The organism is Arthrobacter ginkgonis, from assembly GCF_039540195.1.
GTDB lineage: Bacteria > Actinomycetota > Actinomycetes > Actinomycetales > Micrococcaceae > Zafaria > Zafaria ginkgonis.
The window spans coordinates 402,696-457,922 of sequence record NZ_BAABEO010000008.1; the positions used below are offsets into that span (position 1 = coordinate 402,696).

Here is a 55,227-nt window from a genome sequence, read left to right on the forward strand (position 1 = left end):
GCAGATCGATTCTGGGCCTAGGCACCCTGGAGTGGGTGACACCGGTACTGTATGTGCGCGGAGGCTCCACCCAACTGTTCACTCTCACCGGGCGCCCCGTTTCCCTCGGACTTGAAATCCAGCCCCCAGTGGCGCTCCCGGCGCGGCGGCAGGCGGCTCAACTGAGGGCTCTCTATCTCCATGCGCGCGCCGAACTGCGAACGAAACACTACGGGCAGGCCATTGAACTACTCGACGACCTGCTAACCCTGGAACCTGGATACAGTGACGCAGCGGAGCTGCGGAAAACCGCCGCGGTTCGTCAGGAAATGGCCGAAACCTACCGCGCTGCCCGGGAGGCGGAGGACGCTGGGGACTGGGAGGCTGCGGTCCACGGTTACGCGCTGGTCCGGGACGACCCCGACTTCGCGGACGCCGCCGCCCGCCGGGAAGCCTGTGCGGTACGCCAGCGGGCCACCGACCTGGAGGACGAACTGCGTCTCCACGCCGGCGCCGGGAACTGGCATGCGGTCCTTGAGGTGGCAGCCGAGCTGCAGGCCGTTGATCCGGAGGCTGTGGACCCGGACGGGCTCGCCGCCCGCGCCAGACTGGAGGTCCTTTACACAGGGGCCCGTCAAGCCGAAGAGGCGGGCGATCGGGACGCCGCCGGCCGCGCCTACGCAGAGATTCTCACCGCAGATCCGACCTTCCGTGACACCGCGGTGCGGCATGACACCCTCCGGAGTAGCGCTCAGGAGTCCAGCGACAGTGCCCAGTCCAGTAAACCCACCCGGTCCAAAGCCCGCGAGCGCAGGTCCTCGATTAGCGGCACGGGTATGGCTTCCGGCACCCAAGCGTTACGGGTGCGCCATGACAATCCAATTATTGCGGTGGCTTTCAGTCGGGACGGGACACGTTTGGCCACTGGCAGCAACGACAGTACTGCCCGGATTTGGGACGCCACCAAAGGAAAGGAGCTGATGCGGGTTCACCACGCCAGTGCGGTTCTCGCAGTGACGTTCGGTCCGGATAGGACTATCTTGGCCACCGGCAGCGGGGACTACACCGCCTGCATCTGGGATGCGATCAAAGGGAAGGAACTGAGGCGGGTGCGCTCAGACGGTTGGATCAAGGCGGTGGACCTGGGCCCGAACGGGGACCGCCTCGCCGCCGGTAGCCGGGACAAGACCGCCCGGATCTGGGACGCCGCCACCGGCCAGGAACTATTGCGGGTCCGCCACGACGGAGTGGTTAATGCGGTGGCGTTCAGCATGAGCGGGACCCGGCTGGCCACCGGCAGCGGTGACAAGACCGCCCGGATCTGGGACGCCGCCACCGGTCAGAAGCTGATGCAGGTCCACCACGGCGGATCGGTTCTCGCGGTGGCGTTCAGCCCGGATGGGACCCTGCTTGCGACCGGCAGCGACGACGGAAGCGCCCGGATCTCGGACGCCGCCACCGGTCAGAAGCTGATGCAGGTCCACCACGACGGCTTTGTCTATGCGGTGGCGTTCAGCCCGGACGGGACTCTGCTGGCCTCCGGCAGCGGTGACAGGACCGCCCGGATCTGGGATGCCACAACGGGTCAGGAGTTGATGCGGGTCCGCCACGAGGGGGCGGTCAACTCAGTGGCGTTCAGCATGAACGGAAGCCGCTTGGCCACGGCCAGCGACGACAAGACCGCCCGGATCTGGAAAGGGGCAGTGCTCAAACCTCCGGCGTAAGGTCGTGCGCCCTTGGTACAGGACTGCATGCAAGGAAGGGGAATCATCAGGTAGGAACCCCGCGGGGGACGCGGAAGCTGGCCGGCAAACACACCGACCTGCGCTAAGCGAAAGCGATCTCGGGGGGCGAACAGGAAGGTACCGATGATGAGGGAACTGGTCGAATTCCGCTCCGCCGATGGCGGAACCGTGCTGGTTGAGGTCGAGGAAGGCCCGGGCGTGGTGACACGCGGAGGCGGCCGCGGAGAAGTTTTCAAACAGGCGCAGCAGACCTTCGAGGAAGCCGTAAGCCGCATCCAGCCGGCCGTACAGGGGGTCATCAACCAGATGCTGTCCCTGACCCACCGGCCGGACGAGGTATGCGTCGAATTCGGCCTGGACCTGCACGCCCAGGCCGGGGCCTTCATCGCCGCTGCCGGAGCCACGGCCAACTTCACCGTCACCCTCACGTGGCGGGCCGCCCCCACATAGAAACGGACCGTCCCTGCGGCGCAAGTTCCGCCAGCGAAGCCTTTGCATCGGCAGCATCCCGGAAAAGGCGCGGCGCCGGCATCCGTCGGGGATGCCGGCGCCGCGCCGCACGATGTTGCGGTTATTCGACCGTGACCGACTTCGCCAGGTTGCGCGGCTGGTCGACGTCGTAGCCCTTGGCCGTGGCCAGCTCGCAGGCGAAGATCTGCAGCGGCACGGTGGCCAGCAGCGGCATCAGCAGGGTCGGGGTCTCCGGGACGTAGAAGACGAACTCGGCGTAGTCGCGTACGGCCTCGTCCCCCTCCTCGGCCACGACCAGGGTCTTCGCGCCGCGGGCGCGCACCTCCTGGATGTTGGAGACCACCTTGGAGTGCAGCGAGTGGCGCCCGCGCGGGGAGGGCACCACGACGAAGACCGGCTGGCCGTCGTCGATCAGGGCGATCGGGCCGTGCTTGAGCTCGCCGGCGGCGAAGCCCTCGGCGTGGATGTAGGCGATCTCCTTGAGCTTGAGCGCGCCCTCCATGGCCACCGGGTAGCCGACGTGGCGGCCCAGGAACAGCACCGACTCCGCGTCCTCCATGGAGCGGGCCAGTTCCTTGATCTGGTCCGCGCGATCCAGCACGTCCTGGACCTTCGCCGGGATCTTGCCCAGGTCCGCCAGGATGTCCTTGATCTGGCCGCTGAACAGGTTCCCGCGCAGCTGCGCCAGGTACAGGCCCAGCAGGTAGGTGGCGGTGATCTGCGCCAGGAACGCCTTGGTGGAGGCGACCGCGATCTCCGGGCCGGCGTGGGTGTAGAGCACGGCGTCGGATTCGCGCGGGATGGTGGACCCGTTGGTGTTGCAGATGGAGAGGGTCTTGGCGCCCTGTTCCTTCGCGTAGCGAACGGCCATCAGGGTGTCCATGGTCTCCCCGGACTGGGAGATGGACACCACCAGGGTGCCCGCGTCCACGATCGGGTCGCGGTAGCGGAACTCGTGGCTCAGCTCCACCTCCACCGGGATGCGGCACCAGTGCTCGATCGCGTACTTGGCGACCTGGCCCGCGTAGGCGGAGGTGCCGCAGGCGAGCACGATGATCTTGCTGACCTGCGCCAGTTCCTCGGGGTCGATGCGCAGTTCGTCCAGGGTCAGCTTCCCGGCGGCGTCGGCACGGCCCAGCAGGGTGTCAGCGACCGCGGAGGGCTGGTCGTTGATCTCCTTCTCCATGAAGGACGGGTAGCCGCCCTTCTCCGCCGCGGCGGCGTCCCAGTCCACGGTGAATTCGCGGCCCTGGACCGGCTTGCCGCGGAAGTCGGTGATCGCGTGGGTCTCGGGGGTGATGGTGACGATCTGGTCCTGGCCCAGTTCCACCGCGCGGCGGGTGAAGTCGATGAACCCGGAGACGTCCGAGCCAAGGAAGTTCTCCCCCTCTCCCAGGCCCAGAACCAGCGGTGAGTTGCGGCGGGCGGCGACGACGACGCCGGGCAGGTCCGCGTGCACGGCCAGCAGCGTGAAGGCGCCCTCCAGGCGCTGGCAGGCCCGCCGCATCGCCTGGGTGAGCAGGTCGGCACCGTTGGCCGCGTCGCCGCCGGCCTTGCCGGCGTCCTGCAGGCCGCGGTAGATGTCCCCCAGCAGCGCGGCGGCAACCTCGGTGTCCGTCTCCGAACGGAACGTGATGCCCTTGGAGCGCAGTTCCTTCTTGAGCTCGGCGAAATTCTCGATGATGCCGTTGTGGATCAGGGCCAGTTGGTCACCGTCCGCCAGGTGCGGGTGAGCGTTCCCGTCGGTCGGGCCGCCGTGGGTGGCCCAGCGGGTGTGGCCGATGCCGGTCAGGGACGCGGGCAGCGGATTATCGTCCAGCTCGGTGACGAGGTTGGCGAGCTTGCCCGCCTTCTTGCGCACGTCCACCGCCTCGGAGGAAACGACGGCGACGCCCGCGGAGTCGTAGCCGCGGTATTCGAGACGGCGCAAACCCTCGAGGACGACTTCGAGGGCACCATGGGTACCGGAGGTCTTGGTCGGGAGGCCAACGTAGCCAACAATTCCACACATGCCCTCAAGGTTACCCCGTGACGCGTTCCAAAATCGGGTTCATCAATTGGGATTCGACTCTTCCGCTTGGCAGAATGCCGTAAGTGAATGGACAGAGGGTTACCGAGACGGGAGCCACGCCTTACGTTGAGCTTGACCGCCAAACGTGGGCACGGCTTTCCAACCAGATCGAGCAGCCCCTGGACCAGGAGGACCTCGAACGGCTCTCCGGCTTGGGCGAACAGCTGGACCTTGACGAGATTCGCGAGGTGTATCTGCCCCTCTCCCGCCTCCTGAACCTCTACGTGCAGGGTGCCGTGCACCTGCACCAGGCGACCAACACCTTCCTGGGCGAACAGACCCGCCGGACACCTTTTGTGATTGGTGTCGCAGGATCCGTGGCGGTCGGCAAATCCACCACCGCGCGCGTGCTCCAAGAGATGCTGCGCCGGTGGCCGGACACCCCGAACGTCGAACTGGTCACCACTGACGGGTTCCTCTACCCCAACGAGATCCTGGAACGCCGCGGGCTGATGCACCGCAAGGGCTTTCCCGAGTCCTACGACCGCCGCGCGCTGCTGCGCTTCGTCTCCGAGGTGAAGTCCGGCGCCGAGGAGGTGCGCGCGCCCTGGTACTCGCACCTGACGTACGACATCGTCCCCGACCGCGAAGTGGTGGTTCGCCGCCCGGACGTGCTGATCGTGGAGGGCCTGAACGTGCTGGCCCCCGCCCGGGTGCGCTCCGACGGCACCACCGGACTGGCGCTGAGCGACTACTTCGACTTCTCCGTCTACGTGGACGCCCGCACCCAGGATATCGAGGAGTGGTACATCAGCCGCTTCATGCGCCTGCGCTCCGGCGCGTTCGCCGACCCGGCCTCCTACTTCCACCGCTACGCGCTGCTCTCCGACGCGGAGGCCCGCGACACCGCGCGCGGCATCTGGAAGAGCATCAACGAGCCCAACCTGCGCGAAAACGTGCTGCCCACCCGCGGTCGCGCGCAGCTGGTCCTGACCAAGGACGCGGACCACACCATCCGCCGCATGCTGCTACGCAAGATCTGACCCGCTCGACGCCTGCCGGTTGCCGCCGGCCGTTTTCTCCTTTGCCTGCCGGGATTCATCCCGTGCCCGCAAACCTATGCAGATGGCAATCCGTGCTGTCTACTGGGCCCCATGATCCAGGGATTCAAGGACTTCCTGATGAGAGGCAACGTCATTGACCTTGCCGTGGCCGTGGTGATCGGCACCGCGTTCGGCGCTGTGATCAATGCACTTGTGGCGAGCGTCCTCATGCCGCTGATCTCCGCCTTGGTGGGCGCACCGACCTTCGACGACTTCGCTGTGGTCGCCCTCAACGGCAACGACCTCCGGTTCGGCGTCCTCCTCACGGCTTTGGTGAACTTCCTGCTGATCGCCGCCGCCGTCTACTTCGCGTTCGTCCTGCCGGTGAACAAGATGATGGAGGCGCGCGAGAGGAAGCTGGCCGCCGGCAGGAAACTGGAGCCGGAGGAGGTCCCCGCGGACATCCAGCTGCTGACCGAGATCCGCGACGCGCTCAAGGGCCGCGCCTGACCCATTCACCGCGCTGTGTACAGTGGACGGAATGATTCAGGGTTTCAAGAGTTTCCTCATGAAGGGCAACGTCGTCGACCTTGCCGTGGCAGTGGTGGTCGGCACCGCGTTCACCGGTGTTGTCAATGCGCTCGTGAAGAACGTCCTCATGCCGCTGATCTCCGCCATCGTGGGTTCGCCGACTTTCGACGAATTCGCGGTGATCAATCTCAACGGGAACATCATCCAGTTCGGCGTCTTCCTCACCGCGCTGGTCAATTTCCTGCTGATCTCCGCCGCCGTCTACTTCGTGATCGTGATGCCCATGAACAAGCTGATCGAGTTCCGCGACAGGAAGCTGCACCTCGGCCAAAAGACCGAGCCGGAGGAGGTCCCCGCGGACATCCAACTGCTGACCGAGATCCGTGACTCGCTCAAAAGCCCTGTCTGAGCTGACTACGCGGTAATCTACGCAAAAGCGAGTAGCCGGGGTGTCCACGTTCGCGTGGGCACCCCACTTACTTAAAGCAATGTCATCGCTTAGACGCCCCACCAGCCAAGCGAGATGGTTCAGCTCAAGATCATCCATTCGATCTGCTGAGCGCTGGGGGGTGTGATATGGAATCTTGGACTCGTCACCTGTTGTTGGGAGCCGCCGTTGCGGGACCGCTTGCAAGCCTGGCCACAGCTATCCGGCCCGCCGAAGCAACAGATTTCGCCATGGATTCCGCTGTTAAGTAGCTCATGGACAGCCCGCAAAGCCTCACGCGGACTTCACTTATCGACGCAATCGATGAGAAGACGATCGGCAAGGTGAGCAAGGACCGTTTGGCGCCTGGCGTGAAAGTGCCGGGCGGTCGCCTGTGCTACTTCGCAGCGGACTCCATCGGGGACGGTGCCGGCGCCACCAACGTGTCCCGCGCATACCGAACGGTTGCCGCACGCATCGCCGGTAGCTCCTACGTCGCCGCAGTTGACGGAGCCGTCCCGGGAAAACGCACGGACAAGATCAACGCCCGCATTCCTGCCATGATCGCTCCTGGGGCCAACATCATCTTCTACCAGGGCGGCGCCAACGACGCTTCCCAGCCTGTCCCGTTGGCCACGTTCCAGCAGAAAATCATTGCCGCGCACAAACTGGCGCAGGACGCGGAAATCCCGTTCATCCTGAGCACTGTGCCAGCAGTGGGCAAGGGGTCCGCCACGATGCTCGCCGCGTTCTCACCGTTGCCTACAACTCGTGGATCAAGCTCTGGGCGCCGGCGCAGGGGATCCCCGTTGCGGACTCGTACACCGCCACCGCTGACTCCACGGACAAACGTCTGCGCACCGACTACGAGGCAACCGTTCCGGACGGCACTCACCCTGGCAACTCAGGCCATCTCGCCATTGCCAATACTGTGGCTCCTGTCATCCGGTCGATCATGCCCGCACGTTTGAGCCTGGTTACCGTGAAGGGCCAGGGCCTGATTTCCGATCCCCTGGGCGCGGCAACGAACTAGTGGGACACATGGACGCGCGTGAGCGCGCTCAACGATACCGGAAGCAGGTGGGCCGATCCTGTGGCCGGGGACTGGCTGACCACGGGCAGGTGGTAGGTGGTTCAAGGGCAACGTCGACAATAGTGTGGGCGGATCCTACAAGGGGTTCACCTTCCGCACCTACGTCGCCTCCAACACCTCCCAGCCGGGCAAGGGATGGGCGCGGGGTGACGTGCTGGGCATTTACTTCAGGGTGAAAACCTCCAGCGCCACGGGGAAAGCATCAAGATAGCCATCACCAACCAATCCGAAGTGGTCCAGACCGTGGTATTTGATGAACCGTCATCCTCGGCGCCCGGCCCGCAGTACCCCACATTCACTGTCCCGGCATCAGGCATGACTGCCGTCGGCTTGTCATTCTCCGTCACTTCCAAACCGGGAGAAATCCTGACCGGCTACATCGGGCAAGTGGACTTGTTCAACCTGACCAAGCTCGGCCTGGCTTAACGGCAACGGGGAAGCCCTAGGGCTTCCCCGTTGCGCGGTGTGGTCAGCGGGCCCACCAGCACCATCTGCGATTGAGATAGAGCGGTTGGCTGTTCACGTAGTTGGCGTTGGGAGCCCGCTCCATGCTCGGCTACATCTCATGCAGACGCTGGTGTTCGTGGTTGCAGAACGGGCCTTCGTCATCCCGTGTTCTCGTGCCGGCGGGGACTTACTCTCCGCACCAGCCGCACGCGTTCGGATTGTCCTTGGCGAATAGCCAAGCCAACACGCCCGCGGGCCATCCACGAGGAGACCGCCAACTCGGCTCTCCCAAGTATCTCGACCAATCCACTTCTAGACTCCTACACGGCTTCGGATTGCTTGCCTTGGCGCGGGCTGTCTCCGCTTCACCATGTACCTACTGACCATTCCGGCTACCATCGCGATGACGACGCCATATACCAACATGCGCGTCGAGGATCTCAGGTTGTACTGGATGGAATAGAGGAAGAAAAGACCCGCCATGCCGACCAGCGCAAGACTGACGATGCCATGTCCGCGAGCGGCGAGACGCAGGACGGCTCGATCACCGAGAGCCAGCAGAACCCCAACGATCACGAAGTAGATCACGACGTGGATCGTCCCCTGGTTGCCCAGTTCCCCAACACCCGCATAAGGCGTGTAAACATTGAGCCGCATGTCAGCTGCATACTCGTACCAGCCGGCAGCTTTGCCGCCGAGCGGATTGACGGATGCCCAAAAAGCGTCCGTGGGGATGGGAGGGGCTTGATAAGCCGTGGCCCCAACGATTCCGAAGCTGACCAAGATGTTGAGTGCCATGGACTCCCACCCCACCTCGTAGTCAAGGAATCCAGGCATCTGTGCCATATACGGGAGAACGCCATGCTCGGGGAGCCCCCGTAGGTAGAGCGGTAGCTTCAAAAGGTAGAACGAGAGCAACGCCGCTGCCGCCAGCGCCCAATAGGTCAGGCGCGTGCGGCGCGCCAAAAGGGCGCCGACCATGAACAACAGCGGGGCCATGGCCAAACGCCTGCTGCCGGTCCCGAAGAAGTTAAGCAAATATCCGACCAGCATGAGCACCGCCCAGAACCTTACGGCCCCTTTGGCTGAAACCGTGATGTAGCCCAGGACGATAACCGCGGCGATGGCCAGCTGCACGGCCAGTGCTGAGATGCCGGCGACCTGGACAGCCTCAGCAATGTAATCAGTGCGCCTCAAAAGCCTGCCACCCGCCGATACGAACAAGATCACAAGAGGCACGGCGCACCCGAAAAGCACCAGCCTTGTGAGACCTCGCGAAAAGCCTTTGATGGAAGCACGCCGCTTCAGTCGAGGCAGGATAAGCAGTGTCGCCAGCCCCCCCGAAAGAGTCGACAACGACGCAACGGTGAAGAGTTTCAGAGTCTCGGTCGTTTGGAGGTCGTTCAGGACGATAACAATCGACGCTCCAGTCCGAGTCTCTTCCTGAATTCCCGAGTAGAAGAGCGTTCCAATGACCCCGAACAAGAACAGTCCGATCGTGATCATCCCCCACGGCGATGACGACAGCGGGGCCCGTCTCCCTTTGATCAGGTAGAGGCCAACCCAGAGCGCCAGCGCTCCAAGAAAGATGATTGCCGCTTGAATGATCCGTCCCTTTCGTCCTTGACGGAACAGTCCCCCGCCAAATAGTGCTGCACGGAAACCCGTGCCATAGTCACCGATACTGAGGCGGCTACTTGAGCGCCTTCCTAATAAGCGGCTCGATCTTGTCGGCAAGGTATTCATGCCCGGCGTCGGTCGGGTGGACACCATCAGAGCCGATCAGCCCCGACTTCCCTTCGGCAAACCAACCCCTGGCCAAGGGGTCAACGAACGTGGCCCCCACTTCCTTGGCGGCGGCCTTGACGGCATCACGGGAGGCACGGATTTTGGGGGGTGGGTTGCCGTCAACCCACGGCGGCCCGATGACCACGAGTTTCGCGTCTGGCGCCGATTCTTCCGCCGCCTCGAATGCTTTCAGAGCACCTTCGCGCACGGCGTCGTATCCGGCAACGTCATTCCGGCTGCTAAAGAAAACCACGAGATCCGAGCCCCGCACCTCGCCGGCTCGCACGACCAGGTTGACGCCGTCCGGGCTGGTGGCAACATACCCTGTACCGCCTTCAGTGTGCAGGCTCGCCGCGATGCCGAGGTCTTCAGCAATCAGGTCGGTCCAGCGGTGTCCCTTGCCGGTATCCATCTCGGACCCCCCGGTGTAAGAGTCGCCTACGAAGGCAACTTTCGCGGGGGCCGGGGTGGTCGCGGCATCGGATTCCTCGGCGAGCAAGGTCGCGTCGGGGGTGCCATTCTCCCGAGCCTCTTGGACGTCCGCGGCGATGGCATTCATTTCCGCCGCCTTCTGCTGGGCAGGCCGAACGCCGAAGGCCCAGAAGGCCAGCCCAACTACAAGAACCCCGATCACCGCTACCGAGATGTTCCTGATGAGCGCATCGCGCTCACGCTCACTATCGGTTCTCAGCGCCACAGTTCCCCCTGCTATCTCGACAAACGTCAAGAGTCTATCGGTCCCTAACCGCGGAAAGTGCTAAGGGGGACGCTGGCGGGGCTACCTGCAGGACGACCCCGCCAGCTGGGGGCACCGGGCCGAACAGGGGGATGCCTGCCAGGCGCAGGCCCCACTCCATCGGACACGGACGGCAAATGAAAATCGGCCATAGCTTAGAGGACGGCCCTCACCAAGTATCGGGAGCCGTCGTTGTACCGGCCCACCCCTAACCGCCCATGGGTAAGGCGGTCAACGTAACTGGGTTAAGGCAGCACCAGCGATAGCGGCTACTCCGGCAGCCAGCATCAGGCTCGCGGCCAACCGCATGATCTTGGCCCGCCGTCTCTGCTTTAGGCGCGCAATATACCAAGTCCGCTTACGACGTTGCTCCGTCATGATTCCCCCTATCAGATCGACAAACATCCCAAGCCTACCCGCCCCTTATGGCTGGGATAGTCGATTACTTGGCGATCTCCAACCGCCGATACCGGCGCATTGTCCATCTCTAACCACGGCGAAGAGGTCACGGTCGGGGCATGGGTCCGCCACAAAAACTCCAACACGGGCTTCTTGGGCGGGACGTGCCAGGAAGGTGACGCGGACCCGAAATGCCAGTGTGGACTTGCCTTGGACCTCCCGACCTACGGCGGCGAGAACTCGAGGTGCCAGCACGTCTCCAAAACGGGCAGGGCTTGCCCTCGGATCTCATACTCGCGTGACTAAGCATCGAGCGGGCGGCGCGTCACAGCGCAGGAATGGCACATGGCAGCCAAGACCTACGGCGAAGCGCAAGTCCTCTCGTACGTCAACGGCCTCACCGCCCCGGTGAACTTCCTGCTTATCTCCGCCGCCATCTACTTCGTGATTGTCATGCCAATGAACAATCTGATCGAGTTCCGCGACAAGAAGCTGCACTTCGGCCACAGCTGGAGCCGGAAAAGGTCCCCGCGGACTTCCAATAGTTGACCGAAATCCGGGACGTGCTCAAGAGCCACGCCTAGCCATCCCTTTCGCGGCCCGTCCCGCTTCCGCCGCATATGCGTCGAGGAGGCGGGACGCCGGCCTTAAGGGGTCCGCGGATTCTTGCCGATACCCCCTCGGCGTGGCCGTGCCCCGGGCGGTGGTGATCCCCGGGCGCGCGGGACTGTGGCTGCGGTTGGCCCGGGGAGCGCCCAGTCCTGCACGCCGGAAGTGCTCGCGCAACTGGCGCGCCGAGCGGTAGCCGGAATGTTGGGCGATCTCCGCCATGTCCAGCATCCGGCAGGCAGGGTCTTGCAGCAGGCGCTGGGCTTGTTCCAGCCGCATCTTGGCCAACACAGCAGCAGGGGTGCTGCCACTGGCCGCGAAAGAGCGCTGAAGCTGGCGCAGCGAGACGTTCAGGTCCGCGGCGAGTGCCGCCGTGTCGTAAAGGCTGTCGACGTACTTCACCCCGATCAACCGTTCTGCCTGATAGCGGATATCTTCCAGCCCGGTTCTCCGGGCGGCACGAAGCCCGTCGTCGGATAGCAAGAGTGCCCCGGCCATTTCCAGCAGCAATCGCTCCACGATGTAGGGAGCGGGTCCGGTGCCGGACGCCTTTGAGCCGGCCACGCTCTCGATGAAACGCTGCGCCGCGTCATGCAGCAGGGGCGACGCCTCCAGCACGTCGATCTGCACGGAGGGGGCAATTCCGAACTCTTCCAGCGCGTCGCTCGGAACCGTGAGCGAGACCATCAAGGTTTTGACGGGCCATTCGAGGGTGTAGTCCAGCAATGAGCGAACGAACCAAGCCTGCCCGGCGCCGACTTCCAACCGTCCATCCGGCGTGTGGGCGACTAGCTCACCAGAGAGGATGAAGACGATCATGACCTCACCGTTCGGTCTCCCGATCACCTTCAGGACACCAGGCTCCGCGACGGTGGACATCGCCACCGCGGACCCCAACTGCGCGCCCTCCGAGCGCATCGCCCACCCACGCCGCCCCGAAGGGAGCATCGGCAGCCCCGCGAGCGCGCCGATGGACGTGTTCGCCCCATTCACGATCGCGTAGTCCGGTCCCACTACCACCGAATGTCGCTGCAAGACCCCCACACGCCCCCCCGAAAGAGTTCCCTTCGCCGGATAGGCCCCGCCGAAAACACTAGACATAGGGTATTGGGCGCATGCAGCAATGGCAGTGACCGCCACGGAAACGAGGTCATGTAGCTCCTTACACGAAACGCGCCGCGGTCACAATCCGTTGAAAGGACGCATTCGCGCCAGAAAACCGATGTGTTCGCGCCCAAAAGACCGCCTTTCGCTCTGTCCCTGTATGCCCGATTGGTAAGGATGTGGCCGCGCCGAATTTTCCACCGGCCGCCTCAACCGCCTCACTCGCTAGGGGGAACAGCCTTGACCGCACAGCCCGCAACCCGCGGACCGATCGACCGTCGCACCATCGTCCGGGGAGCAGCTTGGTCACTTCCCGTCATCGCGGCCGCAGTGGCCGCACCGGCGGCTTCCGCTTCGGTGATGGACACCGCCTTGGCGATGAGCGGGAGCCGAATCGGCCTGGAGACATTCAATATTCTGGGCGGGGGTGGGCCCCTCACGTCGCAGGCCTTGGTGACCGTTCCCACCGGAGTGACGCTGAGCAATCCTGCGGCAGGCGCCATCGTCAATGAGATCGCCACCGTCCAGGTCAACATCGGCCGTCCGCCTGGCATCAACATGCCCGTGGGCCGGGCCCGCGGCTTCGGGGTGTACTCCTTCAACGGCGTGCCGACCGTCGCGGGAAGCCGCACCGCCACCTACCAAACCGCGCCAATCGTCGGCCAGTTCGGCTTCCCGGCAACCACCTTCACTACCGCTGAGGCCTTCAGCGTCGCCTCGAACGGCGTACTGCCGATCGCTTTCGAACTGGGCTTGGCCGGAGTCAGCACCGGCTCCTCCATCTCGGTCCCTGTCACTTTCCCGGTCACCATCACTATGACCATCGCGGGCAACGTCTTGGTCACGACGACCACCGTCCTGGTGCCGGTGAGCGCCGACATCCTCTAGGCGCACCCGTCCGGTTCGTCTTGGGCACCACCCGATCTCTGGGCCGACTTTCCCGCTGGAATCCGCCGACATGACGCGTGTACGCCAAGGAAAATACGTGTTCACGCCTAAAGAAATCATTCCGCGCTCGCGCTGGCTGCCCGGTTGGAAGGATTTGGTTGCACCGGCTTTTCTGCCGGAGGCGCCAGCCACATTACTCGCTAGGGGAACAATCTTGACCGAACAGCCAGCCACCCGCGGACCAATCGACCGCCGGAACCTCGTTAAGGGAGCCGCTTGGTCCCTTCCGGTCATCGCCGCCGCGGTGGCCGCACCGGCGGCCTCAGCCTCAGTAGACACCGACCTGGGTGCGTTTGGCATCAACGGATCCTGCGGCGTTCTGGGCGTCCAGGGCCCGGGGTTCCTCCTGACCGCGGGAAGTGTCCCTCTTCCCGTCGGCACCATCTTCTTGGTTACCGGATCGGGCGTGGCCAACATCGGCGTCTTCTCCATCTCTGGGGGCACGGCCACCGTGCAAGTCCTGTCCCCGACCTCGCGTTTGATCACGCTGACCGGCGCCCAGCCGGCCGGCACGACGCTGTCGGCACGCACCACCCTGTCAACCTCGGTCGCATTCACCCTCAATGCCGTGGTCACGATCCCCGCCGGCTACACGTCCACCGGCGCCAAGACCGCCGCCTCGGTCAATTCCACGATGATCATGTGCACCGCCTCGTAGGCGACCGCCCCAAGGGGGCCATGGCCGCGTCTCCCCGGAGAATTCAGCGGCCCAGAACCTGCCGCCGGGCCTGACGGACGGCCAGCGGCAGCCGTCCTAGGAAGCGAAGCAGCCGCTGCCGCCGGTGGCGGGCCAGGGTTCTTCGGTCCGCCCCCAGGAGCGAGAGGTCGACGACGGCCAGGGCCTCCCGGCTGGGGACGAGCGATCGCCACAGGATCCGCGGCTTCTCACGCCACGGGGCCCGGGCCAGCAGGACCAGCTTGTGGGTGCTGCCGTAGCTCGAAAACGTGCGCCTGATCCAGTCCTCCGAGGCCGCCGGGAAGGACACTCCCGCGGCCTGTTCGGGGTAGGCGTCGCGCAGGAAAGGCTCCATGGCCGCCCAGGCTCCGGTGCCGTCCAGCAGCGGCGTCAACTCCTCCCAGGCCGGCAGCACGGGAGCGGATTCCCCGCGGCCCAGGAGGAAGTCGTAGTCGGCCCGCGCGTTGGTCATGTGGTGCGAATCCGTGTGCAGGTTCCGCAGCGCGTGGACGGCCTGGATGAGTACCAGTCCCCCGCGCGGGGGAACCGGGGCCTCGACGCCGGCGAACCGGTGGGTGCCGCTCCCCCGCTCCAGCGCCGCGAAGGCCGCCGCGGGATCGGCGTCCAGCCCCGGAAAACGGAAGTGGACGTCGATGTCGCACGGCCAGTGCGGGTGGTAGGCCGTGACGGAGTGTTTGGGGAGGCCCATGCCGTCCTCGAAGGGGCGGGTGAACCAGCCCCGTTCCGCCAGGGCCTCCAGCAGCCGGTCCATGTCTTCGGGATGGACCAGCACGTCGATGTCCGCCGAGGCCCGCTGCGGACGGGCACCCGCGGCGACGGCGGCCGGGCCCTTGACGAACAGGCACCGCAGTCCCCGCTCCCTGCACAGGGAAGCGGTCAGTGCGGCGGCCAGCTCGACCGCCTCGCCCCGGTGCAGAACGGCGGGGAGAGCGGGACTGGCAACGTTCGCAAGGGGCATGCCTTTACTCTAGCCAGCCGTCTGCGGGTCGCCGGCCAGGGTTGGGCTGCGCGGCTGGGCTGCGGCCCGCCGGACGGAGCCGTTTCACGCAATTTGGATGACCCAAGGAATCAATTAGGGAGGACGCACACGGATGGTGCATCAGGCAGGGACCGCAGGGACCCGATCCGTAGGGCCGGGCACCGAAGCCGGCGCCCCGGCGTCGTTCCCCCTGGCCGCGTTTTCCTTGGCAGCCTTGGGCGGCCGGGTGGAGGTGGACGGGCTGACACCCGGGGAGACATCCGAACTGGCCGACGCCTGGTCCCGGTGCCTGCCGGACGGCAGTGAGCCCACGGTGGTGGACCGCATGGAGCGCGGGTCCGGGGACTGGACGCGGTTCCACGAGGACCTGGTCCACCGGGCCACCCGGGCGGGCATCGACTCCGGCCGCGGGGAGCTGCTGATGTTCCACGCCGCCGCGCTGGCCTGCCCGGCGACGGGCGCGACGATCGTGCTGGCCGCCGCCAGCGGCACCGGGAAGACCACGGCAACCCGGACGCTGGGGAAGGTGTTCGGCTACGTCACCGACGAAACCGCCGCGGTGCGGACGGACCTGTCCATGGCGGCGTTCGCGAAGCCCCTTTCCGTGCTCCCGGCGTCCGGCCTGCGCCCGAAGACCCAGTACTCCCCCGACGCCTTGGGACTGCTCCCGGCTCCGGCCGATCCGCGGCTGGCCGTGGTGGCCGTGCTTCACCGGGACCGGACCGGGGAGACCGGTTCGGCCACCGCCGAGGTGGTCCCGCTGCTGGAGGCGCTGGAAGGGCTTGCCCCGCAGATCTCCTCCCTCGCCGCCCTGGATCGGGGCCTGGTGCGGCTGTGCGAAACGCTGGACGCCTGCGGCGGCCTCCGTCGGCTGCGCTACGCCGAAGCCGAACAACTCGTGCCCCTGGTGGATGGACTGCTGGCCGGGGCGCCGGATGCCCGGGAGGGCGCAGGGGGTGCGCTGTCCCCGGCAGGGAGCCAGTGGCGGGCGCTGCCGCCCGTGGACATTCGGGGCGGCCGTCCCGGGGAGTCCCAGGGCGGACCGGCCGAAGCCGGGTCCTGCCGGCGGGTGGAGGTGGACGACGCGGTGGCCGTCGGCGACGACCTGGTGCTGTTGCACGGCGAACGGCTCTCGGTGCTGTCCGGGATCGGTCCGGCGCTCTGGCACGCCGCACGGGACTGGTGCGGGCCGGCGGACCTGAAGGGCGCCGTCGTGCGCGAGTTCGGCGACCATCCGGAGGCCGATGTTCTGCTGGCCGAGCACCTGGAGGCCCTGGTCCAGCGCGGGATCCTGGCGGTGGCCGTATGAGCCGCGAAATCGGCCGGCCCGTGTGGCGGAAATCGGAGAACCTCGCCGTGGCCGAATCGGAGGGAGGCGGGCGCTTCGCCGTCCTGGACCTGGACCTGGACGGCAGCCAGCCCGTGGTGCTGGCCGACTCCGCGGCAGGAATCTGGCGCGCCCTGGCGGAACCGGGCACCGCGGCGGAGGTGGCCGATCGTGTCGCCGCCGACTACGGGATGCCGGCGTCGGAGATCGCGGACCAGGTCGGCGGGTTCCTCGAATCGCTGCGCACCCAGGGCCTGGCCCGCACGGACTGAGGCGGGCCCGGGGCCGGGCTCAGGCCTTCGGTTTCCCGCGCTCGGCGGCCGCCACGAGGGCACGCAGCGCGGACAGGTCGGGGGCGGCGGAGGACGCGGCCTCCGAGTTGGCGGCAGCGACGGCGTCGAGCACCTCCTGGCGCTGGATCCGGACGCCCGGAGGGGCCTCGATGCCGAGCTTCACCACGTCGCCGCGCACCTCGACGACCTTCACGACGATGTCAGGCCCGAGTGCGATCTGTTCGCCGGCCTTGCGGGTGAGAACAAGCATCGTCCGAGTCTACCGCCCGCTATGCCTGGGCGGTTTCCCGCTCGGTGGCCGCGGCGGAGTGCTCCGTGAACGCCCCGCGGTACCGGGCCGCGGGGTGGCTGGCCTCCAGTAGCGGCCCCCGGACGAAGACCTTCTCCCGCAGCGTGCCCGGCGCGTACTCGGTCTGCGCCAAGCCGCGGCGGCGCAACTCCGGAAGCACACCGTCGATGAAGTCGGTGTAGGACCCCGGGAGGATCTGGTTCATCACGTTGACGCCGTCCATGCCGGCGTCCTGCCAGCGTTCGAGCTCGTCGACGATCTGCTCCGGCGTGCCGGCGATCTGCTGGGCCTTGGCCCGGTAGCGGGCCAGGTCCCCGATCGTGGGCTTCCCGCCGGGCACTGCGGCGATCGCGGCCTCCAGCACGCCGCGCGCACCCTCGGTCTCCAGCTCGCCCAGCGGCGTATCCAAATCGAGTCCACCCAGGTCGACGCCGATGCCGCCGCCGATGTGGGCGATGATCGCGTGCGGGTCCAGGTACTCGTCGTATTCGGCCTCCTTGCGACGCACCTCCTCCTCGGTGCTGCCGATCACGAAGGACAGTCCGGCAAAGACCTTGACGTCGCCCGGCGAGCGCCCGGCCTCCGACTCCAGGGCGCGCAGCTGGCCCACCTGCTTGCGGACGTAGTCGGTGTGTGGCGCGAACAGGAACGTGGCCTCGGCGTTGGCGGCCGCGAAGGACCGTCCACGGGTGGAGCTGCCGGCTTGGAAGAGGAACGGCGTGCGCTGCGGGCTGGGGATCGCCAGGTGCGGGCCCTCGATGGAGTAGCGCTTGCCGCGGTGGTGGATCTTGTTGACCTTGGCCGGGTCGGCAAAGATCCCGCCCTGCTTGTCGGCGAGCACGGCGCCGTCCTCCCAGGAGCCCTCCCACAGCTTGTAGGCGGCCTCCATGTACTCGTCCGCCCAGTCGTAGCGGTCATCATGGGCGGTCAGCCCTTCCGCGCCGAAGTTGCGGTGCGAGTTCTCCAGCACGCTGGTGACGACGTTCCACGCGACCCGGCCGCCGGAGATGTGGTCCAGGGTGGAGAGCTGGCGGGCCAGCTGGTAGGGCTCCGACTGGATGATCGAGCTCGTCATCGCCAGCCCGATGTCCCTCGTGGTGGCCGAGAGCGCGGACAGCAGCACCAGCGGATCGTGTGAGGGAACCTGCATGCCCTTGCGCACCAGGGAGGCCCAGCCGCCCTCGTGGTCGCCGTAGAGGCCCACCACGTCGGCGAAGAACATCGCGTCGAACTTCGCGTCCTCGAGTTGGCGGGCGAGGTCGGTCCACAGCGACAGCTCGTGGAAGCGGTGCTGCTGCGCCTCCGGGTGGCGCCATTGGCCGCCGAGGATGTGGCTGGAGGTGTTCATCAGGAACGCGCTGAGCAGCAGGCGCGGCCGGGTGTCGAAGGTTCCCATCTAGCGCACCTCGTTCGTTGCGGAGTTGTCGGCGCCCGCGGCGTGGGCGGGTGCCGCGGGGGCGTCGCCGATGCTGTTCAGGCCCTGCGGAATGGTCCCGTTGACGTGGTAGTCGCCGACCGCGCGGGCCTTGAACACCACCGGGTTGTGGGTGGCCACGGTGCGCGCGTTGCGCCAGTGCCGGTCCAACGCCTTGCCGCGGGAGGTGGAGGAGGCCCCGGTGACGTCGAACAGCGCGCCGGCGGCGTCGAGCACCAGCTGCGGGACAGTCACGTGGGCGCTCTGCACGCCGAGCTCCGCGCGGAGGAAGGCGGCGGTGGCGTCCAGCCCCAGGTCCGGGTCGACGGCGGCGTCGAGGTCGCGGGCCGCGGCCACGACGATGGCCTCGGCGGCGTAGACGCCGGCCGCGATCTGGCCGACCCGCTCCTGAATCAGCGGATCGTCGCGGAACAGGGCCCCGGACCCGGTGTTGAAGGTGCGGGTGCGGTCCCGGACCAGCGTGGAGGCGTCGTGCAGCGCCGCGCGTCCGATGCCCGCCAGGACCGAGAGCAGCGCCAGCTGGAAGAAGGCGGGCTCCAGGGTGCTGGAGACCTTGCGCTGGATGATGTCCGCCGCGTCGACCACGACGTCGTCGAACACCGCCGTCCCGGTTCCGGTGAGCGGCTGGCCGAAGCCGTCCCAGTCGTCGACGATCGTCACGGCCGGGTCCTCCACGGGCACCAGCGCGTACTGGCGGCCCTCGACGCCCTCGGTGCTGGCCATCACCACCACCCAGTCGGCGAAGATGCTGCCGGTGGTGTAGAACTTCTCGCCCTTCAGCAGCCAGCGGCCGCCCTCCAGGCTGAGCTTGGTCCGGGTGGTACCCAGCGCGTTGCCGGAGCGCTCGGTGGCGGCGTTGCCGAAGATCTCGCCGCCCAGCACGCGCGGGAACCAGCGGTCCCGGAAGTCGCGCGGCTGCAGGGCGATGGTCTCGACGAAGGAGAAGTGCGAGCGCAGCAGGTGCGAGACGTTGGAGTCGGCCTCGGCCAGTTCGACCAGCAGCCGGAAGAGGTGCTCGTGGCTCACCGCCTCGCCGCCGTGTTCGGCGGGGACCCGCAGCGCCGTGAAGCCCGCCTCCTTGAGCCAGGCCACCTGCTCGAAGGGCAGGATCCTCTTGGCCTCCCGCTCGAACGCGCCTTCGGCGATGCGCCCGAAGACGGGCCGGAAGCGGGCCGCGAGCCGGGCGTAGCGTGCCTCGTCGCTGAGTTCCCGAATGGGGGTGGAGGTCATGGCCTGCCTTTCCTGGGCTGGTCGGTGGGGCTAGCGGGCTGCGAGTTCGCGCAGTCGGTGGCCGGGGTTCGATTCGAGCAACAGCGAGGTGTACTCGCTTTGCGGGTTCGCGAACACCCTGTCGGTGGGTCCGGTTTCCACGAGCTTGCCCCGGCGCATGACGCCGACGTCGTGGGAGATGCGCTCCACCACGTGCAGGTCGTGGGAGATGAACAGGTAGGACAGGCCCAGCCGGCTCTGCAGGTCCTCGAGCAGCTCGAGGACCTGCGCTTGGGTGAGCACGTCGAGGGCGGAGAGCGCCTCGTCAAGGACCAGGGTCCGTGCACCGAGGGCGAGGGCGCGCGCGATCGCGACGCGCTGCCGCTGGCCCCCGGACAGTTCCCTGGGACGCAGGCCGGCGAGCCGGGAGGGCAGGTTGACCTGCTCCAGCAGCTCGGCGACGCGGGCGCGGCGGGCGGCTCGCGAACCGATCCGGTAGTTCACCAGCGGTTCGGCGACGATGTCCGTGATGTCCAGCCGGGGATCCAGGGCGGAGTCGGGGTTCTGGTAGACCAGCTGCAGGCTCCGCCACAGCTCGCGCTTGGCGGCGCCGCGCACCGCGGTGACGTCCTCGCCGGCGATGCGGACCTGGCCGGCGTCGGCGTCAAGCAGCCGCATGACCATCCGGGCCGTGGTGGACTTCCCGGAGCCGGACTCCCCCACCAGCGCGAAGGTGGTTCCGGGGCGCACCGCAAAGGAGACCCCGTCGACGGCGAGGTGTTCCGCGGCGCCGCGGCCGAAGGCCTTGGTCAGCCCGACGGCCTCGATGGCGGGCACCGGGGCGTTCTCCGCCACCGGGGCGGCGTCCTGCGCCGGGGCGGCCGGGACCGCCGGGGCGGCTTCGGCCAGCAGTTCCACGGTGTAGGGGTGATCGGGCGCGGCGAGGATGTCGGCGACCGGCCGGTCCTCGCGGATCCGCCCGGACTGCATGACCACGATCCGGTCGGCCAGATCGGTGGCCACGGCGAGATCGTGCGTCACGAAGACCACCGCGGTCCCGTGGTCCCGGGCCAGCCGCCCGAACACCTCCAGCACCGTACGCTGCACGGTGACGTCCAGCGCGGACGTCGGTTCGTCGGCGATCAGCAGCCGCGGGCCGAGGCTGAACGCGATGGCGATCAGGACGCGCTGCTTCAAGCCGCCCGAGAGTTCATGGGGGTACTGCTTCAGCCGCTCGCGGGGGCGGTCGATGCCCACGAGTTCAAGCAGCCGGACCACTTCCTCGCGCAGTTCGGCCCGGGAGCGCCGCCGCCCGTCGGGGTGCAGCCGGAACGTCTCGGCGACCTGCGACTCGATGGTCTTCACCGGGTCCAGCGAGGCGCCGGGATCCTGCGGCACCATGCCGATGCTGCGGCCGCGGACCTGCTCGTACTGCCTTTCGCTGAGGGCCAGCAGGTCCTTGCCCTCGAAGCGGATCGCGCCGGAAGGGATCTGCGCACTCTCCGGCAGCAGGCCGATGATCGCCTTGGCCAGCGTGGACTTCCCGGAACCGGATTCGCCCACGAGGGCGACGATCTCCCCGGGCTTGAGGGTCAGGTCCAGCGCGTCGGCGGCGACGACGGCGTCGTCGGACCGGCCGTAGCGGATGGTCAGGCCCTTCACCTCGAGGAGGGCGCTGGCCGCGGGCAGGGCACTGGCCCCGGAGGGGGTGCCGGAGGCGGGTGTGGCGGTCATGGTGGGCTCCTGATGGAACGGAAGGCTAGATGCGGAAGAGTTTCTGGAGTTGCCGGCCGAGCCCGGCCAGCAGCACGACGGCGGCGACGATCACCAGGCCGGGGAGGCTGGTCAGCCACCAGGCGGTGGCGAGGTACTGCCGGCCTTCGGCGATGAGCAGCCCCCATTCCGGCGTCGGCGGCGGGGAGCCGAAGCCGAGGAAGCCGAGTCCGGAAATTGCCAGGATGGCGGCCCCCAGGTCCACGGCCAGAAGGGCCAGGACCGGCCCGCAGGCGTTGGGCAGGATGTGCTTCCGGACCACCGAGAGGTAGGTTCCGCCGTTGAGGAAGGCCGCCTCGACGTAGTCCAGGCTCCGTACGCGCAGGACCTCGGACCGGACCACGCGGGCGAACGAGGCGATCGAGGCGATTCCGACGCCGACGCCCAGCGAGATGGGCCCCGGCGCGAAGGCCGTCACGATGATCAGCGAGACCAGGAAGCCGGGGACCGCGAGCAGGACGTCCACCAGCCGCATGGTCGCCGCGTCGGCCACACGCCCGGCGGTGGCGGCCAGCAGTCCCAGCCCCGTGCCGGCCACGAGCCCGATCAGGACGGCGAGGCCGGCGGTGAGCATGGTCTGCGAGGTCCCGTGGACGACGCGGGCATAGACGTCGCGGCCCAGGTGGTCGGTTCCGAACCAATGGGTGGCGTTGGGCCCCTGGAACTTCTCGCTGGGCACGCCCAGCGTCGGGTCGTAGCCGGTGAAGGCCCCCGGCAGCAGGGCCCAACCCACGACCAGCAGCAGCGGCAGCGCCGTGAGCCACAGCCAAGGGGAACGCAGGATCGACGCGCGGGTCTTGCCCGGGCTCCCCAGGCCCGGAACGCCGGCCTGCCCTGCGGGGGTGGCGGCGGCCGGCGCGGCGGTCGGCAGAGCCGCGGATTCGTCGAGAATGACGCTCATGGGTCAGCTCCGTTCGGTTTCAGGCGGCCAGGGCGCGCGGTGCGCCGTGGATGCCGCTCTTCAGGATCCGCGGATCGAGCAGAGGGTAGACGAGGTCGACCATCAGGTTGACCGCGACGAACGCCGTAGCGGTCAGCAGGACCAGGCCCTGGACCAGCGGCACGTCCTGGGCAGTGACTGCCTGGAGCACCACCTGACCGAGCCCCGACCGCGCGAACACGGTCTCGGTGATGACCGATCCGGCCAGCAGGGTGCCAACGGTGATGCCGCTAATGGTCATCGCCGGGGCCGCGGCGTTCTTCAACGCGTGCCGGTAGAAGATCCAGGCCGGCGACGCGCCCTTGGCCCGCAGCACGTCGATGAACGGCTGCGCGTACACGTGGTCGAGGCTCTTGAGCAGCACCTGGGCGATCGGGGCCGAGACGTGGACCGCCAACACCAGGACGGGAACCGCCAGCGAGGCGAACGAGCCGTCCGGGAAGAGCGACATGACGCCCAGCTGGATGGACAGCACCTGCAGCAGAACCAGGCCCAGCCAGAACACCGGCACCGCGGCGAACAGCGGCGGCAGGTTGAGGATGAGGCGCTTCAGCCAGCCCTGTCGGGCCAGGGTCGCGGCCGCGGCCAGGGCCACGGCCAGGACCACGGCGGCCACGAAGGCGCTGGCCGCGAGGGCCAGGGTGGAGCCGATGACCGAGCCGATGCGCTCGGCCACCGGCTGCCCCGATGCCAGCGAGTAGCCGACGTCCCCGCGCGGCAGCCCGGCGAGCTGGGCCAGGTACTGCACGATCAGGGGCTGGTCGTAGCCATACTGCGCCTTCATCGCCGCGATCGTCGCCGGGTCTGCGGCCGCATCCGCGGACAGGAAGATCGTTACCGGATCGTTCGGCAGCAGCTGCACGGCCAGGAAGACCAGCGTGTAGGCGAGCCAGACGACCAGGAGCGCCTGCCCGACGCGCCGTGCGATGTAGGCGGCCATGAGGGTTACTCCCCGGTCTTCCAGGCGCCCTGGAAGATGGGCGCGGTGCCCGAGGTGAACTCGACGTGGGCGTCCGCGTTGCCGCCGTAGACCTGGACCTCGTCCCACAGCACCAGCGACAGGGCCTGGTCGACCACGAGCTGGCGCTGCTCCTCGGCGACGAGTTCGAGGTGCTCCTCCTCCGAGGTGGCGGAGCGCTCCTTCTTGAACAGGGCATTCAGCTCGGTGTCGGCGTTCAGCGTCTGGGTGTTGGTCGCCGGGCCGAAGACCGGGCCGAGGCCGCCGTAGGCAAACTGGCGCGTGCCGAAGAACTCGATGTTGGGGTCGATCATCGCGGTGGCGAGGAAGGTGTTGTCGGCGGCCCGGTTGACGAGCTTGACGCCGATCTCGCGCCACTGCTGCTCGATCAGCTCGAAGGCCGGCTTGATCACCACGGAGTTGTTGGACGAGGTCACCGTGACCTCGAGCTTCTTCCCGTCCTTCTCGCGGACGCCGTCGGCGCCCGCGGTCCAGCCTGCCTCGTCCAGCAGCTGCTTGGACCGCTCCGGATCGTAGGCGAGCTCCTCGGACAGGTCGACGAAGCCAACAGCCGCGTGGTTCAGCACCGAGCCGGCCATGGTGTAGCTGTCGGAGAGCACGGTGTCCTTGATGGACTGGCGGTCGATGCCGGACTGCAGGGCCTGGCGCACCTTGGCGTCCTCCAGCTTGCCGCTGCCGATGCGCACGGCTGCCATGTTGGCGGTGAGGTCGATGCCCTTGGCGGGCAGCACCTGGTCCCCGCTGCCTTCGACGGCCGCTTCATCGGCCGGCTGGAGCCCGCGGACCAGGTCCACCTGGCCGGACTGGATGGCTCCGGCGCGGTGGGCGACCTCCGGGAGGTATTTCACGACGAGCTTGTCCAGGTAGGGAGCGCCCTGGTTGTCGGCGGTCTCCGGGGCCCAGGCGTAGTCGGCCCGCTTCGCGAAGGTGACCTCCTCGTCCTTCTTCTCGGACTCGAAGACGAACGGACCGGAGCCCACGATCTTGGAGATCGCCGACTGGCCGGCGTTGTCCAGTTCGAGGGTCGCCGGGGAAACGAGGCCGGCGGTGACGGACGAGGTGGCGCGCAGGAAGTTGGCGTCCGGGCTCTCCAGCGTCACCTTGACCTGGTTGTCGCCGACCACCTTGGAGGACTTGTAGGCGGAGAAGTCCACGTTCGGCTGGATTTGGGCGGACTCGATGCCGTTGCCCAGCGCGTCAAGGTTGGCCTTGACGGCCGCGGCGTCCAGCGGCGTCCCGTCGCTGAAGGTCACCCCGTCGCGGATGGTGAAGGTGAATTCGGTCTGCGCCTCGTTGGCGGTGAACTTGCTGGCGATCCATCCGACCAGTTCGCCGCGCTCCGCGTCGTAGTAGGTCAGCCGGTCCAGCACGCTGTTGAGCACGTTGGCCTTCTCGTAGAAGCGGGCCGCCTGGGTCTGCCAGGTGTTGATGGGAGTGACCTCGGCGAAGACGAACGTCCCGCCCTGGACCGGCTCTCCGGCGGGCGCGCTTCCGGAGGCCGCGGGGCCGGCCGTGCCGGTGGAGCAGCCGGCCAGGGCGAGGGAAGCGACCCCAAGCAGGGCGAGCAGGCGGACGCTACGTTCCGCCTTCCGGGACGGGCGGTTCTGTGTGCGCTGTGTGGGTTCCATGGCGGATCCTCTCGGTCGTGACCGAGGAACGCCAAGACACGTCAGGGAACCGCGGCCGGGCACGTGGCCGGCCGGCGGGGACATGGGAGCTTGGCAATCTCCATCGGTCCTGGCGTTAGCACCGCTTCCCCGAAGGGTGGTTGCTGCGACGTCATCGAGCCAGGTCTCTCAGCCGCTCTGGATGGTGTGTGGGTGGCCCGGGAATCTTCCGGACGCCAGTAAGTCTGTTGCAGGATCTTCGACGCGGCCAAGCGCGGGGCCGCTTCCGCGAAACAAATGGACACATGCCGGCCGCGAGCCATCGCAATTGTTCATAAACGCGTCATAGGACGCCTTGTGACGCGCACGCTGCAGCGCGTTTGCCCTCGGTCCCCTAAATGCCCTAGTCCCGGCCGGGGGCGAGTTCCCCGTTGCCGGCCAGCAGGATCGGCAGGCCCAGTTCGGCGGGGGTGTGCGGGGTGGCCGTGCCCTTCTCCCCCACCACCACGATGCCGCCGACCGGTCCGGCCCCGCACAGGCCCTCGACCCAGGCCCGGGTGTCCTCCGGCTTGCGCCCGGCGTCCACCACGGCCCAGATGGCATCCGCCGGCACCCGGCCCACCATGCTTTGAGCGAGCGCGTCCCAGCGGCTGCCCAGCCCCAGCGCCACCACCAGGGGACCCGGCGCGCGCAGGCTGGCCGCTTCTCCGCCCCAGCGCGGCAGGTTCTCCGTGCGCAGCACCCCGTAGGTGCACACGCCCTCCAGCGCCGTGGCCCTGGACAGCAGCTTGGCCCCGCGCAAGGCATCATCGCGAACGCCGGCCAGCAGCAGGATCTGCCCCGGGCCGGGCAGCTTGGACCCGCCCACTTCCCGCTCCAGGCCCGCCAGCAGGCGGTCGAACTCCGGGGCCACGGTAGACACCGGCGGGGCGGCCACACCGCCCGGCGCCCCATCCGGCACGACGCCGGAAACCGCGCCGTCCCCGGCGTCGGCCGCGTCCAGCAGGGCCGCCAGGGCGCCGGGGCTGACCGGGCCACCGGGGCGCATGTGGCCAGGCAGCCGGACATCCGCCGCAGGGTCCCCGGCCACCGGGGACGCGAGGACCGCCGAGGACGCCGGGCCGGGCACGGCGGTGACCTCGAAATAGCGGCTGGCGAAGAACCCGCCGAGTCCGCCGCGGGTGATCCGCTCCGCCGAGACGATGCGCATGTCCGGTCCCAGCGCCGCGGCCGCCGCCCTCCGGGCGCCCTCCAGCGTCTTGTCCCTAAACCTTGATGGCGTCTGCAAGGTTCACCACCCCCACGGTGTCGATGCGCGCGGCCGCGGCCGTCGCTTCCTGGTAGTTGAGCACGGGCAGATCGGCGTGCGGCAGCACCAGCCGGCGCACCGCCGGGCGCAGCGCCGGCGCGCACACCAGCACGGGCCGCCGGTCCGCCGCCGCGGCGCGGTCCAGGGCCACCCGCAGCGACTGGGTCAGCGCGTCCAGCCGCTGCGGCTCCAGCAGGATCTGGGTGCCCGCGTCGGCCGGGCGCAACCCCTCCAGCATGAGCTGTTCGGCCCGCGGCTCGAACGTGATGACCGTCAGCACGCCCTCGCGCACGTAGGGTGCCACGACCGCCGGGCCCAGCCCGGCGCGGGCGGACTCCACCAGCGGCTCCGGGTCGGTGGAGGCGCGGGCGCGCAGGGTGAGCGCCTCGTAGATGCGGGCGAGGTCGTTGATGGGGACCTGCTCGGCGAGCAGGCCCTGGAGCACCCGCTGGACCTCGGCCAGGGTGAGCAGGTTCGGGACCAGCTCCTCCACCGCGGACGGGCTCTCCTCCTTCAGCGCCTCGTTGAGCGCGCGCACGTCCTCGCGGGAGAGCAGCCGCGCGGCGTTGCGGGAGACGACGTCGGACAGGTGCGTCATCAGCACCGACACCCGGTCGATCACCGTGCAGCCGGCCAGTTCGGCGCTGTAGCGCAGCTCGGTGGGCACCCACTTGCCGTCCAGGCCGAACACCGGGTCCACTGTGGCGGTGCCGGGCAGGTTGCCCAGGTTGCCGCCCAGGGCCAGCAGCATGCCCGCCGGCAGCGTGCCGGAGGCGGCCTCCACGCCGGCCACCCGGATCGAGTAGGTTCCCGGGGGCAGCTCCACGCTGTCGCGGGTGCGCACCGGCGGGATCACCATGCCGATCTCCAGCGCCATCTTCCGGCGCAGCGACTTCACCCGGCCCAGCAGGTCGTCGCTGGCACCGGTGACCAGGCCCACCAGGTCGGTGGCCAGCAGCACCTCCAGCGCCGGCACGCGCATCTGTTCCATGAGTTCGCGGGCCGGGTCCTGGGCGGGGGCGGCGGCGACCTCGGCCGCCGCGGTTTGGGCGCTGAGGGCCTCCGCAGCGTCGCGTTTGGTGACCGAGCGCGCCATCACCACCAGCAGCACGGCGGCCCCGAGGAACACCAGGATCGGCATGCCCGGGATCATCCCCATGACCGCGGCGCCGGCGGCCGCGATGTAGAGCGCCCGGCTGGACTGGGTCAGCTGCCGGGAAGCGGAGGAGGCCATGTCCTCCTCCGCCGCGGAGCGGGTGACGATCATGCCGGTGGCCACCGCCATCAGCAGGGCCGGAATCTGCGTGACCAGCCCGTCGCCGATGGTCAGCAGCGCGTAGGTGTTCAGCGCCTCGCCGATCGCCAGCCCGTTCTGGATCATGCCGATCGCCACGCCGCCGACCAGGTTCACGATGATGATGACCAGACCCGCGATCGCGTCGCCCTTGACGAACTTGGAGGCGCCGTCCATGGCGCCGTAGAAGTCCGCCTCCGCGGAGACCTCGGCGCGGCGCTCGCGGGCCTGCACGTCGGTGATCAGGCCGGCGTTCAGGTCCGCGTCGATGGCCATCTGCTTGCCCGGCATGGCGTCGAGGGTGAAGCGCGCACCGACCTCGGCCACGCGCTCGGCGCCCTTGGTGACCACCACGAACTGGATGACCACCAGGATCAGGAACACCACGATGCCGATGATCAGCGACCCGCCCACGGCAACCTGCCCGAACGCGTCGATCACCTGCCCCGCGTGCGCCTCGCCCAGCACCAGGCGGGTGGAGGCGACGTTCAGGCCCAGCCGGAACATCGTGGCGACCAGCAGCACCGAGGGGAACACGGAGAAGTCCAGCGGCTTCTTCGTGAAGATGCTGGTCAGCAGGATCAGCAGGGCCAGCAGGATGTTGGTGACGATCAGGACATCCAGCAGCGGCGCGGGGACCGGGACCACCAGGAGCAGGATGATCCCCACGATCCCCAGCGGGACCGCCAGTTGGGAGAGCTTCACCTTCACGAGGTTCCTCCTGTGTGGGCTTGCGTGCGTGTGTCGGTGGGGGTGTTGGCGCGGTGGCGGGGCGGGGGCGGCGTCTTCGGCACGGTGTGGACCCCGGCAGCGTTGCCGCGCCGGCGCAGGCGCATGACGAAGGCCAGCACCGCGGCGACCTCGCCGTAGTGGTCCACCGGGATCTCGTCGCCGAGCCGGCACTGCTTGTGCAGGGCGCGGGCCAGCGGAACGTCGCGCACCATCGGCACCCGGTGCCGCTCGGCCTCCTCGCGGATGCGCGTGGCGATGTGCCCCTGCCCGGTGGCGGACACGCGCGGGGCCGCCTTCCCGGCGTCGTACTTCAGCGCCACGGCCACGTGCGTGGGGTTCACCAGCACGACGTCGGCGTCCGCCACCGCGGAAATCATGCGGTTCCGGCTCAGCTGGCGCTGGCGGGCGCGGCGCTGGGAGCGGATGAGCGGATCGCCGTCGGTGTTCTTGTGCTCGTCCTGGACTTCCTTCCGGGACATGCGGGTCTGCTTGGTGTTGCGCTTGCGCACCATCAGGACGTCGACCACCGCCAGCCCGACGCCGGCGGCCACGGCCACCTGCAGCATGGTTCCCACCGACTCCCCCGCGTGCGCCAGCACCGCGGTGACCGGCATCCTGCCGGAGGCGAGCAGGACCGGCACCGCCGCCTGCACCACCACGTAGAGCACCAGGCCCACCACCACGGTCTTCAGCAGCGCCTGCAGGCCCTTCCACAGCGCCTGCGGCCCGAACGTGCCCTTGAGCCCGGTGATGGGGTTGAAGTGCTCGAACTTGGGCGTGAACTTGCGGAAGGTGACCCGGCCCTGCAGCACCGCGGCGGCCAGCACCCCGACCACGGCGGCGGCGAGCATCGGGGCCAGCGTCAGCAGGATCGAGCCGAGCCCGTCCTCGAGCACGGCCAGCGCCCGGCCCGGCTCGGGGGCGGAGGCGACGGTGAGGGCGGTGAAGAACTGCGTCACGGCTGCGTCGGTGGCCGCGGGGATCACCACCGGCAGGGTGGCGAGGGCGGCGCCGACCGCCAGCCAGGCGGTGAGGTCCTGGGAGCGTTGCAGCTTGCCCTTCTCCCGCACCTCCTTCATGCGCTTGTCGGTGGCCTGCTCGGTGCGTTCCTGGGCGTCGGACACCTACAGCACCTCCCCGATGGATTCGAGGGCCCGGTCCACCAGGCCGGAGACCACCTGCGGCAGGGCGATGAAGATGAATCCGGCGAAGGCCAGCGTCATCAGGACCTTCAGCGGGAAGCCGAGCGCGAACGCGTTCAGCGCCGGGGCGACGCGGCTGACCAGGCCCAGTCCGACGTCGGCCAGGAACAGGACCACGATCAGCGGCCCGGCGACCTGCACGGCGGCGAGGAACATCTGGGTCAGCGACGCGATCAGCGTTTCGCTGGATGCGCCGAGGTTCCAGCCGGTGCCGGGCGGGATCGCGGTGAAGGTGCGCAGCAGCCCGGAGATGACCAACTGGTAGCCGTCGCTGGCAAAAAGCAGCACGATCCCGGCCAGCTGGAACAGGCGGGTGAATTGGGCGCCGTTGACCTGGCCCCCGGGATCGTAGGCCATGGCCAGGGAGAACCCGCCGAAGAGGTCGATCAGCGCGCCGGCGGACTGCAGGGCGGAGAAGAGCAGCAGCACCAGGAAACCGAAGAGCGCCCCGGTGGCGACCTCCATCACCAGGGCGCCCAGGTAGGCGGTGTTGGAGAGCGTCTGGTACCCCTGCGTCACCCGCGGGGACACCGCCAGCGCCAGCCCCACCCCGAGCATGGCCTTGACGTTGTTCGGGATCGACCGGTGGGAGAACGGCGGGGCGATGGCCAGGAAGGCGGTCATCCGCACCGCGGAGAGGCCCACGGCCTCGATCCACACCGCGTCGAGGGGGATGAACATCGCGCTATCCCAGCAGCCCGGGGATGCGGTCGAACATCCGGTGGGTGAAGGACACCATCTCCTGGATCATCCAGTGCCCGCAGACGGCCAGCGCGATCGCCACGGCAATGGCCTTGGGCACGAAGGAGAGGGTGACCTCCTGGATCTGGGTGATCGACTGGACCAGGGAGATGGCGAAGCCAACCACCAGCGAGGTGATCAGCACCGGGGCGGCCACCTTGGCGGCGACCATGAGGCCCTGCACCCCGATGTCGATGACGGCGTTCGGATCCACGGTCAGCCTCCCCGGTAGCTGCTGATGAGGGCGGTGACCACCAGGCCCCAGCCGTCCACGAGGATGAAGAGCAGGATCTTGAACGGCAGCGAAACCATCACCGGCGGGAGCATCATCATGCCCATGGCCATCAGCGCGGAGGAAACCACCAGGTCGATCACCAGGAAGGGAACGAACACCACGAAGCCGATGATGAAGGCCGCCCGCAACTCGGAGACCATGAACGCGGGCACCAGCGTGGTCAGTTCCACGTCCGCGGGGGTGGCCGGGTTGTCGAGCCCGGCCGCGCGGATCATCAGCGCGATGTCCTCCTCGCGGGTGTAGGCCAGCAGCCAGTTGCGCAACGGCTCGGCGGCGTGCTCCGCCGCCACCGAGAACGTCGTCTGCCCGTCCAGGTAGGGCACGACGGCGGCCGTGTTGATCTCCCCGATCACCGGCCACATGATGAAGAAGGTCAGGAAAAGGGACAGCCCGGCGATGACCTGGTTGGGCGGAATGGTGTTCAGGCCCAGCGCGTTGCGCACCAGCGCCAGGACCACGAAGATCTTCGTGAAGCTGGTCATCATCAGCAGCAGCGCCGGGGCGACCGCCAGCAGCGCGATGCTGATCAGGGTGGTGATCGCCGCCGACGGGGTGCCGTCCGGGCCGTTGATCTCGATGCCGAAGCCGCCGCTGCCGGCGTCGTCCAGAGGCGTCATCGGCAGGCCGGCCAGCAGCGACGGGTCGGCCAAAACAAACAGGCTCACAGCGCCCTTCGCCCCCGCTTCTGCTGCAGCTCGGGCAGCCACGGGAGGGCAACCGGGGGCCGGACCTCCTCCGGCACCGCCGTCGGTCCCGCATTGGACGCCGCTTCCGGCGCCTGCGGCAGGTCGTCGTCGAGCACGTTGACCCCGTGCTCGGTCACTCCCAGCAGGTAGCGGCGCCCGTGCGCCTCCAGCACCACGGCCTGCGACTTCGCGCCGAGCGGGGTGCGGGAGAGCACGGACACGCCGGCGCGCTGGTGGGTCCCGAGGCGGCCGGCGAACCGGCGCTGCAGGTACCAGAGCAGCCCGAGGACCGCCGCCAGCGAGACCGCGACGCGCAGGACCAGGAAGAGCGAGTCCACCTAGGAGTGGTCCTCCGCCGAGTCAAGGATGCGGGTGATGCGGATGGCGTAGTCCTGGTCGACGACGACGACCTCGCCGTGGGCGATCTTGCGGCCGTTGAGCAGCACGTCGGCCGGGGCGCCCGCGGAGCGGTCAAGCTCCACGATCTTGCCCGGCTCCAGGTTCAGGACGTCGCGCACGCTCATGCGGGTGCGGCCGATCTCGACGGTCAGCTGCATTTCGACCGAGGAGATGCGGTTGAGGCCCGCGGCGACGTCGACCGGGAAGTCCGTCGCCGCGGGGGTATTGGGGGCGGCCGCGGGGACCGCCGTGCTCACCGAGATGCCGAACCACGCGACGATGTTCCCGAACGCGTCGCGCAGCGCATAGGTGGAAGCGTCGGCGGAGGCCATGAACAGGGCCGGGTCGGCCAGGTAGGACTCGCCCAGGACGCCGGTGCCGAAGCCGGCGACGGCGGCCTCAAGCGTGCCGTGCAGGACGTCGCGCGGGGCGACCGTGCCGGTGGGGACGCCTGCCGCGGCGGCCAGCGCGGCGTCGTCGAGCACGCCCAGCACCAGGTCCGCCGAGACGGTGCCGATGAAACCGGCGCCGACCCAGGTCGCGGCGGTGCCCAGGGGCATCTGCTCCGGCGCGGCGGACAGCGGGGTCTGCGCGGGGTAGGCCGCGGCGGCCGCCTCGGCGGCGCGGGCGAGCTGTTCCTGCCGGGAACGGGGTTCGGTCATCGGTTGTTCTCCTCGAGGGCGGTGACATGGGCGGCCAGGCGGGAGCCGCTGGTGCCGACGGCGGCGCGGCCGATGGTGCGGCCGCCGACGGTGAGGTCGAAGGGGCGGTGGCGGGCGTGGTTGAGCGTAAGGACGTCGCCGACCTTCAGGCCCAGGATGTCCGCCGGGCGCACCGGCAGCGGTTCCAGGGACAGCGAGACGTCCATGGGGACGGCGGCGAGCTGGGCCTCCACCAGGTCGCGGGCGCCCTCGGCATCGGCCACCGGGTTGGCCGCGCCAAGCCGGGTCAGCAGCAGGTCCGCCGGGATGGCGACGGTGGCGCCGCCGGCGAGCGAGCCGACGCGCATGGTGAAGCCCGCGACGATCATCAGGTCGGTGATGGCGGCGGCCTGCGCGAACTGCGCGTTGTACTGGATGCCCTCCACGACCAGCGGGCCGGTGATGAGGGAGCCGAGCGAGTAGCGCAGGTCCTCCAGGGTCTCCGCGGTGAGCCGGCTGACCAGGGTCGCTTCCAGTTGGGTGAGCTTGCGTTCGGGGACGGAGGCGGAGCGGCCCCCGAGCATCCGGGCGATCCAGTCCAGGGCGGAGGCGACCGGGAACTGCACCACGATCCGGGCGCCGTGGCCCTCGACCGAGCACAGCACCATGGCGGTCATGGACGGCATCTGGGCGACGTACTCGTCGTAGGTCTGCATCAGCACGTAGTCGCTGGTGACCAGGGCCTTGGCGCGGACCTTCGCGGTCAGCTGGGTGGACCACTGGCGGGCGAAGGTCTCGAAGCCCACTTCCAGGACGCGGCTGTGTTCGCGGGCCAGCGTGCTGGGCCGGTTGAAGTCGTAGGTTTCCACGGTCATTTGTGCTCGTCCGCCTGCGCGTCGTTGGTGTCGGTGGTTCCCTCGGCGGCACCGGCCGGCGTTTCCCCGGTGTCCCCGGACAGGACCACGATGTCCACGCGGCGGTTCAGGCTCAGGGACTTGCTGTCCTTGCCGTCGGTGAGGGGCTGGGCGTCGCCGAAGCCGGTGGCGCTGATCTCCGCCGCGGAAACGCCGTCGCGCTCCACCAGGTGGCGCAAGACCGTCACCGCGCGGGCCGCGGAGAGGTCCCAGTTGGTTTCGTAGGGTGCCGCCGTGGTGCGGTAGTCGGCGTGGCCCTCGATGGAGAGCTCCCGGCCCGCCGCGGCCAGCTCCGGCCCAACCGCGCCGAGCACCTTGCGGGCCTTGGCGGTGAGCTGGTCGCTGTTGGTCTTGAAGTAGGTTTCCGAGCCCACCAGGCGCACGGTCAGCCCGTTGGGGCCCATCTGGAGGTCCACGGCCTCGTCCATCCCCTCACGTTCCAGGGCCTGCTCCAGGTGCTGGCGCAGCACGTTCAGGTCGGTGGGGGCGTCGACCTCGGATTCCCGATCCTCCACCACCACCGCGGCGGCGGTCCGGGTTCCATCCTCCACCGTGCCGAAGCCCTGCGCGAGGGAACTCTTGAGCGCCTCGTACTTGCTCCGATCGATCGAGGACATGGCGAACAGCACGATGAACAGGCACATCAGCACGGTGACCATGTCCATGTAGGAGGCCATCCAGCGGTCCTGGCCGGACCCGTGGCCGCCCCCTCCGTGCTTCTTGGCCGCGCCCCGGCGGCTCATGCCGCTTCCGCCGGCAGGCGGTGCTTGGGGACCATGGCCTTGAGACGGTCCTCCAGCAGGGCCGGCTGGCTGCCGTCAAGGATGGCTAGGGAGCCCTCCATGACCAGCACCATCTCCTCGGTCTCCAGGGCGCAGATGCGCTCCATGCGGGCAGCGATCGGCAGCCAGACGAAGTTGGAGGTGAGCAGGCCCCACAGGGTGGCGACGAATGCCGCGGCGATCATCGGCCCCAAGTGGTCGGGTTCGGACAGGTTCTCCAGCACGTGCGTCAGCGAGACGACGGTGCCGATGATGCCGATGGTCGGGGCGTAGCCGCCCATGCTGCTGAAGAGGCCGGCCCCGGCCGCATCGGCGCGCTCGCGGGTGCCGATCTCCTCCTCGAGGATGGTGCGCAGTTCGTCGCCGGGCACGCCGTCGACGATGCCCTGCAGGGCGGTGCGCTCGAACCGGTCCGTGGTGTTCGCCAGCGTCGCGTCGAGGGCGAGCAGGCCCTCGGCGCGGGCGGTGCGGGCCAGTCCGACGAGGCGCTCGATCGTCTCGGCCGGCGGCGGCACCTTGCCCATGAAGGTGCGCGGCAGCAGCTTGACGCCGTGCAGGGCGTCCCGCCAGGTGGTGCTGGCCAGCCCCACGGCGATGGTGGCCCCGACCACCAGCACGATCGGCGCCGGCAGCAGCAGCGAACTGAGGTGGGCGCCTTCCATGAAGACCATGGCCACGACGGAGCCGAAGGCGAGCAGGAGCCCGATGATCAGCAAGGGATCCATGCCTTAGCGTCCAATCTTTTCAAGGTCCGGCTCGCGGGTGTCCAGCTTGTGGGAGTCCGGCTGTGCGGGATCCGGCCGTGCAGGGTCCACCTGAGCAGGGTTCGGCTCTTCCAGGATGGGGCCCGCTGCGGGAGGAGCCTCCGGGCGGCCCGCGGCGAGCCGCAGGACCCGGGCCTTGGCCTGGTCGATCAGGCCGATGACCTCGGCCATGCTTTCGCGGACCACCAGGCGCTTGCCGTCGATGAGCACCAGCGTGGTGTCCGGATTCTCGTGGATGCGTTCGACGAGTTCGGCGTTGACGGCGGCGGGCCGGCCGTTCAGCGTGGTCACAACGATCACCAGTGGCTTCCTTCCGCCGATAGTGCACGGCCTGGTGCCGTTACGGCCTGCTATCGGCAGTCACTCCCGCCCCGTTAGCACCCGCTCCCCCACTTTCTTTCCGCCAACGCTTGCCGCTCCTCCCCCGCGTTTCGCCAAGGGTTGATGCTGGGTTTGGGGCCCAAACCCAGCATCAACCCTTGGCGAAACGGGAGTGGGGGGCGGGAACCGTCGTCGAAAAGGTGCCGCGGACGAAAAGGCGCCCCCGGCGAAACGGCACGACGCCGGCACCCAAGGTGCCGGCGTCGTGCCGTTTGTGTGTGGTCCCGCTCGCGCGCGGGTGCTTTGGCCTAGGCCTCGACGATGATGACCGTGACCACCGGCTTGCGCCGCAGCGCGCGGTCCGACCAGCGCACCAGCGCCTCGGAGATGGCGCGTTCGGCCTGCGGCCCGGTCTTCTCCCGCTTGAGCCCGGCCAGGGTCTTTTCCACGACGCCGGTGGCCTTCTCCAGTTCGGCCGTGGTGGGGCTGAAGCCGACGGGGAAGAACTCGGGGTCCTCCTCCAGCTGTCCGCTCTCCGGGTTCACGATCGCCAGGACGGTGATCGCGCCGTCCTCGGCTAGGCGGATGCGGTCCTGCAGGGATTCCTCCGTGGCGGCGCCGGCCACCAGGTTCTCCACGTAGACGTAGTTCGCTTGGACGTAGCCGGAAACGCGCGCCACGCCGTCCTTGAGGTCGATCGTGGTGCCGTCCTCGACGATGAGGGTCTGCTTGGGGTCCACTCCGGTGCGGACCGCGAGCTCCGCGTTGGCCTTGAGGTGGCGGTACTCGCCGTGCACCGGCAGGACGTTGCGCGGGCGCACCAGGTTGTAGCAGTACACCAGCTCGCCGGCGGAGGCGTGGCCGGAGACGTGGACCTTGGCGTTGCCCTTGTGCACCACGTTGGCGCCGAGCTTGGTGAGGTCGTTGATGAGCCGGTAGATCGAGGTCTCGTTGCCCGGGACCAGCGAGCTGGCCAGCAGCACGGTGTCCCCGTCCCGGAGGTCGATCTGGTGGTCGCCGCTGGCCATGCGCGCCAGCGCGGCCATGGGTTCGCCCTGCGAGCCGGTGCAGATGAACACGGCCTTCGACGGCGGCAGCTTCTCCAGTTCCTTGAAGTCCACCAGCATGCCGCGCGGAATCTTCAGGTAGCCGAGCTCGCGCGCGGTGCCCATGTTGCGGACCATCGACCGGCCCACGAACGCGATCTTGCGCCCGTACTTGTGGGCGGCGTCAATGATCTGCTGGATGCGGTGCACGTGGCTGGCGAAGCTGGAGACCACGATCTTCTGCGGAGAGGTCCGCATGACGGTGTCGATCGCCGGGTACAGCTCCTCCTCGGAGGCCATGAACCCGGGAACCTCGGCGTTGGTGGAGTCGGGCAGGAACAGGTCCACGCCCTCCTCGCCGAGCCGCGCGAAGCCGGCCAGGTCGGTGATCCGGCGGTCCAGGGGGAACTGGTCCATCTTGAAGTCACCGGTCTGCAGCACCATGCCCGCGGGCGTGCGGATGGCCACGGCGAGGCTGTCCGGGATGGAGTGGTTGACGGCCAGGAATTCGAGGTCGAACGGGCCCAGCTTCCTGCGGTCACCCTCCCGCACGTGCACCATCTTGGCGGTGATGCGGTGTTCCTGGAGCTTGGTCTTGACGAACGCGAGCGTGAGCTTCGCGGAGATCACGGGGATGTCCGCCCGCTCCTTGAGCAGGTACGGCACGCCGCCGATGTGGTCCTCGTGACCGTGCGTGAGGACCAGGCCGACGACGTCGTCGAGGCGGTCGCGGATGGCGGAGAAGTCCGGAAGGATCAGGTCCACGCCCGGGTGGTGCTCCTCCGGGAAGAGCACGCCGCAGTCCACGATCAGCAGCTTGCCGGCGTACTCGTAGACGGTCATGTTGCGGCCGATTTCGCCGAGGCCGCCCAGCGGGACGATGCGCAAGGCCCCCTTCGGCAGTGCGGGCGGTGTGGGGCGGCGGTGGGTGGTCAATGGCATCCAATCTCTAGCGGGTACTCCAAATGCGGGGCAATCATGGGCGGAAACGCCCGAAACCGGATTGCCGGCGGTGAAATCTTCGGGGGCCGAGTGGCCCGGCGGCCTGCCCCGCAGCAAAACGGCGGGACGGCATACTCACCCTTGACTTTACCACCGCGCGGGGCCCGCATCCGGGGCCAGCGCCGGGACCGGCCGCAGCCGGGTGCCAAGCGGCGCTAGGATCCGCTGCCCTCCAGCGCGCGCAGGTACCTGCGGGTGATGACGTGCTGGACCCGGCGGCTGATGGGCGCAGCGGCCTTGGACCACCAGAGGGCGGGGTTGGAGAAGGCGGTGATGACGAATTCAACGGTGTCGTCGTCGTGCCACTGCAGGCAAAACCGTTCCTCGCCCCGCTCCGGGTGGCCGGGCAGCGTGCCGTAGGCGAACCCCTGGCGGCGGGGTTCGTCGATGACGTACACCACCCGGCAGCCGAATTCCAGGGACAGCCGTCCGGGGCCGAGGCGCAGCGCCACCGACGTCCCCGGCACCGCGCGGGGGGCCGCGGCGGGAACGCCGATCCCGGCCGCGCGGTGCATCTGCCAGGTCAGCAGCCGTTCGGCCGCCGCACGGAACAGCTCCTCGCCGCTGCCCAGGACGCGGCGCTCCACGAACGTCGCGTATCCGCCCGGAAGCGGTCCCCGCGTGGCGCCGACCTCGGCATAGGTCAGTTCGCGGTCTTCCAGGGGCTGATGCGGCATGCGGAAATGCTAGCGCTTCAGGTTGGTCAGTTCCTGGAGGATGTCGTCGCTGGTGGTGATCATGCGCGCGTTGGCCTGGAAGCCGCGCTGCGCCACGATCAGGTTGGTGAACTCCTGGGACAGGTCCACGTTGGACATCTCCAGGAAGCCGGAGGCCAGCGTGGCGGCGCCGTTGGCGCCCGGCTCCACGAGGCTCGCGGCGCCGGAGGTCCCGGAGGCCCGGTAGAGCGAATCCCCGGCCTTCTCCAGGCCGCCGGGGTTGGCGAAGTCGGCCAGAGCGATGCGCCCCACGGCCAGCCGCGCGCCGTTGCTGTACGCGGCGGTGACGGTCCCGTCCGGGCCGATCGAGAAGGACTCCATCAGGCCGGAGGCGCGCCCGTCCTGGGAGGTCAGGCCGGCGGTGTTCAGGCCGGAGTAGCCGGTGATCGCGGACAGGTCCACGGTGGCGCCGCCGACGGTCAGCGGGGTGGCCCCGGTCTGCGCGCCGTTGGTGAAGGCCAGGCTTCCGGTGGCGGTGTTACCGGCGCCGTCGTCGGCCGCGACGTCCCAGCCGGCGGCGGTGCGGGTGAATTCCAGGGAGAAGTTGCGGGCGTTGCCGGCCGCGTCGTACACGGTGATCTCGGTGCTGCGCACGGTGCCGACGGCGGCGTCGGAGGGGAGGTTCCCGGTGGCGCCGAGGGCGCTGGTCGCGGCGGCCGGGCTGGCCGTGGAGTTGACGACGTCCAGGGTGCCCAACGAGGCGGTGGTGTCCACCACGCCGTTGGCGGCCGGCCAGCCCTGCAGCAGCGCTCCGCCGGAGGTCTTCAGGCGGCCCTGGTCGTCGATCTCGAACCCGCCGGCACGGGTGTAGTACTGCTGGCCTCCCTGGGAAACCACGAAGTACCCGTCGCCGCCGATCATCACGTCGGTGCCCTTCCCGGTGGCCTGCAGGGAGCCCTGGGTGGTGTTCGTGGCGATGGCGGCGACCTGGACGCCCAGGCCCACCTGGGCCGGGTTGGTGCCGCCGGCCTGCGCGTCGCCCGCGGTGGCGTCCGCGGTCATCTGGGACAGCGTGTCCTGGAAGACCACCGAGGAGGACTTGAAGCCGGTGGTGTTGACGTTGGCGATGTTGTTGCCGGTGACGTCGAGCATGGTCTGGTGCGAGCGCAGGCCGCTGATGCCGGAGTACAGGGAACGAAGCATGGCGTTGACCTTTCGGGGCTGGGAAGTGAGGGCTGTTAGGCGGTGGTTCCGCCGGAGCCCGGGGCGCGGGCCCCGGTGAGCTCCGACAGGGCGACGTCGGTGCCGTCCACCGAAACGGTCGGGGTTTCCCCACCGAAGGAGACGGAGTCCACGATTCCGGAACGGCTCTTCCCGGAGTCATCCATCCAGGTGACGAGCGCGCCGATCAGCTGGGACGCCTGGGTGCTCTGCTGCGAGGAGAGCAGCCCCTCGACGCCGGACGCCAGCTTGGTGAGGCTTTCCATCATGGCCAGCTGCGTGGTCTGGGCGACCATGTCGGTGGTGTCCATCGGCGAGCTCGGGTCCTGGTTCCGCAGTTGGGTGACCAGCAGTTGCATGAAGACCTCGCTGTCCATGGTCTGTTTGACCTCGCGGGCGGGACTGGTCCCGGCCAGCGTCGCCCCGGATGCGGAGGCGATGGCTTCGATCGACATGTTTTCTCCCTGGCGGTTTGGCGTGCTTGTGCTGGTCTATCGGTTCCTTGGCGCGCCGCGTAAGCAGGCCGGCCTCTGAATGACGGGCGGACGCCTCACGCCAGCACGTCCAGTCCGGCGGTCCCCGCGGCGGTGCCGGGGAGCACGACGCCGGCCGTCCCCTCCGCGGCGTGCCCGGCGCCGCGAACCCCCGCGTTCCCCGGCTGCACGCCTCCGGGGCCGTTGCGCCCTGTCCCGGGGTGTCCGGTCCCGTTCTGGCCTGCGCTGCTTTGGCCAGTGCCGTTCTGGCCCTGCCCGCTACCGGCCTCACCACCAAACGATGCCCCGTGGCCGTTTCCCTGCCCGAAGGAACCCTGCCCTAAGAAACCCGGCCCGAAGGAACCCGCGCGGCCCTGGTCGGTTCGCGGGTCGACGCTGAGTTGGGCCTGGGGGCCCAGCACCTGGGCGAGGTCGCGGCGCAGGTCGGCCAGGCCCGAGCGCAGCGCTTCGCGGCCGGCGTCGGTGGCGGAGGTTAGTTCCACCTTGATACTCCCGTCCGCGCCGATGGTCGCGCGGATGGTCACGGGACCGTAGGTGTCGGGGCTGACCCTCACGATGACGGAACGCTCCCCCGGTCCGGCCTCGGCCAGCCTGGCAACGGGTCCGCCGAGCTGCCGGTTCAGGGCCGCTTGGTCGGCCGCCGTGGAGCGGACCGTGGGGGCGGCGGAGGACACCTCGCCCACCGCCGGCACCGTGGCGCCGGCCGGTACGTCGGCCGACGGCGACCCCGCGCCGGGGACCGGATGCTGGGACGCGCCCTGTACACCGGCAGGGAGGGCAGCCGGCCCGGCAACGTCACTGCCGCCACCGCCCTGCGCAGCACCCTCCAGGCCGGAGCCGCCCAAGCCGGAGCCGCCCAGGCCCGAATCGCCCAGACCGGATTCATGCAGGCCGGATCCACGCAGGCCGCGGCCGGCGAGCGCGTCCGGCTGGTCCTGCCCTGCGGACCCCGTGCCGGTGGGGGCGTGGACGGTAGTGCCGGGCAGGCCGGGGCCGCCCTCTTCCAGCACCGGCGCTTCCCCGCCGACCGCGGTCCCCGCTGCCGCGGCGCCGAAAGGTCCGGACGGCGCGGGGACGGCGATGGCCCCGCCGGTCAGGGCGGAGCCATTCAAGGGAGCACCGGACGGGCCGGGGGCAATACCGCCCTGCACCGGGTCCGCCCGGTCGACGGCGGGCGCGCCGGGCAGGGGCATGCCGGGCAGGGTGCGGACAGCCGCGCCGGAAAGGCCGATGCGGTTGAGACCCGGGGCAACTCCGTCCTGCAATGCAGGCTCTTCGCCGGGCGCGGTTCCCGCTCCAGGGGCCCGCGATGCTCCGAACACCGCGGGATCAACGCCGGTTTGCACCAACGGGTCTCCACTGACCGCGGTTCCCGCAACCTCTGTCCCAAGGTTCCCGGGCGCTGCCGCTTCAACGGTCGACGCGCCGGGCAGGGTCGTTCCCGAGAGCGTCGTTCCCGTGAGGGTCGTGCCGATCAAGGGCGCGGCGTTCAGCATCATCCCGGAGCCGGGCAGACCGGGCGGCACGGAGGATGCCGCAGCGAGGCGCCTTTGGCCCGCGCCCGCCGTCGGACCGGCGCTGAAGCGGCCTGGGATGGCGAGGGCAGGTGAACCCGGACCCTCCGGCAGCCAACCGGTTACCGCTGCCCCAAGCTTCTGGGCCCCCGAACCCAAGCCGCCGGCGGCAGGCGCCCCGCCCTTCCCGGCGGCGGCCGTGCCTGCCAGGGTAAGGCCGGTTCCTGCGTTCCCTGCTTCCTCCCCCTGAGGGGAGACGGAAAGGCTCGACACCGCAAGGACCGATGCGGCTCTGGCTTCGATCCCGCCCGCGAACGGCCCAGCCCCCGCGTTCGGGACGGCAGGGTTCATGGACGTCTGCTGGAGGCCGGCGGAATCCGCGGAGCGAGGTAGGGCACCGTCTTGTGCCGCCGCCGTCGTGCTGGTTTCCGGTGCCGGCCCGCGCTTCCCCGGCAGGTCACCCATCGCTTCGGCCAAGCTGCGGGTTTCATTGGCGCTGCGCGTGACGTTGACGCTTCCGGTGACGTTGGCGGTAGGCGTTTCATTGGCGCTGCGTGCGGCATCAAGGCTGCGCGCAAAGCCAAGGCCCGCGTCCCGTCCCGCCCCGATGCCCCCGCTCCCATGGCGTGCGGGATCCTGGCGCACCGCGTTCTGGGGGGCGGCAGCCAGGTCCCCCGCGGCGATCATGCGGAGGCCGGCGCAACGCGCCGGATCGTGTCGATGTCATCGGCGCTGGTCAGCGACCTGATGGAAACCGATTGACCGGGCTGCGGCGCATGCAGGATCTTGTTGTCGCCGAGGTAGATGGCGATGTGGGAGCCGTTGCGCATGCCGAGCAGGTCCCCCGGCTGAGCCTCGGCGAGGGAGGCGACCGCGGTGCCTTCCTTCGCCTGGTCGCGGGCCACGCGCGGCATGTCCACACCGAGTTCCCCCATCACCAGCTGCACCAGGCCGGAGCAGTCCAGGCCCTTGTCGGGATCGGTACCGCCCCACACGTAGGGCACCCCGAGGTACTTCTTGGCGGTGGCGACGATGTCCGCTCCGCCGGTGGTGCCGCTCGTGGAGGCAGGGGCCGCGGAGGTGGTCTTGGCCGCGTCGAGGGCCTGGGCGAAGAGCGAGGAGCGGGAGGCTTCGGAGCCCAGCAGCGTGGACAGCGAATCCAGCGAGGTGCCCGAGGTGCCCAATCCCAGGCTGGACGCCAGCGACTCCAGCGAGGACGTCTGGGTCATCGTGGCCTGCGTGTTCTGGACCGCCGTGGCCTCGGTGGTGGAGGCGGTGACGGCCTGCATCATCCCGAACCGCGACTGGATGCTGGAGATGCGCTCGAGCGTCGCCTCGTAACTCATCGGGCCCTTTCCGTGGTGTTCAGTTCCCTACTGTCGGCAGGGCCGGCGGGAAGTTAAGCGAAGCCGGCAAACCGAAGGGTTTCGCCAAAGGACATTGCCCATCCCTCGCGTTTCGCCAAAGGTTGATGCTGGGTTGCACCCCGAAACCCAGCATCAACCTTTGGCGAAACGCAGGAGCGGAACAGGATCCTTTGGCAAGGCATGCCGGCGCTTCATCTCCGAGGACCTTCAACTCGGGAGTGCCTATCTCCCCCGCGTCCGGGACCAAGCGGCGGCGCCGGCCTCGTCCAGGGCGGTCTGCTCGCGGCGTTCGGCAGCCGCGGCGGCCTCTGCCCCGCGGCGCTCCACCGCCTTCGCGGCCGTGGCGGCGGCCTGCCGGGCGGTCCTCAGCCCGTCCTCGGCGGCTGCGGCCTCGCTGGCGTGCTCGGCGGCCACGCCGCGCAATTCGGCAAGCAGCCCGTAGCCGCCCAAGCGGGCCTGGAACGCGGCGTTGGCAGCGGTTGCCGCGACGCGCGCCGCCGCCTCCACCTGTTCGCCGACCTCCTCGACCCGGCGTCCCGCCGCCCCGGCCCGGCGGGAAGCCTCCCCCGCCTTCGCGGCGGCGAGGTCCTCCTCAAGCCGGCGCAGCCGCAGCAGCGAGGCGAGCCGGTTGACCCCGCTCATGGCCGAAACCCCTTCATGACCCGCTCCTGTCCGCGCCCGACTCCATACCCGCCACCGTTCATGCTCCCGCCGCCAGCCTGGCGGCCAGTTCCTGGATCCCCTGCCCCGACACCGCGGCCGGGACCGGGCTGTCCATGTCCTGGCGCAGGAACGCGTCGAGGTCCGCCTCGTGGCGCAGCGCGGCGTCAACCAGCGGGTTGGCGCCGGCCTTGTACGCGCCGACGTCGATCAGGTCGCGGGCCTGCGCGCGGGCTGCCATCACCCGGCGCACCGCGGTGACGGCTGCGCGCACGGGCGGGGCCGCAATGCGCGATTCGAGCCGGGAGACCGAACCGAGCACGTCGATCGCCGGGTAATGCCCGGAGACGGCGAGCGCGCGGTCCAGCACGATGTGCCCGTCCACGATCGAGCGCACCGTGTCCGCCACCGGTTCGTTGTGGTCATCGCCCTCCACCAGGACGGTGTACAGCGCGGTGATCGAACCGACCGGCGCGGGTCCGGTGCGCTCCAGCAGCCCGGCGAGCAGCGAAAAGACCGACGGCGGGTAGCCGCGGGTCGCCGGCGGCTCCCCCGAGGTGAGGCCGATCTCGCGCTGGGCCATCGCCACGCGGGTGAGCGAATCCATCATCAGCACGACGTCGGCGCCCCCGTCGCGGAAATGCTCGGCGATGCGGGTGGCCGTGCGGGCCGCGCGCAGGCGCATGAGGGCGGGCTGGTCGCTGGTGGCCACAACCACGACCGAACGCGCCAGCCCCTCGGGGCCGAGGTCGTCCTCGAGGAACTCGCGGACCTCGCGTCCGCGCTCGCCGACCAGGGCGATCACGCTCAGGGCGGCCTCGGATCCGCGGGCCACCATGGAGAGCAGGGAGGACTTGCCGACGCCGGATCCGGCGAACAGGCCCATGCGCTGGCCGCGGCCGAGCGGGGTGAACGCGTCGATGGCGCGCACCCCGGTGGACAGCTGTTCCCGGATGCGGCTGCGTTCCAGCGGTCCCGGCGGGGCCTGGTGGCTGTCCACCGGCACGGTTCCCGCCAGCGGCCCCTTGCCGTCGATGGGCCGGCCCAGCCCGTCCAGGACGCGGCCCAGCAGGCCGGGCCCGATCCCGATCAGTCCGCTGTCCGGCGCCGCCACGGCATCGTCGCCGACCTGGAGCCGGGCGGTGGATTCCAGCGCCATGCAGCGCAGCGAGCCCGAGCCGGCGGAAACCACCTCGGCCAGGCCGCCGCCGCAGCGCACCACCCCGCCCACCGGCAGGGCGAGGCCGGTGATCTCCGAGCCCAGGCCGCTGACGGACACCACGCGGCCGGTGCGCCGGGGAGCCCCCGCGGCGGCCATGCCGGCCAGCAGCCCACTCAGTTCCGGCGGCCTGACCGCTTCCCCCGAACGAACCAGGCCGGTTGATGAGGTCACCACTCCTCCCCGCGCAGCGCGGCGCGGGCACGGGCCAGGGCCGCGCCGAGCCGCGCGTCGATCCACCCGCCGTCGTACTCCGCCACGGCGTCCCCGCGCGCCAGGGCCGGATCGGCCACCAGCACGACGCCGGCCGCCTCCTGCCCGGCCAGCGCCGCCAGGTCCTCCGGGTGCAGCCTGACCGTGTGGACGGGCGGGTCGGTGGGCACGGCGAGGGCGCGGTCCAGGGCGGACCGGGCGCGGTCCCCCAGCAGGTCGGGGCCCGAGACGTTGGAACCGAGCAGGTCCGCGGCCAGGTCCAGGGCGGCCTCGGCCAGGACGCCGGTCAGCTGCCCCAGGTGGTCCACCATGCGGTCGTTCAAGCCGGCCGCCGCGGCCTCGAGGGCCCGGACCGCGGAGGCCGCGCGGACCTGTTCGGCTTCGCGGATGCGGGCGGCCTGGGCCTCCAGTTCGGCGCGGGCCGTGGCCAGGCCGGCCGCAGCCACGGCGGCGCCGGCCGCGTAGCCGGCGGCATGGCCGCGCACCCGGGCGCGTTCGAACCCGGCATCGATCCGTTCCGTCCCGAGCACCGGGATCTCCAGCGGCCGGTAGGCGGGCACGGCGGCCGCGGCGCCGGCAGAGGACTCAGACATAGCTGTCCTCGTCCGTGCGGCGGATCTGCACCTCGCCCTGGGCCTCAAGGGCACGGACGGCCCGGACGATCTCCGAGCGGGCGTCCTCCACCTGCGAGGAACGGACCCGGCGCTGGATCGAGGTCTCCTCGGCAAGGGCCGCCAGCGTGCGCTCGCTGACGTTGGATTCGATGGCTTCGACGACGGCCGTGGGGGCTCCGCGCATGGCCAGCGCCAGCAGGGCCGGATCGACCCCGCGCAGGACCTTCTGCATGTCCAGGTTCTCCAGCTTCGCCAGGTCGGCGAAGGTGAGCAGCCTCGAGCGGACCTCCTCGGCCAGTTCGGGGTCGGTCTCGGCCAGGGCGGCGAGCAGGCCGCGCTCGGTGGCGGCGTCGGACCGGTTGAGGATGTCCACCAGCGGCTGGATGCCGCCCAGGCTCTCCCCCGCGTCCCGGGTGGTGACCACGGCACCGACGCGGCTCTTGAGGGATTCCGCCACCAGGGCAACGGCCTCGGGCGTGGCCGGACCCATCTCGGCGATCGCCTGGGCCACCTGGGCGCGGGCGGCCTCGGGCAGCCCGGCCAGCACCGCCGAGGCGTGGCCGGGCTGCAGGTGGGCCATGACCAGGGCCGCGGTCTGCGGCAGCTCGCCGTCGAGCAGGGAGGAAATCTGTCCGGCGTCGACGTCCTCGAGGAACTCGAAGGACCGGCCGGCGATGCTCGCCGAGAGGCGGTCCATCACCCCGGAGGCGCGGTCGCGGCCGTAGGTGGCCTCCAGCAGGCCGACGGCGACGTCCTTGCCTCCGCGGGCCGGACGCTGGCCGGACAGGGTCAGCTCGTGGAACTCCGCGACGGCGGCATCGGCGACCGCCGCATCCACCCGGCGCAGCCGCACGATCTCGGTGGCCAGGTCCTGCGCCTCGGGTTCGCTGAGCTCGCGCATGACCGCCGCGGCGTCCTCCTGCTCGAGCTGCATCAGCACGACGGCGGCCTTCTGCAGTCCGGACAGTTCGCTACTGGTTTTCGCTTTCATGCCGTGGCTTTCATGTCAGTGCTTTCATGCGGGGACGTTCTCTGCAGCCGGGGCATCCGCTGCGGCCGGGGCGGACGCGGAGTCCTGGGCCGGCGCCTCCGCGGCGGCCACGGCGGGCCGGGCGGCGGTGAGGGCGGGGGTGCCTGAGTCCCCGTCGATGAAGGCGCGCAGGAATTCGGCCGTGCGTGCCGGGTCGGTCGCCGCCATGTGGCCGATCGCTGCCCGCTGCAGGTCCGCCTGCCGGGACGGGGAAGCGGTGAGCTCCGGCAGCGGGGCCGGGAAGCTTTCGAGGGCCTGGGCCTGGACCAACGCCGGGATGGAGGTGGTGGCCGGGGGCGGCGTCGACCCGAGCTGGGCCAGCGTGCGCATTTCCTCGAGTTCGATCTCCTCGCGCCGGTCCAGCGCCTCCCGGCGGTCGCGGCGGCGGGCCCGGGCGATGAAGAAGGCGGCCATGGCCAGGCCCAGCACGACGGCGGCGGCGATGATGCCCCCGCGGATGAGCTCCTGCTGGCGGGCCGCCTCCTCGGCCGCCTTGGCCGCGGCCAGGGCGGCGGCGGCCTGCTCGGCGGCCTGGGTGTTGAAGGGGACCACTTCGACGGCGATGCTGTCGCCGCGCTGGTTGTCCACGCCCGCGGCCGAGGAGATCAGGTTGCTCAGCGCGTTCACGTCCACGCCCCCGGCGGCGGCCGAATCGATCGCCACGGAGATGCTCTGCCGGCGCACCTGGCCGGCGGGGATGGAGCTGGTTTCGACGACCTTGTCCACGGCGTTGGTCTTGCTGGCCGATTCGTTGACGTAGTCGCCGCCGCCGTTCTCCCCCTCCGGGACGGCGATGTTGTCGGGGCCAAGCACCCCGCTTCCGACGCCGGCGTCGCTGCCGGTGTAGCTTTCGCTGTCGGAGGTCTCGGTCAGCGTGGTCGTGTCGTCGCCGTAGGTTTCGGAAATCCGCTCGGTGGTGTCGGTGCTCATGTCCGCGGCGACCGCCACGGTCGCGTTGCCCACCCCGACCACGCGGTCCAGCACGCCCTGCACGGCGGCGGAGACGCGCTGTTCGTAGCCGGTGGCCTGCTCGTCCACGCTTCCGACGGCTCCGCTGCCCACGGCGGAGAGGACCTTGCCGGAGGAGTCCACGACGGCCACGTTGTCCGGGGTCAGCCCCTCGATGGCGGCGCTGGTCAGGTGCACCACGGCCTGGACCTGTTCCTTGCCCAGGCTCTGCCCCGGCTGGGTTTCCACGAACACCGAGGCCGTCGGTTCGACGGTGTTCTCCGTGAAGACCGTTTCCTCCGGGATGGCGAGCTGGACGGACGCGCTCTTGACCCCGTCGAGGGAGGCCACGGTGGTGGCCAGTTCGCCTTCGAGGGCGCGCTTGTAGGTGACGTCCTGCTGGAATTCGGAGGAGGTGACCCCCACCGAATCCAGCAGCGAGTAGCCGTCGGCCTCCGCGGCCGGCAGCCCGGCGGAGGCCGCCTTGAGCCGCTCGTCGTACACGTTCTCCTGGGGCACCATGATGGTGCCCCCTCCATCGGTCAGCTGGTAGGGGACGTTGTCCGCCTGCAACTGCTCGACGATCAGGCTCGCGTCCGAGGCCTGCAGCCCGCTGAACAGCGGCGTGTAGGAGGGGCGGGTGAGCCAGAACCCCAGGGCGGTGGCCCCGAGGACCAGCACGCCCACGCCGATCAGTGCGATCGCGCGCTGGGCAATGGTGAACTCGCGGACGGCCGAAACCATCCGGCCGACGACGGGCGGCACGGCGGTTGCCATCAGGCCTGCATCCTCATGATCTCGTTGAAGGCGTCAATGCCCTTGTTGCGGACGGTGGCGATCAGCTCCAGGGACACCGCGGCGCGGGTGGAGGCGATGGTCGCGTTGTGGATGTCGTCCAGGTCCCCGGTCACGGCCTGGAGCGCCAAGGTCTTGGAGGTCCCCTGCAGGCCCTGGACCTCGTCCACCGCGGAGGTGAGGGCGGCGGCGAAGGAGGCTCCGCCGTCGGCCGGTGCCGCCGCGGTGGCCCGGGGGGCCTGGATGGAGGCGCGGGCGCTCTCCCAGAGCGAGGCGACGGTGCCGGAGCCGCCCGCACCGGTGACGCCGCCGAGGCTTCCGACGCCGGCGATGCTGCTGATGTCCAGGGCCATGTCAGTTGCGTCCGATCTGGAGTCCGGCTTCGTACGTGGACTTGGCCCGGTCCACCACGGCGGCGTTGGCCTGGTAGCCGCGCTGGGCCATGATGAGCGCGCCCATCTGTTCACCGAGGTCGATCTCCGGGTAGCGGACATAGCCGTCCGCGTCGGCGAGCGGGTTGTTGGGGTCGTGGACCAGCCGCCCCTCGGCGTCGCCCCAGACCGCTCCGGCCACGTGCACGCCCTGTCCGTTGGCGTCCGCCTGGACGGAGATGTAGCGGGCACGGAAGGCCTCGCCGTCGGTCGAGGTCGCGGTGTTGACGTTGGCAAGGTTGTCGGACACGGCGTCCAGCCACTTGCGGTGGACGGTCAGGCCGGTGCCGGCGATGCCGATCGCGTCGAAAGTCATCAGTTGGTCCTCAGGGCGGTCCGGACGGAGGAGAAGCTGCCGCCCACGGCGTTGGCCGCGAACTGGTACCTCAGCACCGTGTCGATGTTGGAGAGGGTCTCGGTGTCCAGGTTGACGTTGTTGCCGTTTTGCTGGGTGGGTTCCTGGGAGTATTCGGTGGTTGTCTCGATCCGGCCGTCGCCGCGCTCGATCGAGTCCCGCAGGGCGTCCTCGAACCGGATCCGCCGGGCGTGGTAGTCCTCGGTGTTGACGTTGGCGATGTTGTTGGCGATGGCGCGCTGGCGCTCCGACAACCCATCCAGGGCGCTGGTCAGCGCGCTGATGGAGAGCGATTCAAACATCCGTTCAGCCTTCCAGGTCCAGGTAGATGCCGGGGGCCGGGGCCTTGGTGGCGAGCACCGTGCGGGCCGCGGCCAAGGCTTCGCCCACGCCGGTGCGGGTGCGGGCCAGCCGTTCGGTGGCGTCCCGGTGGCGGGAGTGCAGGGCCACCAGCCGATCGCCCAGCGCCGCGGGAACCGGCCCCAGCCCGGACGGGGGCGTCCAGCCGGCGGCCGGCAGCGCGGCGGCGAGGGCGGAGGGCACGTCGTGGTCCGCGGCGCCGTCGTGCTCCCGCAGCCAGGCCTCGGTGGCGGCCAACCGCTCCTCCAGCTCGGTCAGCGCCGAGTCCCACGCGGCGTCCGGCTCAGCCGACACCGAGGGTGCCTCCCGCCGCGCGCGGGCTGGAGTCCCACGCGCCGAAGGGGGATGCGGGAGCCGCTTGGCTGGCCGCAAACGGATTCGCTGCGGCCGGGGTTCCCGGAAGGCCTTGGCCCGCGGGGAGGGGCTGTGCTGCCGGAAGGGATTGGGCGGCCTGGCGCCAGGCGGCACAGATCGGGCCCATCAGGGAGGCGGCCTCCCGGGTCAACTCCACGTTGCGGTAGATGTTGGCGTTGACCAGCGCGGTGTGCGCGTACTGGTACAGCGCCAGGAGGTCGTCGGCCCCGTCCCACACGGTGCGGTCCAGCGAGACGGAGAGTTCCGTGAGGATGTCCTGGGCGTGGAGCAGCTGGGCGGACGCGGCGGCCCAGTCCTGCTGGACCTGGGCCTGCTCGGCGCGGCCCAGGTCCAGCATGAGCCGGTCACAAAGCATGACCAGCAGCTGGGCCGGGGTGGCGGAGAGCACGGCGTCGCGGCCGTAGCGGGCCATGGCATCGGTGTGCAGCGCGCTCATGGTCAGCTGCTCGTCGAGGCGGTGGGCAGGGCGGCGATCTGGGACGAGAGCCAGGTGGATTGGGCTTGCATGTTGCTCATGGTGACCTCCAAGGACGCGTAGATTCGTTCCAGCTGGGCCCGGCGCTGGGCCAGCCGGGTGTCCCAGGCTTCGACCTGGTCCCCCCAGGTGCCGATCAGTTTTTCCTGGCCGGTGATCTTGGCGGTGAGTGCGCCGTCGTACTTGTCGCTGGTGGCGGTGGCAACGGACTCCACGCGGGCGGAAATCTGGTTCACCACGGATTCGACGGCGGCCGGGTCCGCCTCGAAGGCGGCGGCGAACTTGTCGGCGTCGAATTCCAGCGTGCCGTAGCGGGTCACGGTGATGCCGTACTCGGAGGGCGAGCGGCCGTTGATCGGCTCCGCGGCGGCCTTGAAGAGCGCCTCGTTGGTCCTGCGCACGGCGCTGTCCCCGGTGAGCACGTTGGCGCTCAGCGAGTTGTTGCTGCCGCTGACCGCGGTCTTGGCACTGATCAGGTTGAACACCCCGTTGAGCGCGTCGACCAGGTCCTTGGCCTTCGAGGAGACGGCCTCGGTGTCCCGGGCCACGGCGACCTCGGCCACGGTGCCCGCGGCGGTTCCCGCCGCGACGGTGATGTCCACTCCCTGGAGGATCCCGGTGAAGGTGTTGGTGGTGCTGGTCAGGCGGGTTTCCGCCGCGGTGCCGGCATAGAGCAGCACCTGCGCGTCGCTGCCCTGGGTGACGATGGCGGCGCCCGGCTCGGCGAACACGTCCGCCCCGCCGCTGGTCACCGTGAAGGAATTCGCGGCTCCGGACTCGGTGGCGGTGAACTGGAGCCGGTAGAGCGGCTCGCCGGTGCCTGCGTCGGTGCCCGCGGCGACCTTGGAGGCGGTGACCCCGGCGCCGGCGGCATTGACTGCCTTGACCACGTCGTCCATGGAGGTGGAGGCCGCGGTGATGGAGGTCGCCGTGCCGCTGCCGTCCGTGATGGTCAGCTCGGTGCCGGACCAGGCGGTCTTCGCCGCGGTGACCGCGGAATGGCGGGTGGCCGTGGCCTCGACCCGGAGGGAGACCGAGCCTTCGGTCGCGGTGGCCCCGGCCGTCGCCTTGATGCCCGTGGCGGAGCTCGTCGCCGTGAAGAGGGAGAAGGCGCCTGCCGCCGTGGTTTTCTTCGCCAGTGTGGCAAGGTCGGCGATCCTGGAGTTCAGGGACCGCAGCACCGAGATCTGGGACTCCCCTGCGGTGATCTTGTTCTTGAGCAGGGTCTGCGGGATCGACTGCACATCCATCACCGCATCGATCATCTCGCTGCTCTTGAGCCCGCTGGCGAGTCCGTCAATGGCAAAGCTCATGTCCCCTCCTCGGGTTCACTGGTCGGTACGGCGGCGTTCGGTTTCCGGCACCTGGGCGCCGGGAGTTCCCAAAATGCAGACGGCAGTCCGGGAACGCCGCAAGGACGTCCCCGAACTGCCGCCTGCCGCGTCGGTCTGGGGAACCTCCGCGGTACACCCGCCGTGCCGTTTCCGGTGTTGCGGGTTGTGGTCCGGCGCCCGCCCCTTGGGGGTTGGCAGGTGCCGGGCCTAGCCTGTCTCAGGGTTAGCGCAGGAGCTGCAGGACACCCTGGGTGGACTGGTTGGCCTGGGCCAGCATGGCGGTGCCGGCCTGGGACATGACGTTGGCGGCGGTGTACTTCACCATTTCGGCGGCCATGTCGGTGTCGCGGATGGACGAGCCGGCGGCGGCCAGGTTTTCCTTGGAGACGTTGACGTGCTTGATGGTGCTCTCAAGGCGGTTCTGGGTGGCACCGATGGTGGCGCGGACCGTGGAGACGTTGCCGATCTGGGTGTCGGTGGAGCCGACGGAGGCCAGCGCGTTGGCGGCGGTGTCGACCGTCAGCGCCTTGACGGCGGTGCCGATGGCGTTCAGGTCGGCGCCGGAGAGGTCGATGCTGATCTGCTCGGTGGCGGCGGAGCCGGCACCGACCTGGAAGTTCAGCTTGCCGTCACCGGCGGGGCCGGAGGTGGCGCCGTCGTTCAGCTTGATCCCGTTGAAGTTGATCGAGTCCGACATGCGGATGAGCTCGTCGCCCAGCGCATCGATTTCGGTCTTGATCGCGGTGCGGGAAGCGGCGTTGTTCGAGTCGTTGCCACCCTGGACGGCCAGGTCGCGTACACGCTGCAGGATGGAGTGCGCCTCGGCCAGGCCACCTTCTGCGGTCTGCAGCATGTTGATGCCGTCCTGGGCGTTGCGGGACGCCTGGGTCAGGCCGTTGACCTGCGAGCGCAGGCCCTCGGAGATCGCCATGCCGGCGGCGTCGTCGGCCGCGCGGTTGATGCGCAGGCCGCTGGAGAGCTTCTCCATGGACTTGCTGAGGGTGTTCTGGGTGGCGCTCAGGTTGCGGTAGGCGCTGTTGGCGGCCAGGTTGGTGTTGACGGTCATGCCCATGGTTGTTCTCCTCCGTGAGATCAGGCAGTTTATGGTCCCCGTCCGTGGGTTCCATGTGGGGTTATCGGCTCCCCGGCAAGGCGCGTTAGCCCTTGCCGGAAATTTTTTGGCCGGAGATTTCTTTGGGCGGAAATTCCCGGCGAAGCTTCCCGCGTTGGCGAACCGGGCGCTGCCGCGTTTGCCGGCTAGGTCCTCTCAGGGGAATACGGCTAGGCGTAGGTGCGCGCGGCGGCGAGGCCGTCGCGCAGGCCCCCCTCGAGCACGGCGGCAACCGGCTGGGTGGCGGCCTGCTCGAAGTCCGCCATGTAGCGCTGGTACCGGTCGGCGGCGATGCGGGAATGGCGGGCCCCGGGGACCGCCTGGATGTCGGTGACGCGGGGCTCGACGGCGTCACGCAGCAGCCTCAGCGCCTCCGAACGCTGCTGGGACACGGCCGAGTGCGTGCAGCCCAGCTCGGCGGCGAGGTCCTTGACCGTCTTGTCACCGAAGTAGAGGTCCTGGACGATGCGGCGCATGCGCTCCGGCAGCGCCTCCACCGCGTGACGCAGCGTCGCGGCCCGTTCACGGGCGAAGACCACGTCCTCGGGGCCTTCGCTTTCGTCCATCAGCATCTGCACGGTCAGCTCGTCCAACGGCGTCACGCGGCGCGAAGCATCCTGGAGGGTGGCATCGACCTCGTTGCGGGAGACGCCCAAGGCGGCGGCCAGTTCGTCCGTGGAGGGTTCGCGGGACAGCGCCTGGGCCAGCGAGTCGCGGACCTGCCGGGTTTCGCGAATCCTGCGCCGGGTGCCGCGCGTGGCCCAATCCGCCGAGCGCATGTCGTCCGCGAAGGCCCCGTTGATGCGGATGCGCACGAAGGCCCCGAAAGGCACTCCGCGCTCCGGATCGTAGGACCCTGCCGCGGCCACAAGCGCCAAGGCGCCCACGGCCGCCATCTCCTCGCGGTCGACATTGGTCAGCCGAAGGCAAAGATCGGATACCAGGTATCCGACCAGCGGTAGATGGTCCAGCACAAGCTGGTCCCGGGTTGCACGATCCACTTCTTAACGTCCCCCCTATGAGACACAAAGCACTAATCCCGCTGGAACGCGCTTACACAACCCTGTAAAGGAACGAGTGGATCATCAACAGAATTTGCAAACATGTTCAACTGTTGAGAATCGTAGCATCACGGCCGCTAACGCACAGCCACAAATTGCCGATGTTGCATTACTGGCGCTGGCAAACTGCAATTTCCTGGCGGTGACATACGTATAGAGCAAGGGAGCAATGGCATGGGGGCCCATGAACTGTCTGCGGCATTGTGGAGACAGCGCGAGCTGCTGGAGATCCTCCGCTACAAGCTCGAGGTCGAGCAGATGCTGCTGACGGCCGGGAAAAACCGCTGGATCAACTTCGCCACCCGCGAGGTCGAGCGGGTTTCGGAGCGCCTCCAGGGCGAGGTCATGACCTGCGACGTCCTGATGACCGCGCTGGGCGACGAATGGGCCCTGACCGAGCGCCCAACCTTGCGCCAACTGGCCGCGGCCGCCCCCGTGGGACCCTGGACCGAAATCCTCTCCGGCCACCTCGAGGCCATCACCGCGCAGACGGAATCCATCCGCAAGCTTCGCGACACCAATGAGCAGTTCCTGCGCAGCCTCATCCGTTCGGCGCAGGAATCCGCTGCCGCCAGCGATCCAACCGCCCTCGGCTACGACTCCACCGGCACCCAGCCCTCCGCCGGCAACGTCCCGACCCTCGACCGCACCCTCTAGGACTCGAATCGCCCATGAGCACCTTCGGCACCCTCGGAACCGGCCTGTCCGGACTGGGCGCAGCCCGCGCCGGCATCGACATCTCCGCGAACAACCTCGCCAACGTCGACACCACCGGCTACACGCGCCAGCGCATCACCACGACCGCCGCCGCGCCGCTGGCCGGCACCACCGCGGCAGCGCTGGCCTCGGGAGGCGTCATCGTCACCGGCGTCAACCGCCTGGCCGACGCCCAAGCGGATTCGCTGGTCCGCTCCAGCAGTGCCGATGCCGCCTTCACGGGCGTGCGGGCCGAGGCCTACGCGGACATCGAAGCGATCCTCGGCGAGCCGGGCGAGCTGGGCCTGCAGGCCGGGCTCGCGGACTTCTGGGCCGCCTGGCAGGACCTGTCCAACGATCCCAGCGACGGCGGCCGCGCCTCGCTGCTGCTCAGCGCCGCCGGATCGCTGGCCTCCACGATCCGCTCCGGCCACGCCTCGGTGTCCGCCGCCCGCGACGCGGCCACCGCACGGACCTCCAGCGCCGTGGAGCAGGCCAATTCGGTGGCCTCCCGGATCGCGAGCCTGAACGCCTCCATCCAGGCCGCCACCGCCTCGGGAGGCAACGCGGCCGGGCTTCTGGACCAGCGCGACGTTGCGCTGGAGCAGCTCTCCGCCCTCACGGGCGCCACGGTCCGCCTGGCCGCGGACGGCACCGCCACCGCCAGCATCGGCGGGGTCCCCATCGTCGAAGGCGGCACGACGCGCCAACTGGCGGTCTCCACGCTGGCGGACGGCACGCCCCAGGTCGAATGGGCCCACCGGCCCGGCACCGCCGTCGAACTCGGTTCCGGCGAGCTCGCCGGGCTGCGGTCCGTGCTTGATCCGGCCTCCGGCGCCTTCGCGCAGACCCTCGCCTCCTACGACGCCGTCGCGTCCGCCCTGGCCACGCAGACCAACGCCATCCATGCCTCCGGCAGCACAACGGCGGGAACGACCGGCCTGGACTTCTTCGCCACCGGTCCCGGCTCGGCCGCCGCCACGCTGAGCGTGGTTCCCACCGGCGCCGACGGGATCGCAACCGGCGCCGTCGGCGCGGGCGCGTACGACGCGTCCATTGCCGACGCCATCTCCCTGATCGGCGGCTCCACCGGCGGCCCCGACACGCTGTGGCGTTCGGCCGTGGTGGCCGTCGGCTCCCAGTCGGCCACCGCCGCCTCCGCCGCGGACACCTCCGCCGCGATCCAGGACCGGGCCAAGGCCTCGCAGCTGGGCGGCTCCGCCGTCAGCGTGGATGAGGAAAACGTGGCTTTGATGGCCTACCAGCGCTCCTACCAGGCCGCCGCCCGCGTCATCACGGCCGTCGACGAGG

58 protein-coding genes and 1 riboswitch (2 of these 59 running past the window's edge) are annotated in these 55,227 nt (G+C 69.5%); of the genes, 15 read left to right on the forward strand and 43 right to left on the reverse strand.

What is annotated here, in order from left to right:
• Positions 1 to 1,703: the 3' portion of a CHAT domain-containing protein gene (locus ABD912_RS04335; RefSeq protein ID WP_345148742.1), read on the forward strand. The gene continues 946 nt to the left of window position 1, outside the view; the window shows 1,703 of its 2,649 coding nt (coding positions 947–2,649); the start codon falls outside the window, past its left edge; the stop codon is at positions 1,701 to 1,703.
• A gap of 147 nt (positions 1,704 to 1,850) precedes the next feature.
• Positions 1,851 to 2,174 (forward strand): CU044_2847 family protein, encoded by a 324-nt coding sequence (locus ABD912_RS04340; RefSeq protein WP_345148745.1) that lies wholly within the window; start codon positions 1,851 to 1,853, stop codon positions 2,172 to 2,174.
• Between the two features lie 121 nt (positions 2,175 to 2,295).
• Here the strand turns inward: ABD912_RS04340 and glmS are convergent, their stop codons facing one another.
• Positions 2,296 to 4,206: a glutamine--fructose-6-phosphate transaminase (isomerizing) gene (gene glmS / locus ABD912_RS04345; protein ID WP_345148746.1), complete on the reverse strand. Its 1,911-nt coding sequence runs from the start codon at positions 4,204 to 4,206 to the stop codon at positions 2,296 to 2,298.
• 83 nt (positions 4,207 to 4,289) lie between these two features.
• Between glmS and coaA the strand changes: the two genes are divergently transcribed.
• The 5 genes from coaA (at position 4,290) to ABD912_RS04370 (ending at position 7,726) form a co-directional block, all read left to right on the forward strand.
• On the forward strand, positions 4,290 to 5,249 hold the full coding sequence (gene coaA / locus ABD912_RS04350; RefSeq protein ID WP_345148747.1) for a type I pantothenate kinase: 960 nt from the start codon (positions 4,290 to 4,292) through the stop codon (positions 5,247 to 5,249).
• A gap of 111 nt (positions 5,250 to 5,360) precedes the next feature.
• Positions 5,361 to 5,759 carry a large conductance mechanosensitive channel protein MscL gene (gene mscL / locus ABD912_RS04355; protein ID WP_345148749.1) on the forward strand — a complete coding sequence of 133 codons (399 nt, stop codon included), beginning with the start codon at positions 5,361 to 5,363 and terminating at the stop codon, positions 5,757 to 5,759.
• A 31-nt stretch (positions 5,760 to 5,790) separates the two neighbouring features.
• Positions 5,791 to 6,189: a large conductance mechanosensitive channel protein MscL gene (gene mscL, locus ABD912_RS04360; protein WP_345148751.1), complete on the forward strand. Its 399-nt coding sequence runs from the start codon at positions 5,791 to 5,793 to the stop codon at positions 6,187 to 6,189.
• 293 nt (positions 6,190 to 6,482) lie between these two features.
• Positions 6,483 to 7,178 (forward strand): SGNH/GDSL hydrolase family protein, encoded by a 696-nt coding sequence (locus tag ABD912_RS04365; RefSeq protein WP_345148752.1) that lies wholly within the window; start codon positions 6,483 to 6,485, stop codon positions 7,176 to 7,178.
• Between the two features lie 353 nt (positions 7,179 to 7,531).
• Positions 7,532 to 7,726, forward strand: coding sequence for a hypothetical protein (locus tag ABD912_RS04370; RefSeq protein WP_345148755.1), 195 nt, complete (start codon positions 7,532 to 7,534; stop codon positions 7,724 to 7,726).
• Positions 7,727 to 8,059: 333 nt separating this feature from the next.
• On the opposite strand, the gene ABD912_RS04375 is transcribed toward ABD912_RS04370, so the two are convergent.
• Entirely contained in the window at positions 8,060 to 9,253 is a 1,194-nt protein-coding gene (locus ABD912_RS04375; RefSeq protein ID WP_345148757.1) for a hypothetical protein, read from the reverse strand.
• A 187-nt stretch (positions 9,254 to 9,440) separates the two neighbouring features.
• A complete protein-coding gene (locus tag ABD912_RS04380; RefSeq protein ID WP_345148759.1) occupies positions 9,441 to 10,232 on the reverse strand; it encodes an SGNH/GDSL hydrolase family protein in 792 nt (263 codons plus the stop codon).
• Between the two features lie 783 nt (positions 10,233 to 11,015).
• On the opposite strand from ABD912_RS04380, the gene ABD912_RS04385 reads away from it, so the two are divergent.
• A complete protein-coding gene (locus ABD912_RS04385; RefSeq protein ID WP_345148760.1) occupies positions 11,016 to 11,219 on the forward strand; it encodes a hypothetical protein in 204 nt (67 codons plus the stop codon).
• A gap of 18 nt (positions 11,220 to 11,237) precedes the next feature.
• Here the strand turns inward: ABD912_RS04385 and ABD912_RS04390 are convergent, their stop codons facing one another.
• The gene (locus ABD912_RS04390; protein WP_425548017.1) at positions 11,238 to 12,098 is read right to left on the reverse strand and encodes a helix-turn-helix domain-containing protein; all 861 of its coding nucleotides are present in this window, start codon (positions 12,096 to 12,098) and stop codon (positions 11,238 to 11,240) included.
• Here ABD912_RS04390 and ABD912_RS04395 point away from each other — a divergent pair.
• From ABD912_RS04395 to ABD912_RS04405, 3 genes are all read left to right on the forward strand, one after another.
• Positions 12,097 to 12,282: a hypothetical protein gene (locus tag ABD912_RS04395; RefSeq protein ID WP_345149439.1), complete on the forward strand. Its 186-nt coding sequence runs from the start codon at positions 12,097 to 12,099 to the stop codon at positions 12,280 to 12,282. The two genes, ABD912_RS04390 and ABD912_RS04395, sit on opposite strands and share 2 nt — an antisense overlap.
• A 554-nt stretch (positions 12,283 to 12,836) precedes the next feature.
• Positions 12,837 to 13,271 carry a hypothetical protein gene (locus tag ABD912_RS04400; RefSeq protein WP_345148761.1) on the forward strand — a complete coding sequence of 145 codons (435 nt, stop codon included), beginning with the start codon at positions 12,837 to 12,839 and terminating at the stop codon, positions 13,269 to 13,271.
• A gap of 214 nt (positions 13,272 to 13,485) precedes the next feature.
• Positions 13,486 to 13,989, forward strand: a complete 504-nt coding sequence (locus tag ABD912_RS04405) for a hypothetical protein (protein ID WP_345148763.1) — start codon at positions 13,486 to 13,488, stop codon at positions 13,987 to 13,989.
• A 43-nt stretch (positions 13,990 to 14,032) separates the two neighbouring features.
• Here ABD912_RS04405 and ABD912_RS04410 read toward each other — a convergent pair whose 3' ends face one another.
• On the reverse strand, positions 14,033 to 14,986 hold the full coding sequence (locus ABD912_RS04410) for a nucleotidyltransferase family protein (protein ID WP_345148764.1): 954 nt from the start codon (positions 14,984 to 14,986) through the stop codon (positions 14,033 to 14,035).
• A gap of 133 nt (positions 14,987 to 15,119) precedes the next feature.
• Here ABD912_RS04410 and ABD912_RS04415 point away from each other — a divergent pair, with 133 nt between their 5' ends.
• Together ABD912_RS04415 and ABD912_RS04420 are read left to right on the forward strand one after the other, a co-directional pair.
• Positions 15,120 to 16,316, forward strand: coding sequence for a hypothetical protein (locus tag ABD912_RS04415; protein WP_345148765.1), 1,197 nt, complete (start codon positions 15,120 to 15,122; stop codon positions 16,314 to 16,316).
• On the forward strand, positions 16,313 to 16,606 hold the full coding sequence (locus ABD912_RS04420; RefSeq protein ID WP_345148766.1) for a PqqD family protein: 294 nt from the start codon (positions 16,313 to 16,315) through the stop codon (positions 16,604 to 16,606). The genes ABD912_RS04415 and ABD912_RS04420 overlap by 4 nt, the downstream gene beginning before the upstream one ends.
• Before the next feature lie 19 nt (positions 16,607 to 16,625).
• On the opposite strand, the gene ABD912_RS04425 is transcribed toward ABD912_RS04420, so the two are convergent.
• The 38 genes from ABD912_RS04425 to ABD912_RS04610 all read right to left on the reverse strand — a co-directional run bounded on the left by ABD912_RS04425 (position 16,626) and on the right by ABD912_RS04610 (position 53,160).
• The gene (locus ABD912_RS04425) at positions 16,626 to 16,877 is read right to left on the reverse strand and encodes a carbon storage regulator (protein ID WP_345148767.1); all 252 of its coding nucleotides are present in this window, start codon (positions 16,875 to 16,877) and stop codon (positions 16,626 to 16,628) included.
• A 19-nt stretch (positions 16,878 to 16,896) separates the two neighbouring features.
• A complete protein-coding gene (locus ABD912_RS04430) occupies positions 16,897 to 18,312 on the reverse strand; it encodes an LLM class flavin-dependent oxidoreductase (protein WP_345148768.1) in 1,416 nt (471 codons plus the stop codon).
• Positions 18,313 to 19,581, reverse strand: coding sequence for an acyl-CoA dehydrogenase family protein (locus ABD912_RS04435; RefSeq protein ID WP_345148770.1), 1,269 nt, complete (start codon positions 19,579 to 19,581; stop codon positions 18,313 to 18,315). It abuts the gene before it with no gap.
• 30 nt (positions 19,582 to 19,611) lie between these two features.
• On the reverse strand, positions 19,612 to 21,294 hold the full coding sequence (locus ABD912_RS04440; protein ID WP_345148772.1) for an ABC transporter ATP-binding protein: 1,683 nt from the start codon (positions 21,292 to 21,294) through the stop codon (positions 19,612 to 19,614).
• Between the two features lie 25 nt (positions 21,295 to 21,319).
• On the reverse strand, positions 21,320 to 22,234 hold the full coding sequence (locus tag ABD912_RS04445) for an ABC transporter permease (RefSeq protein ID WP_345148774.1): 915 nt from the start codon (positions 22,232 to 22,234) through the stop codon (positions 21,320 to 21,322).
• 19 nt (positions 22,235 to 22,253) lie between these two features.
• Positions 22,254 to 23,213 (reverse strand): ABC transporter permease, encoded by a 960-nt coding sequence (locus tag ABD912_RS04450; protein ID WP_345148775.1) that lies wholly within the window; start codon positions 23,211 to 23,213, stop codon positions 22,254 to 22,256.
• A gap of 5 nt (positions 23,214 to 23,218) precedes the next feature.
• The gene (locus ABD912_RS04455) at positions 23,219 to 24,880 is read right to left on the reverse strand and encodes an ABC transporter substrate-binding protein (protein WP_345148776.1); all 1,662 of its coding nucleotides are present in this window, start codon (positions 24,878 to 24,880) and stop codon (positions 23,219 to 23,221) included.
• A gap of 97 nt (positions 24,881 to 24,977) precedes the next feature.
• A riboswitch (SAM riboswitch) is annotated at positions 24,978 to 25,068 on the reverse strand.
• Positions 25,069 to 25,262: 194 nt separating this feature from the next.
• Positions 25,263 to 26,069, reverse strand: a complete 807-nt coding sequence (locus tag ABD912_RS04460; protein ID WP_345148777.1) for a hypothetical protein — start codon at positions 26,067 to 26,069, stop codon at positions 25,263 to 25,265.
• 55 nt (positions 26,070 to 26,124) lie between these two features.
• Positions 26,125 to 28,173, reverse strand: coding sequence for a flagellar biosynthesis protein FlhA (locus ABD912_RS04465; RefSeq protein ID WP_345148779.1), 2,049 nt, complete (start codon positions 28,171 to 28,173; stop codon positions 26,125 to 26,127).
• Entirely contained in the window at positions 28,170 to 29,318 is a 1,149-nt protein-coding gene (locus tag ABD912_RS04470; RefSeq protein ID WP_345148781.1) for an EscU/YscU/HrcU family type III secretion system export apparatus switch protein, read from the reverse strand. The genes ABD912_RS04465 and ABD912_RS04470 overlap by 4 nt, the downstream gene beginning before the upstream one ends.
• Complete coding sequence (locus ABD912_RS04475) at positions 29,319 to 30,077, reverse strand: flagellar biosynthetic protein FliR (protein ID WP_345148782.1); 759 nt, start codon at positions 30,075 to 30,077, stop codon at positions 29,319 to 29,321.
• Positions 30,078 to 30,081: 4 nt separating this feature from the next.
• Complete coding sequence (fliQ, locus tag ABD912_RS04480) at positions 30,082 to 30,351, reverse strand: flagellar biosynthesis protein FliQ (protein WP_345148783.1); 270 nt, start codon at positions 30,349 to 30,351, stop codon at positions 30,082 to 30,084.
• A gap of 2 nt (positions 30,352 to 30,353) precedes the next feature.
• Positions 30,354 to 31,049, reverse strand: coding sequence for a flagellar type III secretion system pore protein FliP (gene fliP, locus ABD912_RS04485; RefSeq protein WP_345149411.1), 696 nt, complete (start codon positions 31,047 to 31,049; stop codon positions 30,354 to 30,356).
• A gap of 44 nt (positions 31,050 to 31,093) precedes the next feature.
• Positions 31,094 to 31,456, reverse strand: coding sequence for a FliO/MopB family protein (locus tag ABD912_RS04490; RefSeq protein WP_345148785.1), 363 nt, complete (start codon positions 31,454 to 31,456; stop codon positions 31,094 to 31,096).
• Complete coding sequence (fliN, locus tag ABD912_RS04495) at positions 31,457 to 32,179, reverse strand: flagellar motor switch protein FliN (RefSeq protein WP_345148787.1); 723 nt, start codon at positions 32,177 to 32,179, stop codon at positions 31,457 to 31,459.
• Positions 32,176 to 33,033: a flagellar motor switch protein FliM gene (locus tag ABD912_RS04500; protein ID WP_345148789.1), complete on the reverse strand. Its 858-nt coding sequence runs from the start codon at positions 33,031 to 33,033 to the stop codon at positions 32,176 to 32,178. Before ABD912_RS04500 ends, fliN begins: the two co-directional genes overlap by 4 nt.
• A complete protein-coding gene (locus ABD912_RS04505; protein WP_345148791.1) occupies positions 33,030 to 33,815 on the reverse strand; it encodes an OmpA/MotB family protein in 786 nt (261 codons plus the stop codon). The genes ABD912_RS04500 and ABD912_RS04505 overlap by 4 nt, the downstream gene beginning before the upstream one ends.
• A complete protein-coding gene (locus tag ABD912_RS04510) occupies positions 33,812 to 34,579 on the reverse strand; it encodes a motility protein A (RefSeq protein ID WP_345148793.1) in 768 nt (255 codons plus the stop codon). Before ABD912_RS04510 ends, ABD912_RS04505 begins: the two co-directional genes overlap by 4 nt.
• Positions 34,580 to 34,582: 3 nt before the next feature.
• A complete protein-coding gene (locus tag ABD912_RS04515; RefSeq protein ID WP_345148795.1) occupies positions 34,583 to 34,918 on the reverse strand; it encodes a flagellar FlbD family protein in 336 nt (111 codons plus the stop codon).
• Between the two features lie 329 nt (positions 34,919 to 35,247).
• Positions 35,248 to 36,927: a ribonuclease J gene (locus ABD912_RS04520; RefSeq protein ID WP_345148797.1), complete on the reverse strand. Its 1,680-nt coding sequence runs from the start codon at positions 36,925 to 36,927 to the stop codon at positions 35,248 to 35,250.
• A gap of 215 nt (positions 36,928 to 37,142) precedes the next feature.
• Positions 37,143 to 37,664 carry a DUF1990 family protein gene (locus tag ABD912_RS04525; protein ID WP_345148799.1) on the reverse strand — a complete coding sequence of 174 codons (522 nt, stop codon included), beginning with the start codon at positions 37,662 to 37,664 and terminating at the stop codon, positions 37,143 to 37,145.
• 9 nt (positions 37,665 to 37,673) lie between these two features.
• Positions 37,674 to 38,846, reverse strand: a complete 1,173-nt coding sequence (locus ABD912_RS04530; protein WP_345148801.1) for a flagellar hook protein FlgE — start codon at positions 38,844 to 38,846, stop codon at positions 37,674 to 37,676.
• 35 nt (positions 38,847 to 38,881) lie between these two features.
• Positions 38,882 to 39,319 (reverse strand): flagellar hook assembly protein FlgD, encoded by a 438-nt coding sequence (locus ABD912_RS04535; RefSeq protein ID WP_345148802.1) that lies wholly within the window; start codon positions 39,317 to 39,319, stop codon positions 38,882 to 38,884.
• Positions 39,320 to 39,414: 95 nt separating this feature from the next.
• Positions 39,415 to 40,623, reverse strand: a complete 1,209-nt coding sequence (locus tag ABD912_RS04540) for a flagellar hook-length control protein FliK (protein WP_345148803.1) — start codon at positions 40,621 to 40,623, stop codon at positions 39,415 to 39,417.
• Positions 40,624 to 41,555: 932 nt separating this feature from the next.
• Positions 41,556 to 42,218 carry a C40 family peptidase gene (locus tag ABD912_RS04545; RefSeq protein ID WP_345148805.1) on the reverse strand — a complete coding sequence of 221 codons (663 nt, stop codon included), beginning with the start codon at positions 42,216 to 42,218 and terminating at the stop codon, positions 41,556 to 41,558.
• A gap of 243 nt (positions 42,219 to 42,461) precedes the next feature.
• Positions 42,462 to 42,881 (reverse strand): flagellar export protein FliJ, encoded by a 420-nt coding sequence (locus tag ABD912_RS04550; protein ID WP_345148806.1) that lies wholly within the window; start codon positions 42,879 to 42,881, stop codon positions 42,462 to 42,464.
• Between the two features lie 58 nt (positions 42,882 to 42,939).
• Complete coding sequence (locus ABD912_RS04555; RefSeq protein WP_345149413.1) at positions 42,940 to 44,217, reverse strand: FliI/YscN family ATPase; 1,278 nt, start codon at positions 44,215 to 44,217, stop codon at positions 42,940 to 42,942.
• Positions 44,218 to 44,288: 71 nt separating this feature from the next.
• Entirely contained in the window at positions 44,289 to 44,924 is a 636-nt protein-coding gene (locus ABD912_RS04560; protein WP_345148808.1) for a FliH/SctL family protein, read from the reverse strand.
• Positions 44,917 to 45,936 (reverse strand): flagellar motor switch protein FliG, encoded by a 1,020-nt coding sequence (fliG, locus tag ABD912_RS04565; RefSeq protein ID WP_345148810.1) that lies wholly within the window; start codon positions 45,934 to 45,936, stop codon positions 44,917 to 44,919. Before fliG ends, ABD912_RS04560 begins: the two co-directional genes overlap by 8 nt.
• A 24-nt stretch (positions 45,937 to 45,960) precedes the next feature.
• Entirely contained in the window at positions 45,961 to 47,700 is a 1,740-nt protein-coding gene (gene fliF / locus ABD912_RS04570) for a flagellar basal-body MS-ring/collar protein FliF (protein WP_345148811.1), read from the reverse strand.
• Positions 47,700 to 48,071: a flagellar hook-basal body complex protein FliE gene (gene fliE, locus ABD912_RS04575; protein WP_345148812.1), complete on the reverse strand. Its 372-nt coding sequence runs from the start codon at positions 48,069 to 48,071 to the stop codon at positions 47,700 to 47,702. The genes fliF and fliE overlap by 1 nt, the downstream gene beginning before the upstream one ends.
• Before the next feature lies 1 nt (position 48,072).
• A complete protein-coding gene (locus ABD912_RS04580; RefSeq protein ID WP_345148813.1) occupies positions 48,073 to 48,465 on the reverse strand; it encodes a flagellar basal body rod protein FlgC in 393 nt (130 codons plus the stop codon).
• Positions 48,465 to 48,806, reverse strand: a complete 342-nt coding sequence (locus ABD912_RS04585) for a flagellar basal body rod protein FlgB (protein WP_345148815.1) — start codon at positions 48,804 to 48,806, stop codon at positions 48,465 to 48,467. The genes ABD912_RS04580 and ABD912_RS04585 overlap by 1 nt, the downstream gene beginning before the upstream one ends.
• 4 nt (positions 48,807 to 48,810) lie before the next feature.
• Entirely contained in the window at positions 48,811 to 49,158 is a 348-nt protein-coding gene (locus ABD912_RS04590) for a hypothetical protein (RefSeq protein ID WP_345148817.1), read from the reverse strand.
• Entirely contained in the window at positions 49,148 to 49,675 is a 528-nt protein-coding gene (gene fliS, locus ABD912_RS04595; RefSeq protein WP_345148819.1) for a flagellar export chaperone FliS, read from the reverse strand. Before fliS ends, ABD912_RS04590 begins: the two co-directional genes overlap by 11 nt.
• Before the next feature lie 2 nt (positions 49,676 to 49,677).
• Entirely contained in the window at positions 49,678 to 51,027 is a 1,350-nt protein-coding gene (gene fliD, locus ABD912_RS04600) for a flagellar filament capping protein FliD (protein ID WP_345148821.1), read from the reverse strand.
• A 244-nt stretch (positions 51,028 to 51,271) separates the two neighbouring features.
• Positions 51,272 to 52,120, reverse strand: a complete 849-nt coding sequence (locus ABD912_RS04605; RefSeq protein ID WP_345148823.1) for a flagellin N-terminal helical domain-containing protein — start codon at positions 52,118 to 52,120, stop codon at positions 51,272 to 51,274.
• 209 nt (positions 52,121 to 52,329) lie between these two features.
• Entirely contained in the window at positions 52,330 to 53,160 is an 831-nt protein-coding gene (locus ABD912_RS04610) for a sigma-70 family RNA polymerase sigma factor (protein ID WP_345148825.1), read from the reverse strand.
• A 234-nt stretch (positions 53,161 to 53,394) separates the two neighbouring features.
• On the opposite strand from ABD912_RS04610, the gene flgN reads away from it, so the two are divergent.
• Entirely contained in the window at positions 53,395 to 53,877 is a 483-nt protein-coding gene (flgN, locus tag ABD912_RS04615) for a flagellar export chaperone FlgN (RefSeq protein ID WP_345148827.1), read from the forward strand.
• A gap of 14 nt (positions 53,878 to 53,891) precedes the next feature.
• Positions 53,892 to 55,227, forward strand: the 5' portion of a protein-coding gene (gene flgK, locus ABD912_RS04620; protein WP_345148829.1) for a flagellar hook-associated protein FlgK. 44 nt of this gene lie beyond the right edge of the window; 1,336 of the gene's 1,380 nt are visible here — the first part of the coding sequence; the start codon lies at positions 53,892 to 53,894; its stop codon lies beyond the right edge, outside the window.

Excerpts from the sequence above, each read along its gene's own strand:
- ABD912_RS04340 (WP_345148745.1), top strand. The coding sequence starts at position 1,851 with ATGAGGGAACTGGTCGAATTCCGCTCCGCCGATGGCGGAACCGTGCTG.
- glmS (WP_345148746.1), bottom strand. The coding sequence starts at position 4,206 with ATGTGTGGAATTGTTGGCTACGTTGGCCTCCCGACCAAGACCTCCGGT.
- mscL (WP_345148749.1), top strand. The coding sequence starts at position 5,361 with ATGATCCAGGGATTCAAGGACTTCCTGATGAGAGGCAACGTCATTGAC.
- mscL (WP_345148751.1), top strand. The coding sequence starts at position 5,791 with ATGATTCAGGGTTTCAAGAGTTTCCTCATGAAGGGCAACGTCGTCGAC.
- ABD912_RS04365 (WP_345148752.1), top strand. The coding sequence starts at position 6,483 with ATGGACAGCCCGCAAAGCCTCACGCGGACTTCACTTATCGACGCAATC.
- ABD912_RS04375 (WP_345148757.1), bottom strand. The coding sequence starts at position 9,253 with ATGATCACGATCGGACTGTTCTTGTTCGGGGTCATTGGAACGCTCTTC.
- ABD912_RS04385 (WP_345148760.1), top strand. The coding sequence starts at position 11,016 with ATGGCAGCCAAGACCTACGGCGAAGCGCAAGTCCTCTCGTACGTCAAC.
- ABD912_RS04395 (WP_345149439.1), top strand. The coding sequence starts at position 12,097 with ATGACCTCACCGTTCGGTCTCCCGATCACCTTCAGGACACCAGGCTCC.
- ABD912_RS04390 (WP_425548017.1), bottom strand. The coding sequence starts at position 12,098 with ATGATCGTCTTCATCCTCTCTGGTGAGCTAGTCGCCCACACGCCGGAT.
- ABD912_RS04410 (WP_345148764.1), bottom strand. The coding sequence starts at position 14,986 with ATGCCCCTTGCGAACGTTGCCAGTCCCGCTCTCCCCGCCGTTCTGCAC.
- ABD912_RS04415 (WP_345148765.1), top strand. The coding sequence starts at position 15,120 with ATGGTGCATCAGGCAGGGACCGCAGGGACCCGATCCGTAGGGCCGGGC.
- ABD912_RS04420 (WP_345148766.1), top strand. The coding sequence starts at position 16,313 with ATGAGCCGCGAAATCGGCCGGCCCGTGTGGCGGAAATCGGAGAACCTC.
- ABD912_RS04425 (WP_345148767.1), bottom strand. The coding sequence starts at position 16,877 with ATGCTTGTTCTCACCCGCAAGGCCGGCGAACAGATCGCACTCGGGCCT.
- ABD912_RS04430 (WP_345148768.1), bottom strand. The coding sequence starts at position 18,312 with ATGGGAACCTTCGACACCCGGCCGCGCCTGCTGCTCAGCGCGTTCCTG.
- ABD912_RS04435 (WP_345148770.1), bottom strand. The coding sequence starts at position 19,581 with ATGACCTCCACCCCCATTCGGGAACTCAGCGACGAGGCACGCTACGCC.
- ABD912_RS04440 (WP_345148772.1), bottom strand. The coding sequence starts at position 21,294 with ATGACCGCCACACCCGCCTCCGGCACCCCCTCCGGGGCCAGTGCCCTG.
- ABD912_RS04445 (WP_345148774.1), bottom strand. The coding sequence starts at position 22,234 with ATGAGCGTCATTCTCGACGAATCCGCGGCTCTGCCGACCGCCGCGCCG.
- ABD912_RS04450 (WP_345148775.1), bottom strand. The coding sequence starts at position 23,213 with ATGGCCGCCTACATCGCACGGCGCGTCGGGCAGGCGCTCCTGGTCGTC.
- ABD912_RS04455 (WP_345148776.1), bottom strand. The coding sequence starts at position 24,880 with ATGGAACCCACACAGCGCACACAGAACCGCCCGTCCCGGAAGGCGGAA.
- ABD912_RS04460 (WP_345148777.1), bottom strand. The coding sequence starts at position 26,069 with ATGCGCATCGTCTCGGCGGAGCGGATCACCCGCGGCGGACTCGGCGGG.
- ABD912_RS04475 (WP_345148782.1), bottom strand. The coding sequence starts at position 30,077 with ATGTTCATCCCCCTCGACGCGGTGTGGATCGAGGCCGTGGGCCTCTCC.
- fliP (WP_345149411.1), bottom strand. The coding sequence starts at position 31,049 with ATGACGCCTCTGGACGACGCCGGCAGCGGCGGCTTCGGCATCGAGATC.
- fliN (WP_345148787.1), bottom strand. The coding sequence starts at position 32,179 with ATGACCGAACCCCGTTCCCGGCAGGAACAGCTCGCCCGCGCCGCCGAG.
- ABD912_RS04500 (WP_345148789.1), bottom strand. The coding sequence starts at position 33,033 with ATGACCGTGGAAACCTACGACTTCAACCGGCCCAGCACGCTGGCCCGC.
- ABD912_RS04505 (WP_345148791.1), bottom strand. The coding sequence starts at position 33,815 with ATGAGCCGCCGGGGCGCGGCCAAGAAGCACGGAGGGGGCGGCCACGGG.
- ABD912_RS04510 (WP_345148793.1), bottom strand. The coding sequence starts at position 34,579 with ATGGATCCCTTGCTGATCATCGGGCTCCTGCTCGCCTTCGGCTCCGTC.
- ABD912_RS04520 (WP_345148797.1), bottom strand. The coding sequence starts at position 36,927 with ATGCCATTGACCACCCACCGCCGCCCCACACCGCCCGCACTGCCGAAG.
- ABD912_RS04525 (WP_345148799.1), bottom strand. The coding sequence starts at position 37,664 with ATGCCGCATCAGCCCCTGGAAGACCGCGAACTGACCTATGCCGAGGTC.
- ABD912_RS04530 (WP_345148801.1), bottom strand. The coding sequence starts at position 38,846 with ATGCTTCGTTCCCTGTACTCCGGCATCAGCGGCCTGCGCTCGCACCAG.
- ABD912_RS04535 (WP_345148802.1), bottom strand. The coding sequence starts at position 39,319 with ATGTCGATCGAAGCCATCGCCTCCGCATCCGGGGCGACGCTGGCCGGG.
- ABD912_RS04545 (WP_345148805.1), bottom strand. The coding sequence starts at position 42,218 with ATGAGTTACGAGGCGACGCTCGAGCGCATCTCCAGCATCCAGTCGCGG.
- ABD912_RS04550 (WP_345148806.1), bottom strand. The coding sequence starts at position 42,881 with ATGAGCGGGGTCAACCGGCTCGCCTCGCTGCTGCGGCTGCGCCGGCTT.
- ABD912_RS04555 (WP_345149413.1), bottom strand. The coding sequence starts at position 44,217 with ATGGCCGCCGCGGGGGCTCCCCGGCGCACCGGCCGCGTGGTGTCCGTC.
- ABD912_RS04560 (WP_345148808.1), bottom strand. The coding sequence starts at position 44,924 with ATGTCTGAGTCCTCTGCCGGCGCCGCGGCCGCCGTGCCCGCCTACCGG.
- fliG (WP_345148810.1), bottom strand. The coding sequence starts at position 45,936 with ATGAAAGCGAAAACCAGTAGCGAACTGTCCGGACTGCAGAAGGCCGCC.
- fliF (WP_345148811.1), bottom strand. The coding sequence starts at position 47,700 with ATGGCAACCGCCGTGCCGCCCGTCGTCGGCCGGATGGTTTCGGCCGTC.
- fliE (WP_345148812.1), bottom strand. The coding sequence starts at position 48,071 with ATGGCCCTGGACATCAGCAGCATCGCCGGCGTCGGAAGCCTCGGCGGC.
- ABD912_RS04580 (WP_345148813.1), bottom strand. The coding sequence starts at position 48,465 with ATGACTTTCGACGCGATCGGCATCGCCGGCACCGGCCTGACCGTCCAC.
- ABD912_RS04585 (WP_345148815.1), bottom strand. The coding sequence starts at position 48,806 with ATGTTTGAATCGCTCTCCATCAGCGCGCTGACCAGCGCCCTGGATGGG.
- fliS (WP_345148819.1), bottom strand. The coding sequence starts at position 49,675 with ATGAGCGCGCTGCACACCGATGCCATGGCCCGCTACGGCCGCGACGCC.
- fliD (WP_345148821.1), bottom strand. The coding sequence starts at position 51,027 with ATGAGCTTTGCCATTGACGGACTCGCCAGCGGGCTCAAGAGCAGCGAG.
- ABD912_RS04605 (WP_345148823.1), bottom strand. The coding sequence starts at position 52,120 with ATGGGCATGACCGTCAACACCAACCTGGCCGCCAACAGCGCCTACCGC.
- flgN (WP_345148827.1), top strand. The coding sequence starts at position 53,395 with ATGGGGGCCCATGAACTGTCTGCGGCATTGTGGAGACAGCGCGAGCTG.